The 57,145-nt window shown below is 44.9% G+C and carries 57 protein-coding genes and 2 pseudogenes (1 of these 59 only partly in view); 38 read left to right on the top strand and 21 right to left on the bottom strand.

Annotated elements, in window-relative coordinates:
* On the bottom strand, nt 1-173 hold the 5' portion of the coding sequence (locus Xbed_RS11795) for a SymE family type I addiction module toxin (RefSeq protein ID WP_086113119.1). The gene continues 148 nt to the left of window position 1, outside the view; 173 of the gene's 321 nt are visible here — the first part of the coding sequence; its start codon is at nt 171-173; its stop codon lies beyond the left edge, outside the window.
* A gap of 54 nt (nt 174-227) precedes the next feature.
* On the opposite strand from Xbed_RS11795, the pseudogene Xbed_RS11790 reads away from it, so the two are divergent.
* From Xbed_RS11790 to Xbed_RS11765, 6 genes and pseudogenes are all read left to right on the top strand, one after another.
* Nucleotides 228-2,027 (top strand): annotated as a pseudogene (locus Xbed_RS11790) (DNA primase); the annotation flags it as partial.
* A gap of 218 nt (nt 2,028-2,245) precedes the next feature.
* Nucleotides 2,246-3,319 carry a site-specific tyrosine recombinase XerC gene (gene xerC / locus Xbed_RS11785; RefSeq protein WP_086113118.1) on the top strand — a complete coding sequence of 358 codons (1,074 nt, stop codon included), beginning with the start codon at nt 2,246-2,248 and terminating at the stop codon, nt 3,317-3,319.
* A 30-nt stretch (nt 3,320-3,349) separates the two neighbouring features.
* Complete coding sequence (locus tag Xbed_RS11780; RefSeq protein WP_244182480.1) at nt 3,350-3,541, top strand: hypothetical protein; 192 nt, start codon at nt 3,350-3,352, stop codon at nt 3,539-3,541.
* 411 nt (nt 3,542-3,952) lie between these two features.
* Nucleotides 3,953-4,216 (top strand): hypothetical protein, encoded by a 264-nt coding sequence (locus Xbed_RS19735; protein ID WP_167371899.1) that lies wholly within the window; start codon nt 3,953-3,955, stop codon nt 4,214-4,216.
* 139 nt (nt 4,217-4,355) lie between these two features.
* Nucleotides 4,356-4,883 carry an EndoU domain-containing protein gene (locus Xbed_RS11770; protein ID WP_244182479.1) on the top strand — a complete coding sequence of 176 codons (528 nt, stop codon included), beginning with the start codon at nt 4,356-4,358 and terminating at the stop codon, nt 4,881-4,883.
* 15 nt (nt 4,884-4,898) lie between these two features.
* Entirely contained in the window at nt 4,899-5,516 is a 618-nt protein-coding gene (locus Xbed_RS11765; RefSeq protein WP_086113115.1) for a hypothetical protein, read from the top strand.
* A 176-nt stretch (nt 5,517-5,692) separates the two neighbouring features.
* Here the strand turns inward: Xbed_RS11765 and Xbed_RS19425 are convergent.
* Nucleotides 5,693-5,775, bottom strand: a pseudogene (locus Xbed_RS19425) (transposase domain-containing protein); the annotation flags it as partial.
* A gap of 892 nt (nt 5,776-6,667) precedes the next feature.
* Here Xbed_RS19425 and Xbed_RS11760 point away from each other — a divergent pair.
* Complete coding sequence (locus Xbed_RS11760; protein WP_086113114.1) at nt 6,668-7,033, top strand: hypothetical protein; 366 nt, start codon at nt 6,668-6,670, stop codon at nt 7,031-7,033.
* A gap of 77 nt (nt 7,034-7,110) precedes the next feature.
* Here the strand turns inward: Xbed_RS11760 and Xbed_RS11755 are convergent, their stop codons facing one another.
* Complete coding sequence (locus Xbed_RS11755; RefSeq protein WP_086113113.1) at nt 7,111-7,461, bottom strand: SymE family type I addiction module toxin; 351 nt, start codon at nt 7,459-7,461, stop codon at nt 7,111-7,113.
* A gap of 144 nt (nt 7,462-7,605) precedes the next feature.
* Entirely contained in the window at nt 7,606-7,944 is a 339-nt protein-coding gene (locus Xbed_RS11750; protein ID WP_086113112.1) for a SymE family type I addiction module toxin, read from the bottom strand.
* Between the two features lie 434 nt (nt 7,945-8,378).
* Here Xbed_RS11750 and Xbed_RS11745 point away from each other — a divergent pair, with 434 nt between their 5' ends.
* Together Xbed_RS11745 and Xbed_RS11735 are read left to right on the top strand one after the other, a co-directional pair.
* Nucleotides 8,379-8,744: a hypothetical protein gene (locus tag Xbed_RS11745; RefSeq protein WP_086113111.1), complete on the top strand. Its 366-nt coding sequence runs from the start codon at nt 8,379-8,381 to the stop codon at nt 8,742-8,744.
* A 586-nt stretch (nt 8,745-9,330) separates the two neighbouring features.
* Entirely contained in the window at nt 9,331-9,867 is a 537-nt protein-coding gene (locus Xbed_RS11735) for a hypothetical protein (protein WP_244182478.1), read from the top strand.
* A gap of 57 nt (nt 9,868-9,924) precedes the next feature.
* On the opposite strand, the gene Xbed_RS11730 is transcribed toward Xbed_RS11735, so the two are convergent.
* Nucleotides 9,925-10,290: a DUF1090 family protein gene (locus Xbed_RS11730; RefSeq protein ID WP_086113108.1), complete on the bottom strand. Its 366-nt coding sequence runs from the start codon at nt 10,288-10,290 to the stop codon at nt 9,925-9,927.
* A 209-nt stretch (nt 10,291-10,499) separates the two neighbouring features.
* Between Xbed_RS11730 and Xbed_RS11725 the strand changes: the two genes are divergently transcribed.
* Nucleotides 10,500-11,342, top strand: coding sequence for a 23S rRNA (adenine(2030)-N(6))-methyltransferase RlmJ (locus tag Xbed_RS11725; RefSeq protein WP_086113107.1), 843 nt, complete (start codon nt 10,500-10,502; stop codon nt 11,340-11,342).
* Nucleotides 11,343-11,485: 143 nt separating this feature from the next.
* Nucleotides 11,486-12,838: a glutathione-disulfide reductase gene (gorA, locus tag Xbed_RS11720; RefSeq protein WP_086113106.1), complete on the top strand. Its 1,353-nt coding sequence runs from the start codon at nt 11,486-11,488 to the stop codon at nt 12,836-12,838.
* Nucleotides 12,839-13,114: 276 nt separating this feature from the next.
* Here gorA and Xbed_RS11715 read toward each other — a convergent pair whose 3' ends face one another.
* The 4 genes from Xbed_RS11715 to lsrR form a co-directional block, all read right to left on the bottom strand.
* Nucleotides 13,115-13,675 (bottom strand): hypothetical protein, encoded by a 561-nt coding sequence (locus Xbed_RS11715; RefSeq protein WP_086113105.1) that lies wholly within the window; start codon nt 13,673-13,675, stop codon nt 13,115-13,117.
* Nucleotides 13,672-14,688 carry an AAA family ATPase gene (locus Xbed_RS11710; RefSeq protein WP_086113104.1) on the bottom strand — a complete coding sequence of 339 codons (1,017 nt, stop codon included), beginning with the start codon at nt 14,686-14,688 and terminating at the stop codon, nt 13,672-13,674. Before Xbed_RS11710 ends, Xbed_RS11715 begins: the two co-directional genes overlap by 4 nt.
* Before the next feature lie 96 nt (nt 14,689-14,784).
* On the bottom strand, nt 14,785-16,377 hold the full coding sequence (lsrK, locus tag Xbed_RS11705; protein WP_167371903.1) for an autoinducer-2 kinase: 1,593 nt from the start codon (nt 16,375-16,377) through the stop codon (nt 14,785-14,787).
* 71 nt (nt 16,378-16,448) lie between these two features.
* The gene (lsrR, locus tag Xbed_RS11700; RefSeq protein ID WP_086113102.1) at nt 16,449-17,459 is read right to left on the bottom strand and encodes a transcriptional regulator LsrR; all 1,011 of its coding nucleotides are present in this window, start codon (nt 17,457-17,459) and stop codon (nt 16,449-16,451) included.
* 409 nt (nt 17,460-17,868) lie between these two features.
* Between lsrR and lsrB the strand changes: the two genes are divergently transcribed.
* The 3 genes from lsrB to lsrG all read left to right on the top strand — a co-directional run bounded on the left by lsrB (nt 17,869) and on the right by lsrG (nt 20,140).
* The gene (gene lsrB, locus Xbed_RS11695; RefSeq protein WP_086113101.1) at nt 17,869-18,888 is read left to right on the top strand and encodes an autoinducer 2 ABC transporter substrate-binding protein LsrB; all 1,020 of its coding nucleotides are present in this window, start codon (nt 17,869-17,871) and stop codon (nt 18,886-18,888) included.
* 66 nt (nt 18,889-18,954) lie between these two features.
* Nucleotides 18,955-19,839 (top strand): 3-hydroxy-5-phosphonooxypentane-2,4-dione thiolase, encoded by an 885-nt coding sequence (gene lsrF / locus Xbed_RS11690; RefSeq protein ID WP_086113100.1) that lies wholly within the window; start codon nt 18,955-18,957, stop codon nt 19,837-19,839.
* 1 nt (nt 19,840) lies between these two features.
* On the top strand, nt 19,841-20,140 hold the full coding sequence (gene lsrG / locus Xbed_RS11685; protein ID WP_086113099.1) for a (4S)-4-hydroxy-5-phosphonooxypentane-2,3-dione isomerase: 300 nt from the start codon (nt 19,841-19,843) through the stop codon (nt 20,138-20,140).
* A 94-nt stretch (nt 20,141-20,234) separates the two neighbouring features.
* On the opposite strand, the gene Xbed_RS11680 is transcribed toward lsrG, so the two are convergent.
* The 3 genes from Xbed_RS11680 to mobA are packed head-to-tail and all read right to left on the bottom strand — an operon-like array spanning nt 20,235 to nt 22,791.
* Nucleotides 20,235-21,620, bottom strand: coding sequence for a pyridoxal phosphate-dependent decarboxylase family protein (locus Xbed_RS11680; RefSeq protein ID WP_086113098.1), 1,386 nt, complete (start codon nt 21,618-21,620; stop codon nt 20,235-20,237).
* Nucleotides 21,617-22,192 carry a molybdopterin-guanine dinucleotide biosynthesis protein MobB gene (gene mobB, locus Xbed_RS11675; protein ID WP_086113097.1) on the bottom strand — a complete coding sequence of 192 codons (576 nt, stop codon included), beginning with the start codon at nt 22,190-22,192 and terminating at the stop codon, nt 21,617-21,619. Before mobB ends, Xbed_RS11680 begins: the two co-directional genes overlap by 4 nt.
* Nucleotides 22,189-22,791, bottom strand: coding sequence for a molybdenum cofactor guanylyltransferase MobA (gene mobA / locus Xbed_RS11670; protein ID WP_086113096.1), 603 nt, complete (start codon nt 22,789-22,791; stop codon nt 22,189-22,191). The genes mobB and mobA overlap by 4 nt, the downstream gene beginning before the upstream one ends.
* 183 nt (nt 22,792-22,974) lie before the next feature.
* Between mobA and Xbed_RS11665 the strand changes: the two genes are divergently transcribed.
* The 5 genes from Xbed_RS11665 (at nt 22,975) to spfP (ending at nt 28,442) form a co-directional block, all read left to right on the top strand.
* On the top strand, nt 22,975-23,244 hold the full coding sequence (locus Xbed_RS11665; RefSeq protein WP_086113095.1) for a YihD family protein: 270 nt from the start codon (nt 22,975-22,977) through the stop codon (nt 23,242-23,244).
* Nucleotides 23,245-23,262: 18 nt separating this feature from the next.
* Complete coding sequence (locus tag Xbed_RS11660; protein WP_086113094.1) at nt 23,263-24,252, top strand: serine/threonine protein kinase; 990 nt, start codon at nt 23,263-23,265, stop codon at nt 24,250-24,252.
* 17 nt (nt 24,253-24,269) lie between these two features.
* Nucleotides 24,270-24,893, top strand: coding sequence for a thiol:disulfide interchange protein DsbA (gene dsbA / locus Xbed_RS11655; protein ID WP_086113093.1), 624 nt, complete (start codon nt 24,270-24,272; stop codon nt 24,891-24,893).
* Between the two features lie 409 nt (nt 24,894-25,302).
* Nucleotides 25,303-28,113, top strand: coding sequence for a DNA polymerase I (gene polA / locus Xbed_RS11650; protein WP_086113092.1), 2,811 nt, complete (start codon nt 25,303-25,305; stop codon nt 28,111-28,113).
* 281 nt (nt 28,114-28,394) lie between these two features.
* Complete coding sequence (gene spfP, locus Xbed_RS20815; RefSeq protein ID WP_438361642.1) at nt 28,395-28,442, top strand: small protein SpfP; 48 nt, start codon at nt 28,395-28,397, stop codon at nt 28,440-28,442.
* 103 nt (nt 28,443-28,545) lie between these two features.
* On the opposite strand, the gene yihA is transcribed toward spfP, so the two are convergent.
* The 3 genes from yihA to darT all read right to left on the bottom strand — a co-directional run bounded on the left by yihA (nt 28,546) and on the right by darT (nt 31,105).
* On the bottom strand, nt 28,546-29,169 hold the full coding sequence (gene yihA, locus Xbed_RS11645; protein ID WP_086113091.1) for a ribosome biogenesis GTP-binding protein YihA/YsxC: 624 nt from the start codon (nt 29,167-29,169) through the stop codon (nt 28,546-28,548).
* Between the two features lie 230 nt (nt 29,170-29,399).
* A complete protein-coding gene (darG, locus tag Xbed_RS11640) occupies nt 29,400-30,458 on the bottom strand; it encodes a type II toxin-antitoxin system antitoxin DNA ADP-ribosyl glycohydrolase DarG (protein WP_086113090.1) in 1,059 nt (352 codons plus the stop codon).
* The gene (gene darT, locus Xbed_RS11635) at nt 30,455-31,105 is read right to left on the bottom strand and encodes a type II toxin-antitoxin system toxin DNA ADP-ribosyl transferase DarT (protein WP_086113089.1); all 651 of its coding nucleotides are present in this window, start codon (nt 31,103-31,105) and stop codon (nt 30,455-30,457) included. Before darT ends, darG begins: the two co-directional genes overlap by 4 nt.
* 347 nt (nt 31,106-31,452) lie before the next feature.
* On the opposite strand from darT, the gene ppiA reads away from it, so the two are divergent.
* From ppiA to Xbed_RS11620, 3 genes are all read left to right on the top strand, one after another.
* Nucleotides 31,453-32,019 carry a peptidylprolyl isomerase A gene (ppiA, locus tag Xbed_RS11630; protein WP_086113088.1) on the top strand — a complete coding sequence of 189 codons (567 nt, stop codon included), beginning with the start codon at nt 31,453-31,455 and terminating at the stop codon, nt 32,017-32,019.
* 298 nt (nt 32,020-32,317) lie between these two features.
* Entirely contained in the window at nt 32,318-32,893 is a 576-nt protein-coding gene (locus Xbed_RS11625) for an aminodeoxychorismate synthase component II (RefSeq protein WP_086113087.1), read from the top strand.
* A 120-nt stretch (nt 32,894-33,013) separates the two neighbouring features.
* Nucleotides 33,014-34,231, top strand: a complete 1,218-nt coding sequence (locus Xbed_RS11620; protein WP_086113086.1) for an aspartate aminotransferase family protein — start codon at nt 33,014-33,016, stop codon at nt 34,229-34,231.
* Nucleotides 34,232-34,296: 65 nt separating this feature from the next.
* Here the strand turns inward: Xbed_RS11620 and crp are convergent, their stop codons facing one another.
* The 3 genes from crp to Xbed_RS11605 all read right to left on the bottom strand — a co-directional run bounded on the left by crp (nt 34,297) and on the right by Xbed_RS11605 (nt 36,501).
* Nucleotides 34,297-34,929: a cAMP-activated global transcriptional regulator CRP gene (gene crp, locus Xbed_RS11615; protein ID WP_004240730.1), complete on the bottom strand. Its 633-nt coding sequence runs from the start codon at nt 34,927-34,929 to the stop codon at nt 34,297-34,299.
* A 404-nt stretch (nt 34,930-35,333) separates the two neighbouring features.
* Entirely contained in the window at nt 35,334-36,203 is an 870-nt protein-coding gene (locus Xbed_RS11610; protein ID WP_086113085.1) for a phosphoribulokinase, read from the bottom strand.
* Between the two features lie 79 nt (nt 36,204-36,282).
* Nucleotides 36,283-36,501, bottom strand: a complete 219-nt coding sequence (locus Xbed_RS11605; protein ID WP_086113084.1) for a YheU family protein — start codon at nt 36,499-36,501, stop codon at nt 36,283-36,285.
* Nucleotides 36,502-36,701: 200 nt separating this feature from the next.
* On the opposite strand from Xbed_RS11605, the gene Xbed_RS11600 reads away from it, so the two are divergent.
* A complete protein-coding gene (locus tag Xbed_RS11600) occupies nt 36,702-37,307 on the top strand; it encodes a LysE family translocator (RefSeq protein WP_086113083.1) in 606 nt (201 codons plus the stop codon).
* Between the two features lie 56 nt (nt 37,308-37,363).
* On the opposite strand, the gene murQ is transcribed toward Xbed_RS11600, so the two are convergent.
* The gene (gene murQ / locus Xbed_RS11595) at nt 37,364-38,269 is read right to left on the bottom strand and encodes an N-acetylmuramic acid 6-phosphate etherase (RefSeq protein ID WP_208612235.1); all 906 of its coding nucleotides are present in this window, start codon (nt 38,267-38,269) and stop codon (nt 37,364-37,366) included.
* Nucleotides 38,270-38,500: 231 nt separating this feature from the next.
* On the opposite strand from murQ, the gene Xbed_RS11590 reads away from it, so the two are divergent.
* Nucleotides 38,501-42,073 (top strand): inverse autotransporter beta domain-containing protein, encoded by a 3,573-nt coding sequence (locus Xbed_RS11590; protein WP_167371902.1) that lies wholly within the window; start codon nt 38,501-38,503, stop codon nt 42,071-42,073.
* Between the two features lie 1,247 nt (nt 42,074-43,320).
* Nucleotides 43,321-44,211, top strand: coding sequence for a LysR family transcriptional regulator (locus Xbed_RS19985; protein ID WP_208612234.1), 891 nt, complete (start codon nt 43,321-43,323; stop codon nt 44,209-44,211).
* Nucleotides 44,212-44,354: 143 nt separating this feature from the next.
* On the opposite strand, the gene Xbed_RS11575 is transcribed toward Xbed_RS19985, so the two are convergent.
* Nucleotides 44,355-46,310 carry an ABC transporter ATP-binding protein gene (locus Xbed_RS11575; protein ID WP_086113079.1) on the bottom strand — a complete coding sequence of 652 codons (1,956 nt, stop codon included), beginning with the start codon at nt 46,308-46,310 and terminating at the stop codon, nt 44,355-44,357.
* Nucleotides 46,311-46,485: 175 nt separating this feature from the next.
* On the opposite strand from Xbed_RS11575, the gene kefG reads away from it, so the two are divergent.
* The 4 genes from kefG to slyD all read left to right on the top strand — a co-directional run bounded on the left by kefG (nt 46,486) and on the right by slyD (nt 49,777).
* Nucleotides 46,486-47,046 carry a glutathione-regulated potassium-efflux system ancillary protein KefG gene (gene kefG / locus Xbed_RS11570; RefSeq protein WP_167371900.1) on the top strand — a complete coding sequence of 187 codons (561 nt, stop codon included), beginning with the start codon at nt 46,486-46,488 and terminating at the stop codon, nt 47,044-47,046.
* Nucleotides 47,047-47,048: 2 nt separating this feature from the next.
* The gene (gene kefB / locus Xbed_RS11565) at nt 47,049-48,854 is read left to right on the top strand and encodes a glutathione-regulated potassium-efflux system protein KefB (protein WP_086113077.1); all 1,806 of its coding nucleotides are present in this window, start codon (nt 47,049-47,051) and stop codon (nt 48,852-48,854) included.
* 40 nt (nt 48,855-48,894) lie between these two features.
* A complete protein-coding gene (locus tag Xbed_RS11560; RefSeq protein ID WP_086113122.1) occupies nt 48,895-49,098 on the top strand; it encodes a YheV family putative zinc ribbon protein in 204 nt (67 codons plus the stop codon).
* Between the two features lie 142 nt (nt 49,099-49,240).
* Nucleotides 49,241-49,777: a peptidylprolyl isomerase gene (slyD, locus tag Xbed_RS11555; RefSeq protein WP_086113076.1), complete on the top strand. Its 537-nt coding sequence runs from the start codon at nt 49,241-49,243 to the stop codon at nt 49,775-49,777.
* Nucleotides 49,778-49,894: 117 nt separating this feature from the next.
* Here the strand turns inward: slyD and Xbed_RS11550 are convergent, their stop codons facing one another.
* Entirely contained in the window at nt 49,895-50,113 is a 219-nt protein-coding gene (locus Xbed_RS11550; protein ID WP_086113075.1) for a SlyX family protein, read from the bottom strand.
* Between the two features lie 264 nt (nt 50,114-50,377).
* On the opposite strand from Xbed_RS11550, the gene fkpA reads away from it, so the two are divergent.
* The 9 genes from fkpA to Xbed_RS11505 form a co-directional block, all read left to right on the top strand.
* The gene (gene fkpA, locus Xbed_RS11545; RefSeq protein WP_086113074.1) at nt 50,378-51,142 is read left to right on the top strand and encodes an FKBP-type peptidyl-prolyl cis-trans isomerase; all 765 of its coding nucleotides are present in this window, start codon (nt 50,378-50,380) and stop codon (nt 51,140-51,142) included.
* A 675-nt stretch (nt 51,143-51,817) separates the two neighbouring features.
* Entirely contained in the window at nt 51,818-52,555 is a 738-nt protein-coding gene (locus Xbed_RS11540; RefSeq protein ID WP_086113073.1) for a helix-turn-helix transcriptional regulator, read from the top strand.
* The gene (gene tusD / locus Xbed_RS11535; protein ID WP_086113072.1) at nt 52,555-52,950 is read left to right on the top strand and encodes a sulfurtransferase complex subunit TusD; all 396 of its coding nucleotides are present in this window, start codon (nt 52,555-52,557) and stop codon (nt 52,948-52,950) included. Before Xbed_RS11540 ends, tusD begins: the two co-directional genes overlap by 1 nt.
* Before the next feature lie 35 nt (nt 52,951-52,985).
* The gene (gene tusC, locus Xbed_RS11530) at nt 52,986-53,345 is read left to right on the top strand and encodes a sulfurtransferase complex subunit TusC (protein WP_086113071.1); all 360 of its coding nucleotides are present in this window, start codon (nt 52,986-52,988) and stop codon (nt 53,343-53,345) included.
* A gap of 19 nt (nt 53,346-53,364) precedes the next feature.
* On the top strand, nt 53,365-53,652 hold the full coding sequence (gene tusB, locus Xbed_RS11525) for a sulfurtransferase complex subunit TusB (RefSeq protein ID WP_086113070.1): 288 nt from the start codon (nt 53,365-53,367) through the stop codon (nt 53,650-53,652).
* 177 nt (nt 53,653-53,829) lie between these two features.
* Nucleotides 53,830-54,204, top strand: coding sequence for a 30S ribosomal protein S12 (gene rpsL / locus Xbed_RS11520; protein ID WP_010848548.1), 375 nt, complete (start codon nt 53,830-53,832; stop codon nt 54,202-54,204).
* A 98-nt stretch (nt 54,205-54,302) separates the two neighbouring features.
* Nucleotides 54,303-54,773 carry a 30S ribosomal protein S7 gene (rpsG, locus tag Xbed_RS11515; RefSeq protein ID WP_086113069.1) on the top strand — a complete coding sequence of 157 codons (471 nt, stop codon included), beginning with the start codon at nt 54,303-54,305 and terminating at the stop codon, nt 54,771-54,773.
* A 93-nt stretch (nt 54,774-54,866) separates the two neighbouring features.
* On the top strand, nt 54,867-56,975 hold the full coding sequence (gene fusA, locus Xbed_RS11510) for an elongation factor G (protein ID WP_086113068.1): 2,109 nt from the start codon (nt 54,867-54,869) through the stop codon (nt 56,973-56,975).
* A 70-nt stretch (nt 56,976-57,045) separates the two neighbouring features.
* Nucleotides 57,046-57,145 (top strand): GTP-binding protein (locus tag Xbed_RS11505; RefSeq protein WP_234369306.1); only part of this gene is annotated, 100 nt, incomplete at its 3' end.

The raw sequence follows: 57,145 nt of genomic DNA, 5'->3' as shown, positions 1-57,145 counted from the left end.
GTGAGCGTGCCGCCAATCTCAAACCCCGCCGCCTTAAGCCACTGGCCTTTCAGGTGGATCGCGGGCGGGGCTTTCGCTTTGTCATTTTGCGGCACGTATCCCACGGTGTAATAACGTTCTGTTTTCGCGGCTTTATTTTGTACCGCGTTTTGCTTAGAATGCGCCTTAGCCATATTCAACTCCTAGATAGTTGTTTGTGGTGAGCGGCGTTGGTGTGTTGCTGCACATCAGGCAATGACGCGGCGGTGAAACTGGCCTCAGAACTGGTTGCCAAAGGGATCACCCCCCTGCGCGTGGTGTTCCCGCCGGGCGTGGATGCGAACGGCTATCTGTGCAAGGTTGGCGAGCCGGAAACCGCCTTTGCCCTGCTGCTTGAGGGTGCCATACCGATGCAGGCGGCGGCGGACATGGTCACACTTGAGCGCCAGACACCTGAGCCGGACACCGTGCCAGCACCCGCTTCCCCTTTAGCCGCTGAACCCGCGCCCGGTGTGACGCCGAATGTGGTCTGTGAGTCGGGTGAGCATGGCGAGCTGCTGATCTCCGTCGGGACACTGCAATGGTGTCTGCGCGGCATGGGGACGGTGAAAGCCGGTGCGGCTGCGATGAAACTGAATGCGCAGGTTGTTGATAGCCAAAGCGGCGTGCTGTTCGCTGACGGGATTGACCTGATGAGCGGACGCTCACGCACCAGTTACGCCCGCATGGCCGCCGCTGAGCTGGGCTTGACCGAAGGGGATCTCCGGCGGGCGCTGGGTCAGGTGTTACTGGCGATCGAACAGTGGCAGCAGCAAGGCGGCGCGGCCTCCGCCGCCAAAGCACCGAAAATGAGCGACACCGAACAGGCAGCCGCACTGGCCTTGCTGCAAGAGCCGTACCTGACCGCCCGTATTACCGCTGACTTAGCCGCCTGTGGGGTTGTCGGCGAATCCACTAACTTACTGGCAGGCTTCTTGGCGGCGGTGAGTCGCAAACTGCCCAAACCCTTAGCTGTTTTGATCCAAAGCAGCAGCGCCGCCGGAAAATCCTCGCTGATGGACGCGGTGCTGAACCTGATACCGGAAGAAGAGCGCATCCAGTACAGCGCCATGACCGGCCAGAGCCTGTTTTATCTGGGGGAAACCAATCTCCAGCATAAAATCCTCGCCATTGCCGAAGAAGAAGGGGTGCGGCAGGCCGCCTATGCGCTCAAGCTGTTGCAAAGTGATGGCGAGCTGACCATGGCGAGCACGGGCAAGGATGAAGCCACGGGCAATCTGGTCACCAAAAGCTACACGGTGAAAGGCCCGGTGATGCTGATGCTGACCACGACCGCCATCGATGTCGATGAAGAGCTGCTCAATCGCTGTCTGGTACTGACGGTGAATGAATCCCGCGAACAAACCGAAGCCATCCATGCGGTGCAGCGCCACAAACAAACGCTCGAAGGCTTGCTGGCCGAGAACGAGCGCGACTATCTGACACAGCTTCACCAGAACGCGCAGCGGCTGCTGAAACCGCTGAATGTGGTGAATCCGTATGCGCACCAACTGACCTTTATGTCAGACAAAACCCGTACCCGCCGTGACCATATGAAATATCTGACGCTGATCCAGAGTATCGCCCTGTTACACCAGTATCAGCGGGAAATCAAAACGGCGGCGCATCGCGGCAAGACACTGGAATATATCGAAGTGACGAAAGACGATATCCGGCTGGCCAATCAGTTGGCACATGAAATCTTAGGCCGGACGCTGGACGAGATGCCGCCGCAGACGCGCAAGCTGTTGCTGCTGATCCGGCAGATGGTGCACGAGATGGCAGCAGAACAGCAATGCACCCTGAACGCCGTTCGCTTTACCCGGCGGGATATCCGCGCTGATACGAACTGGAGTGACAGCCAGCTTAAGCTGCATTGCCAGCGCTTAAGTGACATGGAGTACCTGCTGATCCACGGCGGCAGCCGCGGGCACTTGTTGCAGTACGAACTGCTGTGGGACGGTGACGGCGAAAGCAGCCACTTAAACGGTCTGATTGTGCCTGTATGATCTCCGCAAGTCTGGGTAGAACAGAGGCAAGTCGATGCTAAGTCTGCCCCAGGTCTGGGCTAAGTCTGGGTAAGCAAAATAGCCATAAAGCCACAGCCAGAGAGGGTTAGGCGCTCGCAAGTCTGACAAAACGAAAAATCACTGTTTCGGAAACACATTAAAATCGCCCCGTCATACCGTACCGCCGGATAACATCCACGACAAAAAGGAAAATCCGCATGACAACTTCACACGACAGCACGCTGATGACACTGCGCCAGCAACTGGAAGCCTGGCTGGATGTCCGGGCATTGCAGGGAAGCAGCCCCAAAACACTGGAAACCTATCGTGCCCAACTGCGCCCCTTCATCGAATGGTGCGAACAGCGGGCAGTTCACTACGCACCGCAAGTCTCGTTACCCCTGCTGGAGAGCTGGCAGCGTTACCTGCGCAGTTACCGTAAACCGGATGGGCAACTTTACAGCAATAACAGCCAGCGCGAACGGCTGGGCACACTGCGGCTGTGGTTCCGCCACTTATTACAGCGACACCACATTCTCTACAATCCGGCGGAACACCTGGTGTTACCCAAGGAAGAGAAACGCCTGCCCGCACAGGTGCTAAGTGAAAGTGAAACGGCGCAGGTGCTGGACAGTCTGGACACGCAGACGCCGATGGGCTTGCGCAACCGGGCAATACTGGAAATCCTCTGGAGCAGTGGCATCCGGCGCATGGAGCTGCGCCAGCTCCGGCGGGGAGATATCGACTTCGAACGTGGTGCGGTCGTGGTGAATCAGGGCAAAGGCAATAAAGACCGGGTGGTGCCTGTCGGTGAGCGGGCGCTGGGCTGGCTGAAACGCTATCTGGTGCATGTCCGGCCCCAGTTGGCGGCACACTATGACAGCGGTTACCTGTTTATCTCGCAAAAGGGCAGGCCGCTCAGTCTGGGGCACCTGACGCAAATCGCGGGCAAGGCCATCCGTGAACAAGCGAAACTGAACAAGCCGGGCGCCTGCCACCTGTTTCGACACTCAATGGCGACGCAGATGCTGGACAACGGCGCGGATATCCGCCATATCCAGGCGATGCTGGGGCATGAAAAGCTCAACACGACACAGGTCTATACGCGGGTCGCCATCAAACAGCTCAAGCGGGTGCACAGCCAGACCCATCCGGCAGAGCGTGACACTCAGACACAGTCAGAGTCGGACAGCCATGCCAGCACACCAGAGAGCCGCTCAGACCGTGCCCGCGGAGAGCCGGATACCGAACCCAGCCCCCGCCGCACCGGACAGCCCGATAACCCCCGTTGAGTTCGCTGACGTTCGGTGCGGGGGCAGACCGTGGCCGGACTGCCCGTCGGCTTCGGTGTTGGCGGGGGTACGTGGGCAATGGCCGGCCTGCGCAGTCGTGTCCCCGTTGAGCCAGTGCAGGCCGCCCAAAGCCCACTCAACATAATGCGGGGGAATTATACGCCACTCACCGGGCGGCGGCGCGACCCGAATCCACACCGAGCAGCGGTTCGCAGCGTATAATACACATTATGTCTTCGCCCCCGCTGTTCGGCATCGCGGGGTGTGGCGCACAAGGCTGCGCCTTCTGCTCTTATCACCTGAGCCAGTCCCTGGCAAAAAACCGCGTCGAATCTGAACATGATGCCAACGTAAGGTTCTACTACGTTAAATAGATATTTAACGTAGTAAGAAAAAATCAGGTCTTATCTGCATTCAAACTGGTTTCTTCTTTAGCGGCCTTGCTCTCATCCGGCCAACTACGCTGTAGGCAGGTCGGCCTGCGGCCTCCGTTAATTTACCTCCCCCGCCCCACCCCTGCTGCACTGGCTGCGCGCGGCTCGCACTGCGCTGCGCTCCGTTGCTCGTTGCCGTGCTCGCCATCTCCGCCCCGTGCAGCTCCCTGAGGGGGCTTCCCTTGAACAAGGCGGGGTCATGCAAGGCCGTGCCCGATCTGAAACGGGGGTGATCCAGAGCGTCGCAGGGGCGCCGCTTGCAGGCTCTATGCCGCCCGCACCCGCAGAACGGCCGCCTGCCGTCCGGCGAGCCGGACGACGTTCGCCCGTTGCCGAAAGTGAAAAGCATCACAAAAACAGACTGTTCAGTGAATCACGGCAGAGAATGGCCGCTATACTGCCTCATGGGTTACGACAGTCGCGTAGCAAAAGTTCATCAGGGCAGTTCAGCAAAACCGCCTGAAAGCGCACATCGGCGTTTTAGGTTCGAGGTCGTTAATGGAATGGGTAAAAGTGGCTCTTTAATAATCTGATAATCAAGGGAAAAATCCCTTAAAAAAGTATGACCGCACCCAAACCCACCCTAAGACCCGATAGGGCTGATGGGCGGGGTGAATCCTTATTCTTACGTTCATAACCCCACCGGATGGGTAGATCCGTTCGGATTAACAACAACATCATTTATAAATGATGATGTTGTTAATCATTCTAGTAAAGGAGATTGGAAAGAAGCTAGTTCTATGCCTCCGAGGGATAGAAAAACATTTCCAAACGGAAGATTAAGCGGTGGAGGACACGGGCAGTCAGCTATTAGGGAATTGGAAGCTAGAGGAATCCCTTACAATATAGAGCATACTTATCCTAATGGGGTACGGGTAGGAAATATACCTAACCATGCATCTAAAGCAAAACGTAAAGGAACAGGCCAATCATGGTTCCCAGAAAACTGGACTGATGCAGATATCAAACATGCCGGGAAAATAGTTTGGAACTCTCCAAATAGCTCGACAGTAACTATGCTTTCAGGCGGAACTATGGTTTCAGGAACACATAATGGAGTCTTTATCCGGGTTGTCCGTGACCCTAAAGGGGGCGGTTCTATTTTCCCAGATAATTCAATTCAACCTTAATGCATGATGGATTATATGAATATAGAACATAACATTCGTGAGATTAAAAGAAAGTGTGATGAAATACTCTCTTTTGATATGTGGTTTAATTTTCATGAGAGTTTTTTTTGGCCAATCATTGAACTAATTGATGTTGATAATAATTTTATTATAAATATCTATAGTTCTATTGAAGATAAATATCTTGAAATCTTGTGTTACGAACCAGTAATTATTTCTGTGATCGAGTCTACCCAGAGCAGAGAACTAATTGATTTAATGAAAAATATGAGAGATAAAAAACCTGATTTAATTGATGATGTTCTTATTCATGATATCGAGTCAGCCTTGTTTGTTAATTATGATGAGTCGGAAAATCATTTAAGTGCTCAAGAGTTTAAAGATACTTACATGACTATTAAAAGACTAATTAAAGAGGATTTAAATAAACATCAAAATAATGATGAAATAAAAAAAACCTTAGACTCAATCATTGCTTTTTCAGAAAAAAATAGGCATGATTATTTCTTTTATGTCCATGTTTATTGGTTAAGTCTTTATTTTTATAAATCAAGTTGTAAACTTAAAAACCAAGATGAAATAGAATTTTATAAGAGTAATTTATCTAAGCTATTTCCATGTGGTAGTTTTTAAATTAATAATGACTGAAATATGGTTCATGTTATAAATTCGGAAGATCCTCGTGATCTTCCGGCTTTGTTTTTTTAAGAGCGACCCACTCCCTGCCTTTAGTTGGTAAGGCTCCTGTGATCTCACCTTGCGTTGGCAGACAACACCAAAATGGGATTTTAACTGGAGGAATTATCAGGCTAGGGGAGCAACTCATTCAACCTATTTTCGGCCGGACAGGCAATCGACGGAGAACATCACGTAACCAGACCCACGGCTCATGCAGGGCGCGAGCACACTATTTTAGCCACCTTTTAAAGGTTATTATTTTTCAAGATTACAGTTTTTTAGTGTTTTAGTCGAGTAAAATGCAACCAGATAAACAATTCTTTAAACTTTTATAGGAGGATATAGAGTTAAAGACTAAAATTTACATTTTAAGGGTAAATATTAATCAAAGTATGCTCGCGCCCTGACGGCTCATGGCCGTTAAGTTTGGTGGTTACCAGTAAACTATCTTATCGCTGCATGATAAAGAGTTTTATTGTTTATTTAATTCTCTGTATTTTTATGAATTCCATATAAAAATAGATTAAAATGTTTATTTTAAATTTTAAGAATGCATGATTTAATTGAGATTGTTTATTTTTAGATTTATAAACTTAGTCTTTAAAATCGGTTATGTTATGAGAGTGAGGAAGAGAAATTATTAGTGTATATCAATTATCATATAAATTATAAAAGAGAGAATAATATTAATAATTTTTTCCTTGCTTGAATCCTCATTGGATGATCTATTTTCAAAAGTATATATTACCTTGCTTGAGTTATATCATGCAGAATAAGGAAAAATCATCTCAAAGAAAGAATTATAAAAAATGCGGATGATGTCTTGTTATCTAAATTTGAACAGATTGATAAAGCGCGATTTTACGTCAATGGCAAAGATATGTGCTCGCTATTTTTGACGTCTAAGAAACATACGAGTCTGTTTTTATTCCTGAAAATTTTAGCTTGTGTGATGCCATGAGGGAATGACTCCAGACAGAAAAATAGGTTAGTGAAAATAGAATTCGTGATAATGAACTAATTTTATAAATAATTATTTCTTACTCAATTGAACACGGTTTTACCTGTTCAGTTCAACATAAAAAACAGTAAAAGGAAAAAATAATATGGTATTGTCACAAAGACGTTTGCCTGAAGTAAGATGCCAATCGGATTGGTTTATTGTGTTTGGTAATTGTCCTTATTATTCTGATGAAACTCCTGTCACCATTGAATTAGAACAAGCCTTTGATCGTATTATTGGCTATTACAAGAAGACGGGGTCTTATTTTGAAGTGCGTTATGAAGGCAATGAGTATAGTCCTAAGAAAAGGGTTGAGGGTGTTTTTACTTTAACATTTAAACAATTCAATTTTGATAAAAATACATCGGGTTATGGTGATTGCCTATTTACAGAAAAACACACAACAGATTGTCTGAATGAATTTATTCACTTGTTAAATGATTTTATTAAAAAGTCAGAGTGTCAATAACCATTTAGGAATACCGCCAGAAAATAAAAAAACCGGATTGCTGAATTCAGCATCCGGATTATTTATTCTTGTTGTTATCAAGCCAATAATATTGGCAGTTCAGCCCGAAGCACAATCGTGCCATAGGCGGTTTCAACAGTAATTGGGTGATCGAGCAATCCACTCTCTGCCAGCCAGTCGCCTGCCAGATAAAGCTCACCATTTTCACGCACCCAATCGACCCCCTGATGGGGATCAAGTTCTGTTTCCTGAATCAGCGTGGCGATATCCGGTTCGGCTTCTGGCTTAATCAGGGACAGGATTAGCCCATTGGCGAATTGCTCAATATGAAACAACGCATCGGCCGTAAAACCAATCTGATTCAGCGTGTTACCACTGATAATACATTCCGGCAGTTCATCAGGATGAGAGGAAAGATGTAGGTTCATAGATACGTTCCTTGTGTCGTTTGAGGCTGTTTTTACTGGCATAAATGCGAACCGCTTCCCAAAACGAAAATATTGCCATCAATCGTTGGAAAACTGTTCGCTTTTTTTGTTCTTGTTGTTTTATTTTAACTATAAAACAATGAGTTAACGATTTTTCTTCAAGCTGATTTTATTGAGCTGGCCGGGAAATTGCTGTAGCCAGTGTGCCACCTCGATATCGTCCCATTCACCGTCACTCAGGCTTTTCAGGCAGTGCCACAGTTCATGAAAATTCAGGGCGGTGATGATCAAACAGCCCGGCATCACTCTGATTTTTAACGGATCATTGATAGAAAATCCGGCTTCACTGAGCCAATTTCCGCTCAAATTAATGGCAGGCGTATTGCGGTTAAGTCCTTTGGGGCGGTAAACGACTTTCTGATACCGTTCCGGTTGAGAAATTTTGTAAATGCGGGTGTCTGCATTAGAATGCGTGTTAGCCATAATAACTATTCCTCGTAGTTGTTGCGGTTAGCGGCTTTATCGTGCTACCAACACGGTAAAGCCGCGTTCATTTCATCGCCTACTCTATCGCTCGCCTGAACAACATTCCATCATCAATTACTGCCTTTGCGAAGCCGCTCGCAAAATAAATACTGGATGTACATCCAATTAAATTTGTTGCAAAAAAGCGTGTTACGTTACTCAATAAATCCGCTTTTTTCGCCGAAAATGCTAGTAATTTATCAATAATGAATGCATATTTGGCCTCTCTATCATGTCACTCTGGTCATGAGCAAAATTGAGCGGTTGCACGGCTTTGAGGTGTTGTTGCTGAAGAAAGAGGACTACATTTTGCTGAACACCATCAGCCACCAAGTCCTAATAAACAGACGGTCAGTTGAGCTAAAAATCTATAATGAAGGAGCTTATGGAAGATGGTAAAAAAGTTATTTTTATCCTTTTTAGCTGTCATGCTGATGACATTTTCATCTTTATCTCTTGCTGTTTATACGACTGTATTCGAGACCAAGACATATTACATTACAATTAATGTGCTTTGCCCTGAGGGAAATGTTAGTTGTGCTAATGTGAGTTACACCGGGGTAAGGAAGAAAGATAACGCTTCTATTACATTAAAAGGAGCCACCCTGAATAGAAATTTTAAAACCGGAGATTGCAGCTTCTATGGTTATGAGTTTAAGAATAAAGATGTAACATACACGATCTACCAACACGGTAGATTGGAAATTTCAAGAAAAGGGAAACGGCTTTTTTCAGAAGACGGTGTTTTTAAATATTAATAAATATATCCGCCAATGAATTTTTATCTAACTGAAACAAAAAGTTATTGATCAATCGTTTGTGTTATCTGTATGTATTGCCAGTATTTTTTAAATCCCGCGTACTTAATTCTGCTAAAACTATCACAAAATCACGTTAGCAACTATTTATCTGATTTATTATTTGATAACCATATTTTTCTATTTGAAATCAAAACAAACGCTAGTACAATTACTATACTTTTTCGCTGTCCAGAGTTCTTTGCATAGCACTCTTAGGGTCGAGAAATAGAAATAAGTGTCAATTTTCTATCTTGTAAGAACCGCACTTAAGATACCAAATAGCAATTGTAAAACAGTCGCTTATAAGTGATGTGGTGTTGTTTCCACAATTCAAGATATACCTTCATGACATATTGTAAACTCAGGAAAATATCAGGCTGCTGTTGAGAGGCAGAGGGTCGTTTTTTCTGGTTGTATTGACTAATGTCATGACATAAAAGAACAGTAGTAAAGCTGATGTTGCGAATTTAACATTAATGAGTTGATTTTCAAGGTTAAAATTCCAAAACCGTTTTCTCATATCAAATTTGATTATGAAGGGGGAATGATGTTTTTCCATGTTGTCAACAAAAATTATATTATCGTATTTGCTTTAATATTGGGAGTGGTCATTGCATTTTTATCTCTTAATAACAGTCGATTGGGGATTATTGGTTATGCTGATAAACATTGTCAGAAGAACACCGCCTGTTTGATTGATATAAATAAAATCACGCCTTTTGACTGGGACAAAATGTATATTATCGATAAGGGAATGAAACCGAAGGATATTGAGGGCATTATCGGGGCTGCATTCAAGGAAAAAGCCAGTCTTTTTTATAAGGTTATCTTTGTCAGAAATAAAAAAGTGGTTTATTCAGATGAGTATCATCCTTCAGATGATTCTTATAAGAAAAAGTTTATCCAACCTAATTTTCACTATCCTCATGAAAGAACTGGGAATTATTTTAGCCATTATGCTATCTCGAAAAATAACTCCATTCTTTCAGTAGAAATTGAGCATAAGCCATTTATGGGCGATAAAGTTTACTACAAGATTTCCCCTTCTAATGTGCAGCAAGTTAGGGGCAAAAATTTTTAAATTTCTCCGGCCTTTTCAGGAAAATGAGTCAAGTTGATACAGAATGGGGTGCAGGCGTTATTTCTGCTTCGCCTGCACTTTTTTGCCTGTTTTTGTTGTGCTGTTTTGAGTGGGTTTGTGAGACGGCTTTTTGCTGTTTTTCCGCTTTGATGGTGGAGCCTTGTCAGTTAAGTGACCTTTTACCGCTTCTGGTCTATTTTTTTGTGCTTTTAAACGCTTTTCCAAATCACATGTGGTTTTTATGTTTTCTAAGGTTCGAGTTAATCCGGCTATCAAGCGCTCATCTTTATCTGCCCGGGCATATTGGAGCTGTTTCTCCAGTGTTTGCCTTTTTATCTTACATCCTGATTTATTTTGGCTTGCGTAGGCCACGTTCATACTGAAAACGATCAACACTGATAAGATCAAAGTTTTCGACATCATGAATCATTCCTAAGGTTATTGAGAGCACTTATCCAAAATTTTATACTTTGATCCCGATTTGATCCTGAAAATTCACCCGGGTTTACACTGTAAAAGTGACGGGAGGAGGCTTTTATCTTTTTTGTTGAGAATAAGGCTATAATGCCCTTTTAGTTGTCTGGTAGGGCATCAGGCAAGTTATCAATATTCTGCTCCCGGGGTTAAATTGAATGTTAAGTTATCGTCACAGCTTCCATGCCGGCAACCATGCCGATGTGCTCAAGCACACGGTGCAAAGCCTGATCATTGAGTCACTGAAAACAAAAGAAAAACCTTTCCTGTATCTTGATACTCACTCAGGTGCTGGTCGTTATCAATTGAGTGGGGAACATGCCGAGCGTACAGGAGAGTACCTGGACGGTATTGCCCGTGTTTGGCAGCGTGATGATATTCCTGAGGAGTTGTCGGCGTATATCAATGTCGTGAAAACACTGAATTCACATGGTTCTCTACGCTATTATCCCGGCTCTCCGCTGATTGCCCGTCATTTATTGCGGGAATATGATGAGCTTAACCTGAGTGAATTGCATTCCAGTGATTTTCCTTTGTTACGCACCGAATTTTCTCGTGACAATCGTACCCGTGTCCTGCGGGAAAATGGCTTTCAGCAGTTGAAATCAAAACTCCCACCAAGAAGCCGTCGTGGTTTTGTGCTGATCGACCCGTCTTATGAATTGAAGTCAGATTATGAGAATGTCGTTCATGGCATTCAGGAAGGGTATAAGCGCTTTGCTACCGGCACTTATGCATTGTGGTATCCCGTTGTTCTGCGCCAGCAGATTAAGCGCTTGGTGAAGAACCTAAAATCGACAGGTATCCGCAATATTTTACAAATTGAACTGGGTGTGCGTCCTGACAGTGATCAACGTGGTATGACGGCATCGGGCATGATTGTCATTAATCCACCGTGGAAATTGGAACAGCAGATGAAGGCAGTATTGCCGTGGCTGCATCAGGTGCTGGTGCCTGAAGGTACAGGACATACTTTAGTGGAGTGGATCGTACCTGAATAAGGTGAGGGATGTTATTTCCCAATAGCTGTGGCCTATGGCAATGAGAGTTAGAATCATCCACAGTCAGTGATAACTTTTTGTAATAATAGGCGTCAGGTTGAACTTTAGCAGTAACTTAATTGATTAGACGGAAGTGACCTAAGATGAGTAAACATTACGATTATATTGCAATTGGGGGTGGCAGTGGCGGCATTGCTTCCATTAACCGTGCAGCCATGTATGGGCAGAAATGTGCCCTGATTGAAGCAAAAGCATTAGGTGGAACATGTGTCAATGTGGGCTGTGTACCGAAAAAAGTGATGTGGCATGCTGCTCAAGTTGCGGAATCTATTCATCAATATGGTCCCGATTATGGTTTTGATACCACCGTCAATCGTTTTGACTGGAAAAAACTGATTGCCAACCGCACGGCCTATATTGATCGCATCCATCAGTCATATGAGCGTGTGTTGGGTAACAATAAGGTGGATGTGATTCAGGGTTTCGCCCGTTTTGTTGATGCGCACACGGTTGAAGTGAATGGTGAACACATTACGGCTGACCATATTCTGATTGCGACGGGCGGCCGTCCGATAAGCCCGGCTATTCCCGGTGCGGAATACGGCATTGATTCAGATGGTTTCTTTGAACTGGATGAGATGCCGAAACGTGTTGCCGTGGTGGGAGCCGGTTATATCGCGGTTGAAATCGCGGGTGTCTTGAATGCGCTGGGCAGTGAAACCCATTTGTTTGTTCGTCAACATGCTCCGCTGCGTTCTTTCGATCCTATGATTGTGGAGACATTGTTGGATGTCATCAAAAGTGAAGGGCCGACACTACATACGGAAGCAATAGTAAAGTCCGTGATTAAAAATAGTGATGGCAGCCTGACTGTTCAATTGCAGGATGGCAGGGAGCAGACAGTAGATACGTTGATCTGGGCGATTGGGCGTGAACCGATGACGGATAAGTTGAATCTGGCGGCAGCCGGTGTTGCGTTGAGTGAGAAAGGATATCTTCAGGTTGATAAATATCAGAACACCAATGTTCGGGGTATTTATGCCGTTGGTGATAACACGGGGGCAGTGGAATTGACGCCAGTCGCGGTTGCGGCAGGGCGCCGTTTATCCGAACGTTTGTTTAATAATAAACCGGAAGAGCATCTGGATTACACCAACGTACCAACGGTGGTATTCAGCCATCCGCCAATCGGTGTTGTCGGTTTGACGGAGCCGCAGGCAAAGGCGCAGTATGGTGACGATCAGGTTAAAGTTTATACCTCATCATTTACCGCGATGTACACTGCAGTAACGCAACATCGTCAGCCATGCCGCATGAAGCTGGTCTGTGTGGGTGCCGATGAAAAGATTGTGGGTATCCACGGTATTGGTTTTGGTATGGATGAGATGCTGCAAGGTTTTGCGGTTGCGCTGAAAATGGGAGCAACCAAAAAGGATTTTGATAATACGGTTGCGATCCATCCGACTGCGGCGGAAGAGTTTGTTACTATGAGATAGTGGGGTGATGCAGGAAGAATATCCACTTATTTCTGAAGAAAAGGTCAGGTTATTCTGGCCTTTTTCGCGTATTTATAGTGGCTGTTTTTTGTGTTTATATGTGAATGAAAGGTCTATTAATAAAAATTATTCTTAAACTTAAAAAATAAAATTAGGAAGGTAAGAACGGTCGTATGGAATTACGGATTAAGTTAAGTCGTGAGATAGTCAAATGAGTGTCTGCCAGCTCAAATCTCGGCTAATACAAATAATTCCTTACTTTCAGTAGTTATTTTTCTATTTATTATTAGATATGGATTTTTCACTATTTCTTATTATTGGGCATTGAGTTAATGTCCGATTCCATTGTTGTACAGTCATACAGTGTACTTCAAAAGATTTTTTCCATCCTCGTTTTGGGCCTTTAATCCATTCAGTATTCCAAAGCTTGTTTTGTAAACCAGCAAGCTCAGCAGGCTGCAATGATGACAAACCGATAAGCACGATATATCGCATAGGCTTATCTGCTACACCTTGCTCCAGACTGAGATATATCAAGCTATCACGTAGCTTGGGAAATAATTCGTTATTTACAAGTTTGTCACTTTGCAGTTTAAGGCGAAATTCCTCTTGTTCTTTTACCTTAAGATGTCTAGGAATCATTCCATTTTCAGGATCTTTTATTTCTATCAGCCAAAGTTGGTTTGACCATTCGACTACAAAATCGACGGATTTCAGTAAATGGCTTAGACCATGACCTTCTGGGCCTTTTGCATCCAATTTTCTTACTGATTGAGCTTTAGAAAAATCAAAATAGAGGTCACCTTCAATCCATTCAGGATGCGTATGTATTATCATTTTGCGCCTCCTAATGAATGTTGAATTTCAAGGTCATACAGACGTAAGTATTCATCGGCAATCTTATTGGGTGTCACATCCTTATAATGTTTAAACATATGGCCTACGACGCCATCATGTTTGGTTTTTTCCAGTGCAAAATAGCGTATAGATTCATTTTGCTGCTTAGCAAACTCCAGTTCTTTCAAAAAAGCATAGTTATGTGTCGCAATAAATATTTGTACGCCACGCTCGGCAAGCATCACGAGTATTTTGGCAACATTCTGCATTAGCGAAGGGTTCAGGTTAGCTTCTGGTTCATCCCAAAATAGGGTGTTGTTACTGAATAGGGAGCCATTGTGAATGAGCTGCCAAATTAAAGCTAATTTGCGATGACCTTCGGCAACAAGAGAAATTTCTAATTTAGAGTTACCTGAAGTGAGTTGGAATTCCTCTCCATTGAGGCTGACACGGCCTCCCACTGTTTTACGAATTAATTCTAACAAGGGTTGCTCATCTTTAAGTGGCATTCCCTTACGGGCAGGTAAGTAAGCCTGTTTGACGATGTCGTAATAGATTTCTTCGAACGCTAGCTCATATTTGTCGTATAACGAAATAAATCCAGGTGCAAATGAAAGTACTTCTTTTACGGGAATGAAAACAGGCGCATTAGACAAATCTAACTCGCCTTTTATTATTTCGAAGAGATTGTGGCGAGTATTATCAAACTTAAAGTTCAGAGTCTTAATTGACATGCCATCATATGAACTATCAATAGTGACAGATGCGCTGGTTGAACCTTTTTTACGTGTCACTAATCTGGAAACGTTACCACCACTTGGGCGAAAGACATTGGCTAGTTTCTTTTTTAAAGCATCAGAGCTGTGCCCCTGTTGTTGCACACAGTATAGGAGTTTCATCAAGTGTGTTTTACCGGTGCCGTTTTCACCAATAAAGACATTGATTCCAGAAGTAAATTTAAATTCGGCTTGTTTGAAAGCACCGAAGTTTTCTAAGTATAAGGCGGTAAACATAGCGCATTCCTATCCAATTGTTTTTGTAAGAGTAATGCCTTTATCATAGCTGAGCAAGCCGCCACACTTGCTCTGTTTTATTTTGTAAATGGGGGATCACAACCCCGGTGCTTTCCACAATGACGTCGTCAGACCATCATCCACCAGATGCAACTGATCAGCATAGACTGTCTGCCAATCTTTTTTCGCTTTTTGGTAAATCTCACGGAGGCTTAAGTCTGGCTGATGTTCTCGCTCCCAGCGCACCAGTTTTTCCCCTGTTGCAGGGAGGGAATCATATAACCCAACGCCGACACCTGCTGCAATTGCACAACCCAGCGCCGTCGCTTCTTTGACGACGGGAACTCTTACCGGTAGTCCGGTGACGTCAGACAGAATCTGGCTCCAGAGTTTGCCTTTTGAACCGCCACCCGCGAAGACCAGTGAATCCGGTTGGACACCCGAGAAGGCCGAAACCATGTCGAGGTTACACGCCGAGACGATGGCTGCGTTTTCTTCCAGTGCACGAAATAGGGTTGCCTTGTTGCATTTTTCCGGATCAATCGAGAGGTTGAGGAAGGAGGGGGCGGCGTGATACCACGATTTAAAACGCATGACATCAGAGAAAATCGGCATGATGCCATGCGCACCAGCGGGAACCCTGGCCGCCATATCTTCCAGCAGACTATAAGTATCAACGCCCAGACGTTCTGCCAGCAGCTTTTCTTCTGCGCAAAAAGCATCGCGGAACCAGCGCATGGTGAGTCCGGTGAAGAAGCTGATGGATTCCGCTTGTGCCATGCCGGGGATAACATGGGGGTTGATGCGGATGTTCATGTTGGGATCGGTAATCGGGGCTGGCAGGTTGACGACTTGTTGCCAGAATGTCCCGCCGAGTACTGCGGTTTGAGCCGGTTTGACGACGCCAATGCCGAGGCAGCCAAGCTGGACATCGCCGCCGCCCATAATCACGGGTGTACCACTGCTCAGGCCGCATTCAGCCGCCGCTTTCTCTGTGATATAACCGAGCAGGGTGCCCGTTTCTTTGACGGGGGAAAGGATATCGGAGCGCAGCCCGGCCATTCCCAGCAGGCTTGGACGCCAATCGCGGCTGACTAAATCCAGCATACCGGTTGTGCCTGCGTTGGAAGGATCAACCGCCAATTCACCACTCAACATATACGCCAGCCAATCGCTGATCATCGTCAGGGTGCTGGCTTGCCGATAGATATCAGCACGGTGGTGTGCCAGCCAAAGCAAACGCGGCATGGCACCCAATGCCAAGGTTTGGCCGGAGTAGCGGTAGACGTCATACTCAAAGGTATTGTTGTAAAGCTCTTTCAGCTCGTTGACTTCATGGCTGGAGCGGGCATCCACGTTGGCACATGCCCAAATAGGGTCGCCCTCGCGATTATAAAGGACGATACCTTCCCGCATTGAACAGGCAGCAACACCCTGAATGGCATTGGCGGGCAGTTCCGCCTTTTGCAGTGCCTGCCGGATACATTGGCAGGCCAGTTGCCAGTTGGTTTTCAGGTCAAACTCCATAGAACCCGCAACATTCGGTACGGGCTGGTGTATCCACTCAGCCTGTCCGACGGCGATCTGATTTCCTTCGAGATCAAATATAACTGCACGGATACTGCCAGTCCCTGCATCAAGCGCCATCAGATATTTCCTTGATGGGTGGGCATGAGCGCGTTGATTCATGATGCTATCCTCGTCTGTTGTTATCTTCTTATTCGATATGGCACAGGGGATGGATAGATATTATTAGTCGATCAAGTCAGCATAGCTCTCGCGGTCTGTTCTTCTGTCACCAGTGAACTGATATAGCCCCCTTTCAGAGCGGCAACAATGGCATCGGCTTTTTCGATTCCACCTGCCACACCCATCACGTTCGGGATGGTTTTCATTTCTGGTAGGGAGATACCTATCAACTCTTGATGGATATCAATATCGCTGACGAGTTCTCCGTCCGCATTGAAGAAGTAACCGAGAATATCCCCGACTGCCCCTTTGCGGCCAAACATCAGTTGTTCACCATCACTGACATAACCGGAACGCATAATGGTTGCATTCTGTTTCTGGTTGATGGCACCAATCCCGACAACCGCGATATCGGCCGCACAGGCGGCCAGAATCACATCCCGCACACTGCGTTCTTCGCGGAATGTTGCCGCGACTTGATGGGTGGAAGCCCGCAATGGTGCCGGAATAATGCTGACAGGACAGTCTGCATCAAGTTGGCCAATGCCCGTCATATAAGGGCCAACACCACCGGACAGCGTCACCAGCCGAGTTTGTTGGGATGCGATAAAACCGCTCAGGTGCTGCAACGTACACATGGGGGTTTCACCAAACCCAATCGCCAACAGTTGATGAGGTTCAATCAGCGCCATCAACAGGTGAGCTGCTCCGATACCCAGACGGGCATTCACGTTTATGCCGTCAAGGGTGGGTAACACGCGAACCTGTTTGAGATGAAAACGTTTTTGCAAAGCATCTTCTAATTCAAGGCACCCTTCATAGCGTGAATTGATCTGAACGCGGATCACGCCAGACTGACGCCCTTTCTCCAGCAAGCGGGAAACTTTAAGACGGCTTAAGCCAAGCAATTCACCGATGTCCCCTTGAGTCAGACCATCGTGATAGTAAAACCAGGCAATACGGGCCATTAGTTCTTCTTCACTCATGCAATTTCCTGGATAGTTGTGACCTGAATAGTCAATTTCCTCGGATAAGACGCTTTTCTCTGATACTGATTGTTTCTTGCTTGATTTGATCGACATAACAACTTATTGATCCACAGGGAAAGGATAATCATTAAAGCCCCTAATGTGCTAGAGGCTTATCGCAACATTTTGAACATATTTTAATGTAGATCTAACTTTTTCACAAAATGTGATCTAATCATTGAAAAAATCTTAAGTTTTGAATTAGAGTATTGAACAAATGTATTTTTAATAAATAAAAGTTCATATTTGGCATCGGTGTCAGAAACGCAAGCCTAAAATGCTATATGAGGTATGTGATGTCACAGAGCAATACCGCCACTAATACCGCTCCGCTTTTTTGAATTCCGTTGATAAATAGTCGTTTTTAGCTGTCTGTGGGAAACGTCAATGGGCTTCTGTTTCACAACAACAAATTTCTGAAACGTAAAAAACGATACTGAAATAAAAATAGACGGAGATAGGAATGAAAGCACCCATAATAAAAACACTGGCTTTATCTGTTGCAGTCAGTCTGATGTGCCTCTCTTGGGCTCAGGCGGCAGAAAGGATAGCGTTTATTCCTAAATTAGTCGGTGTAGAATTCTTTACCAGTGGCGGTCAAGGTGCGATGCAAGCCGGCAAGACTCTGGGCGTTGAAGTTACTTACAATGGCCCGACAGAGTCAAGCATGGTAGAACAGGTTCAGCTTATCAATAAATTCGTTAATCAAGGCTATGATGCGATTGTAGTGTCGGCCGTGTCTACGCATGGTTTGTGCCCGGCCTTGAAACGTGCCATGAAACGGGGTGTCAAGGTATTGACGTGGGATTCCGATACTTCGCCTGAATGCCGCTCTATCTATATTGATCAGGGAACGCCAAAACAGTTGGGCGGGATTCTGGTGGATATGGCCGCCAATCAGGTAAAAAAAGAAAAGGCGAAGGTGGCCTTTTTCTATTCCAGCCCGACGGTGACGGATCAGAACCAATGGGTGAAAGAAGCTAAGTCCAAGATTGCCAAGGAGCATCCGAACTGGGAAATTGTCACTACACAGTTTGGCTATAATGATGCCACAAAATCCTTGCAGACTGCGGAAGGCATTTTGAAAGCGTGGGAGGATTTGGATGCAATTATTGCTCCAGATGCCAACGCCCTGCCAGCGGCGGCACAAGCGGCGGAGAATCTGAAACGTCAGGATGTGGCGATTGTTGGATTCAGTACGCCGAATGTGATGCGCCCTTATGTTGAAAACGGTACCGTCAAACAGTTCGCCCTGTGGGATGTGGTCAAACAGGGCAAGATAGCCATTCATGTTGCCAATGAAATATTGAAAAAAGGTGATCTGAATGTGGGAGATAAATTGAATATTCCTGATATTGGCAATATTGAGATTTCACCCAACAGCGTGCAGGGATATCGTTATGAAGCAAAAGGCAATGGCATTGTTGTCATGCCGGAACGGGTGATTTTTACCAAAGACAATATCAATCAATATGATTTCTAACCAAAACGATTTCTGATTCATGAGGCTGATATCCAGCCTGATTCTGATACTTTTCTGGAGGGAGAAATGGCAGATTTAGATGATATCAAAGATGGTAAAGATTTTGGCATTGATAAGCCACAAAAGAATACCCTGTTTGAATTGAAAGGTTGTGGTGCGCTGGATTGGGGCATGCAGTCCCGTTTGTCACGAATTTTTAATCCCACGACCAATAAAACGGTCATGCTGGCGTTTGATCACGGTTATTTCCAAGGGCCAACGACGGGTTTGGAGCGTATTGATATTAATATTGCCCCACTGTTTGAACATACTGACGTGCTGATGTGTACCCGTGGCATCCTGCGTAGTCAGGTTCCTCCTGCAACGAATAAACCCGTGGTGCTGCGTGCATCTGGTGCTAACTCGATTCTGACTGAGCTATCCAACGAAGCTGTCTCCGTGGCGATGGAAGATGCACTGCGGCTCAATGTCTGCGCGGTGGCGGCTCAGGTTTATATTGGTTCAGAACACGAACACCAATCGATTAAGAATATTATCAAGCTGGTGGATCAGGGAACCCGTTATGGTATGCCAACGATGGCGGTGACGGGCGTCGGTAAAGATATGGCGCGTGACCAACGTTACTTCTCGTTGGCAACCCGCATTGCCGCCGAAATAGGGGCGAACATCATCAAAACCTATTATGTTGATAGCGGTTTTGAGCGAATTGCGGCGGGTTGTCCGGTGCCGATTGTAATCGCCGGCGGTAAGAAATTGCCGGAGCTGGATGCGTTGAATATGTGCTATCAGGCGATTGATCAGGGAGCATCGGGGGTGGATATGGGACGTAATATTTTCCAGTCAGAGGCGCCGGTTGCAATGCTGAAAGCGGTGCAGGCCGTGGTGCATCACAATGAGAAACCCGCTCAGGCTTATGAGATTTTCCTGAGTGAAAAAGCCAAGGGAGAATAATATGCACGTCACATTGGTTGAGATTAATGTCAAGGCTGACAAGGTTGACGAATTTATTGAGGTTTTTCGGGATAATCACCTCGGTTCTGTTAAAGAGCCGGGCAATTTGCGGTTTGATGTACTGCGTGATGAGGATATCCCGACTCGCTTTTATATCTATGAAGCCTATGTCGATGAAGCGGCCGTTGCAGCACATAAGACAACGCCTCATTATCTGCGTTGTGTTGAAAAACTGGCGGCATTGATGACTGAACCCCGCAAGAAAACCACTTTTGTGGGCTTGATGCCGGAAGGGAAATAAAGACAGAAGCCGTTGTCTGACCGCAGGAATAACGCCCTTGACATGAATGTCGGGGGCGTTGTGCATTTAGGCGGCAAGGTTGAAATATCAAGTTTTAATTAACTGGTTGTTTAACTTCATCCATGGCGGCAGATATTGCTGTCAGGCTACGCTGAATATCGTCTTCCGTCGTTGCCCAAGAGCTGACACTGAGTCGGATGGCTTCTCGCCCTTGCCATGTTGTGTGCCCAAACCAGCATTCGCCGGATTGCTGAACTTTTTGCAACATTGCGCGCTGTAGGTTGATATCAGGCAGACAAGCGACCACCTGATTAAGTACAACGTCATTGAGAACATCAAAACCGAGTGACTTCAATCCCTTTTCCAGCATTTTTGTATATAAGCAGCAGCGATCAACCAGCTCCTCAATGCCTTGTGAGCCAAGCTCTGCGATTGCCGCCCACACTTCGACGGCTCTGGCTCTGCGGGAGAATTCTGGCAGCATATCCTTTGCCTGCCACATATCTTGTGTTTCCACATAGGCTGCCGAAGTTGTCATGACTTCTCTTGATGCCTGTTTATGGCGCACGATACACATACCACAATCGTAGGGAGTATTGAGCCATTTATGTGCGTCAACGGCCCAGGAATCGGCAATTTCAACACCTTCAACTAAGGCGGATTTCTCTCTTGATGCCCGTGCCCAAAGACCAAAAGCCCCATCCACATGCACCCAACTGCCCGCTTTTTTGGCTTGGGGGATTAAAGCGTTAAAATTATCTGAACTGCCAGAATTCACATTACCGGCTTGTAACACCAGAATCATATTGTCTGAAAACGCGGGAACGGCGCTCTCTATGATTCGACCTTGGTGATCGCAGGGTACAAAAATAAACTGTGAACGACCAAAGCCAAGTAATCTCAGCGCTTTCAAAACGGAGATATGGGCTGCTTCAGAGAGCACAACTTTTAATTCAGGGGCGTTGTGTAGCCCCTGTTCTGCAAGGTCATGGCCTTGTTTCTGATACAGGTAATGTCGCGCTGCGGCCAAGGCACTGACATGCGCCATTGTTGTGCCAGTCACAAAACCGACGAATGCTTCTGATGGCAAATTCAAGAGTTCCAGTACCCAACGCCCGGCGATTTTTTCTAGTTGGTTGGCGACCGGTGAAGATGATTCCATCAATGCGATTTGATCCCACGCACTGGTTATGATGTTTGCGCCCATAGCGGCAGGTGTTGAACCCCCGACAACTAAGCCGAAATATCGGCCTCCTGTTGTCGCGACTGTTGCGGGTGAGCCGTATGCGTGGAGCTGCTCAAGCACCTGTTGGCAATGGCTTCCCTTTTGGGGTAATGGCTTATCAAAATTTTTCAGACCTGATAACGCGTCGCCATCGGGAAATACGCGTTGATTTCTGACTTCACTGACGTAGTTGTACGCGATTTCACTTGCGGTTTTAACCGCAGACAGTGAGGCATCACGGATTGGATCTTTCATGGTATTGTTCCCGTTATCGTTTTTATGCCATCCGTAGATGATGATTTCTGCTTCTTTAACCATTCAGCAATAAATGTTGCGACTTGTTCCGGCCGATTGATATTGAGCTGTGGAAGAGAGGTTGCCAGCGTGATATCGCTGGCAATTGCGATCACATAGGGATCGAGGATCTCATCGACGGTATGGTTCAGGCCGTCCCGATAAAGTGCAATTTTGGGGATCGGTTCTTGTTTGAAGCCTTCAATCAGAATTAAATCCAGCGAGTTTGCATCGAATCGGCTGGCGAGGTCGTGCAGATCCAACGCCGGCAAATCGGGTGTTTCTGTCATCAACGCCCAGCGTTGCTGGCTGGCGACCAACGTTTGGGTTGCTCCTGCCTTGCGTAGTTCATAGCTGTCTTTGCCCGGTTTATCGACATCCATATTGTGATGAGTATGTTTGATTAGCCCAACGCGGATAAGTTGCTGGCGCAGCAATGGAATAACCTGTTTTAACAATGTCGTTTTTCCGGTTCCACTGTAAGCCGTGATACCCAGCATGGGCAGTCTTGTGTCGTTGGTGCGGTGATTCATGCAGTCTCCTGAAGAAATTCCCCATGTTGGTACTCCCAGTGATGACATTCTTCTGGTGTATTTAAATTGGTGAAAGCCCGGGAGTCGGGGAAATAGACGGCTTGCGCCTTAATCATCTGCATAAAGAACATGAGTTTTCTATCTCCCAGAGCAAGATAGCTTTCCAACCGGGGGATCAGGCTGCGGTGCATTAAGGCTACGGTGGGGTGGGCGCGTTTACAATCATGTGCATAAGCGGCCCAGGCGTGTTGTTTATAGTGCCAAAGTTTTTCAACGAGGTCGGCGGGAAAATCCGGCACGTCGCAGGGAACAAATACCACCCACTCATTGATGGCTTTCTTCAAAACAGCCAGCATACCGGCCAGTGGCCCGGAAAAATCGGTAATGATATCCGGTATGATGGGGTAGCCACTTTGCTGATAAATGCCTGGATTGCGATTGGCATTTATCAACAGCTCATGAACCTGCGGCTGCAATCTTGTGGCGATGTGTTGGTATAATGGTGCGCCGTGGAATTGCAGTAACCCTTTGTCATTTCCCCCCATACGGGTGGATAGCCCCCCAGCCAGAATTGCGCCACTGATTTTTTGATGCGTCATGTTAAATCACCTGAATATTGGGCAATGAAATATTGAGTATTTGAGTATATATAACCATTGTGAATCAATATTTAACGATGCTGCTTTGGTGTGGGAGTATAACTTTACGCTGATTGACAGACCAATTCTTTCTCAGAGCGATTAATCCTGTTAATTTGTATCGTTATTTATAAGGAACTAACAATGAAGTATCACCGCCTCAATGAAGTTATCGAACTTTTACATTCGGTATGGAAGAATGAGCCGGATTTAAGTTTGATGCAACTTTTGCAAAAGCTGGCTGATGAAGCGGGTTTCACAGGGCCGTTATCTGAGTTAAGTGATGACGTTCTGATTTATCACCTGAAAATGCGCGGTACGGAGAGTCAGGCTGAAATTCCCGGTTTGAAAAAGGATTATGAAGACGATTTCAAGACCGCTTTATTGCGCGCCCGTGGCATTATTAAAGATTGATAAAGAGAGAATTGTGTTGTGACGGAACCAAAGGCTTTTAATTTTCAGAATATCACCCCGGATCTAATCATGGATGCGCTGGTGCAATCGGGTTTGTACATTGATTCCGGTTTAACTGAGCTGAATAGTTACGAAAATCGTGTTTATCAGTTCATGGATGAAAATCGCAAGCGCTATGTCGTGAAATTTTATCGTCCTTTGCGCTGGAGCCAGGCACAGATCCAAGAGGAACATGATCTTGCCCGTGAATTGCAGCAGGCCGCTTTGCCTGTTGCGGCGCCACTGATGTTTGATGGGCAGACGGTATTGAATTATGGTGGATTCTTTTTTGCTATTTTCCCCAGCGTAGGGGGACGTCAGTACGAATTAGACAATTTTGACCAGCTAGAAGATGTTGGGCGGTTATTGGGAAGGATGCACCAAATTGGTGGTCAAAAAACATTTTCTGTTCGCCCCACGCTTAATCTGGATGAATATTTATATCAACCCTATCAATATTTGGCTGAATGTAAATTGCTCCCTGCCGGACATAAGAAAGGCTTTTTGGCCGCACTGGATGAATTGAACAGTGCAGTAGCCAGTCAATGGCATGATCACTGGCAAGTTTTACGTCTGCATGGTGATTGCCATGCGGGTAATATCTTGTGGCGTGATGAGGCATGGTTTGTGGATCTGGATGATGCCCGCAATGGCCCTGCGGTTCAGGATTTGTGGATGTTGCTCAATGGCTCAAGGTCAGAGCGGTTGATTCAGTTGGATATCCTGCTTGAATCATATACCCAGTTTACGGATTTTGACCCCAAAACGTTGGCCTTGATAGAACCTCTGCGTGCAATGCGAATGGTCTATTATTTAGCTTGGGTTGCCCGCCGCTGGCAAGATCCCGCTTTCCCTAAAGCATTTCCATGGATGGCTGACAGTGATTTTTGGTGTAAGCAAATAAATCTTTTTTCTGAACAAACCCGGCTGTTACAGGAACCCCCTTTACAGCTTAATCCGATGTATTAATTTTTTTGGAGACCATTATGAAAAAATTTTGGCTAGCACTGGTGGGAGCGTTGATGGCATTTAATGCATTCGCTTCCGGTTTTTCTGAAGGCAAGCAGTTTACGGAACTAAAAAAACCGGTAGCGGAGCAGCCGCAGGTTTTAGAGTTTTTCTCTTTTTATTGTCCTCACTGTTATCAGTTTGAAAATGTGTATCATGTTCCTTCGACTGTCGAGAAAAACCTGCCGGCAGGTGTGACTCATGATCGTTATCATGTCGATTTTATCGGGCCTTTGGGAAAAGATCTGACGGATGCTTGGGCCGTTGCTATCGTCATGAAACTTGAAGATAAAGTCACGCCGATTTTGTTTGAAGGTATTCAGAAAACACAAACCATCAGGAGCAAAGAGGATATCCGCAATGCCTTTATCAAGGCCGGTATATCGGGTGAGGAATATGACGCTGCATTGAACAGCTTTATCGTACAATCTGTGGCAGCGAAAGAGCGTCAGGCAGCCAAAGATTTTGAACTGCGCGGCGTTCCGGCTATTTTTGTCAATGGCAAGTACTTGATTAATAATGGTGGCATTGACGCCAAGTCAGAGCTGGATTATGGCAAAAAATTCTCTGAGGTCGTGAATTATCTGGTGACAAAAAAATAAGTCACCATCGTACAGCCAAACGTAACCAAAACGTTAGGATGAATATAAAATAACATGGGTATTGTGCCAATTATGATAAGACTGGCACAATACTTGCTGAAAACGCCCTTTCATAACATAAACTCCGGTAATATCCACAAGTCAGTGATTTTTAAGTGGTTGTCATATTTTCTTAATATTCAGCGTAATTCATTGATTTTTACCTTCTGTTATTCATTCTTTACAGCGATAAACATAAATCTGCTTTATATGCCATTTTTTTGTGCACAAAGTTATCCACAGAGCACCCATCAGGATATTTGTCAGAAAATGCAGGCCGGCACGAGAAAATTCTCGCAAAATTCGTCTATATCGGCACAGTGTGGCATTCTATTCTTTATTCATCCCACAGAACGACGAAGAAAATTTTATGGCACAGATAGCAGACAATCCCCTGATTTTGGTTGATGGTTCTTCATACCTTTATCGTGCATACCATGCGTTTCCTCCACTGACAAACAGTGCGGGAGAACCTACGGGCGCCATGTATGGCGTGCTGAACATGCTGCGTAGTTTGATCATGCAGTATAAACCCAGTCATGTGGCGGTCGTGTTTGATGCCAAGGGCAAAACGTTCCGTGATGAGTTATTCGCTGAATATAAATCTCATCGCCCCCCCATGCCGGAGGATTTGCGTGCTCAGATTGAGCCGTTGCACACTATGGTTAAGGCAATGGGGTTACCGATTCTGGTTGTTCCGGGCGTTGAGGCCGATGATGTTATCGGGACATTGGCGTTGCAGGCTGAAAAAGAGGGCCGATCCGTCCTGATCAGTACCGGTGATAAAGATATGGCCCAGTTGGTGACACCGAATATCACGCTGATTAATACCATGACTAACACCATTTTGGGGCCGGAAGGGGTGAGAGAGAAATATGGCATTCCCCCTGAATTGATCATTGATTTTCTCGCCCTGATGGGAGACTCCTCCGATAATATTCCTGGTGTGCCGGGTGTGGGTGAGAAAACGGCACTGGGACTGTTGCAGGGCATTGGTGGATTGAAGGATATTTACGCCAGGCTTGCCGAAATTGCCACACTCAGCTTCCGTGGTGCCAAAACCCTGAGCGGGAAAATGGAGCAGCATAAAGAGGTGGCCTATCTTTCCTACCAGTTGGCGACCATTAAAACGGATGTGGAATTAGATAAGACCTGTTTGGATCTTTCTGTTGTGCCGCCGGATGCGGATGAACTGTTGGCACTGTTCAGCCATTACGAATTCAAACGCTGGATCAATGACGTACAGAATGGTTGCTGGCTGGAAGGCAATGGACAGAAAGCGGCCAACGCGGGTTCCAAGGCAGAATCTGCGGTGGCCGCCTCCAGTGCTGTCAATATGTCACCCAAAAGCCCTATTTCGCCAGAAAGCTATCAAACCATTCTTGAACGCCAATCCCTTGATGAATGGATTGAGAAACTGAAACAGGCTCCAGCATTCTCCTTTGATACTGAAACTGATGGTCTTGATACTCTGACCGCCAATCTGGTCGGGATGTCTTTTGCTATTGCTGCAGAGGAATCAGTGGTTGAAGCCGCCTATCTGCCGTTGGGACATGATTATTTGGATGCGCCACAGCAGCTCGATCTGCATGACGTTCTCGCAGCGTTAAAACCGCTGCTGGAAGATGCAGACCGGCCTAAAATTGGTCAGAACCTGAAATTTGATCGGGGCGTTCTGGCGCGTTATGACATCGCTCTGAACGGGATTGTATTTGATACCATGCTGGAATCGTATGTGCTGAACAGCGTGGTAGGACGACACGATATGGATAGCCTTGCGGATCGTCATTTGGACTATAAAACCACCACATTTGAAGAAATCGCGGGCAAAGGCAAAAAGCAGTTAACCTTCAATCAAATTCCACTGGAAGAAGCGTCAAAATACGCGGCAGAAGATGCGGACGTGACTTTACGATTGCATCAGGCCATGTATCCACAGCTAGAAAGTGTCGAAGCGCTGAAAAAAGTTTTCCAGAAAATTGAAATGCCGTTGGTGCCGGTGCTTTCCCGCATGGAGCGGACGGGAGTCTTGATTGATGCCAAAACGTTGGCGGAACACTCACGGGAAATCACTGCGCGTTTAGGTGAGCTGGAAAAATCGGCTTATGCATTGGCAGGTGAAGAATTCAACTTGGCTTCACCAAAGCAGCTACAAGTCATTTTGTTTGAAAAAATGAACTTGCCTGTGCTGAAAAAAACCCCGAATGGTGCCCCCTCGACGAACGAAGAAGTATTGGAAGAGCTGGCGGAAAACCACGAATTGGCTCGGGTGATTCTGGAGCATCGTGGTCTGGCGAAACTGAAATCCACTTACACGGATAAACTGCCCCAGATGGTTAACCCATCGACAAACCGTGTTCATACTTCATACCATCAGGCGGTGACTGCGACCGGGCGTCTCTCTTCCCGTGATCCCAATCTGCAAAACATTCCGGTCCGCAATGAGGAAGGGCGACGCATCCGTCAGGCATTTATCGCGCCGGAAGGTTACCGCATTATGGCGGCAGACTATTCGCAGATTGAACTGCGCATTATGGCGCATCTGTCACAAGACAAGGGATTGCTGGAAGCATTTGCACAAGGCAAAGATATCCATCGTGCAACCGCTGCGGAAGTTTTCGGTGTGCCATTGGAGCAAGTGAGCAGCGAGCAGCGCCGCAGTGCGAAGGCGATTAACTTTGGTCTGATCTATGGCATGAGTGCGTTCGGCTTATCCCGTCAGTTAAGTATTCCACGCGGCGAAGCACAACGTTATATGGACCTCTATTTTGAACGTTATCCGGGCGTGCTGTCTTATATGGAGCGCACGCGCCAGCAAGCCGCTGATCATGGGTTTGTTGAAACATTGGAAGGGCGTCGGCTGTACCTGCCGGAGATCAAATCACGTAATGCCATGCGCCGTAAGGCTTCAGAACGTGAAGCCATCAATGCACCGATGCAGGGTACGGCAGCGGATATCATCAAATTGGCGATGATTGCGGTGGATGATTGGATAGTCAATGAGCAGCCAAATGTACGCATGATCATGCAGGTTCACGATGAACTGGTGTTTGAGGTGCACGAATCGGAGCTGGAGACCGCAGAGGAAAAAATCAGGGAATTGATGGAACAAAGTATGCAGCTTGATGTGCCATTGAAAGTGGATGTGGGAGTGGGTGATAACTGGGATCAGGCACATTGATCTTTTATTGAATGATATTTATGAAAACATTGTTGGTTTAATAAACTAAAACTCTCCGGATCACGCGGTGAAGAGGCGGGTGACAGTAATTTGGGTTAGGTTCAGGATTAGATCTAGATCTCATAAATATGTAATTAAACTACATTAATGACGGCGTTATAACCTGAATTAGTCAAACAATAGCGGCTGAATCGCGGTAATTTGTGAAAATTAATTACAAAAAAGTCTTTTTTTGCTTCAGGGAATAGGGTAAAGTTGTCGGCGTAGGGTACAGAGGTAAGATGTTCTATCTTTCAGACCTTTTACTTCACGTAATCGGATTTAGCTGAATATTAGCTGCCCCAGTCATCTTTTTTGACTGGGGCGTTTTTTTATGTCCGATTGATGCAGGCGGGAACGCGGTGAACGCTGACGGATGTTATTCCGCTGCTGTTATTCCATCTCAATGGCGGGTTGATTGAACCAGAGGTCGAGTTTCTGTTCGAGTTTATCGATCCCGATTTTTTTCGGGGCAGAGAAGTATTCGATCTGGACATCGCCATCCAGAGAAGCCAATTCCTCACGGACTTTCGCCAGTTGGCTTTTACGGGCGCCGGATGCCAGTTTATCGGCTTTAGTCAGCAATACCATGACAGGTACGTGCATCACGACAGCCCATTCGATCATCTGCTTATCCAGATCTTTCAGCGGATGGCGGATATCCATCAAAACCACCAGCCCCAACAGGCATTCACGTTTCTGGAGATATTCCCCCAAGGCTTTCTGCCACTTGCGCTTCATCTCTTCCGGTACTTCAGCGTAACCATAGCCCGGCAAGTCCACCAGACGTACACCTTCTTCCACTTCAAATAGGTTAATCAACTGAGTACGGCCAGGGGTTTTACTTGTGCGCGCAAGGCTTTTCTGGCGGGTCAGTGCATTCAGGGCACTGGATTTACCCGCATTTGACCTACCGGCAAACGCGACCTCAATGCCCACATCTTGAGGCAGGTGGCGAATGTCAGGTGCACTCGTGATAAAGTGAGTCATATGATAGTTGTAGTTTTTGATGGTCAAAATGGTTATCTCCCAGAGGAATACGCAAAAATAGCGTGGTGATTATACCGAGAGCAACGGCTTGTGGACAGGCGTAACTTTATTTCGGTATTTATTCTGATGATGAACGGTGTAGGTAGTCAGAGAAACGCGCATATAATTCACCCTGAGACGCGATTGTCAAAACAAGCTGAATGGCCGGAACGCTGGGGACGCCGTGTTCGGGGAAATAATACGTACTGGTTCATTGGTTATGAGGCCAGCTTATTTATAGCAATACTGACATGGCGATCTTTAAACAATGATAGCTTCCGTGCAGCCCATTTAGCACCACCTTTCCAATGGCTCAAGCCTTTCTTAATAGATTCGATATTGTTGTCGCATTTCTCTTTATACAAGAGCCAATCGACCGTAGCTAACAGCTCCATGCCATAGGGAGATTCAAATCCTTCAATTAATTCTGAGGTTTTTTCTAGTACGGATAAGTAATCTTTCGCTTCGGTTTTCAAGTAAGTTTGTAGCTTTTCTTTTTTGGCATCATTAAATCGAATCACATCTAACGGATCACTATCAGGAATACGTTTATCAGAGCAAAGGTAGCTACCATCTAACGCATTGAGTAAATGGGTTAAATTATGTGCATAGGGTCCATAGTTGTTTGCTTCAAACGTGAGTTTGAGAATGTCTTGAAAACCTTGCTTTTCAAGTTCCCTGGAAAGCAACCAAGCCAGTTTCTGAATCTCAAGTAAGCTGCATTCCATACCTAAAATCCAGTAACGGCGAATAAGTTCCGCGATCATGGCACGAGCTGGAGTTAATGTATCAACACCTTTCTTTTTACTCACATTTTGATACTTGGCGATAGGTTCATAAATGTAAATGTTGATACCAGTCAGAGGTGATAATGCAGCTTCGATCTCTGGTTTCACATCCTTCCAGCTAAGGCCACCGTTGCCAGCCCCCAAGGGGGGAATAGCAATAGATTTGACGTTATTTTCGATAAGCCATTTTTTAAGATCCTGTAATCCATCAACAATCCATTCCATCTGAGAAGGGGCACGCCAATGCTGTTTGGTTGGGAAGTTAACAATCCACCGAGGATTAACTAATTCTCCCGTTTCAGTAACAAACATTTTTCCAGTATTAACGTCACCGGATTTACACGCTCTTGCATACAAAGTCATATTTAAAGGGAAACGTTCTTTGAACATTAAAGCAATTCCCTTTCCCATAACTCCTACCGTATTGACTGTGTTGACCAATACCTCTACATCAGAGTCGAGTAGGTTGCCTGTTGTATAATGAATCATGAAAAATACCACCCTGGTCTCGTGATCACTTTAACGTCATGACCAGATTGTTTAATTAACTTTTCTAAGTATTGCTTATCTTTTTCCGCATAACATACGATACCAACGAACGCCTCTACTGGGCAATGGTTGTGTATGAGAGCTTCAGCCTGATAACGTTCAAATTTGGCAGGATCATCAGGATCTCTTTTAAAATCTTTTGATTGAATAAGAACCCAATCAATTTTGTCCAGATCTGCTACATCAGAGTAGAAATTCGACCACACGTAGTAAGCATGGCTATCAGTAAAAATAAAGGGAACTTCCATTTCATTTAGTTTATGCAAACTAGAGACAAGGATAATTATTTCACTGTTATCTCTTCGTTTTATTCCTCCCCACCCACTATGTATGTTTTTTAGCATAGGAGAAAAAGGTGTGAAGTAAAATGGGATGTAATCGTTCAGTGTTCCTCCCGGGGGAATCGGAACGGGATGGTTAGCTCTTTTCGATATTAGCTCTGGATTACCAATATCTACCCAGCTCTCTGATTTTGTATCACTATTCCCAGCGAAAAACCCATTTTGGAGAACCCAAGGCAGGTTATCTCTGTGAATAATTCGCCAAATCAATGCCTTTTGGGGGTTTAAGCTCTCTTTATAGCTCATGTTAGCGACCGTTACGTTGAATATTGGTATGCGGAAATACAGTATCAGGAATCAAGCAATTCACCCTATATGCAGATTTTGAATTAAGCATCATACTGTCGAGCATCTATGAGTTCCTGAATTATGCCCTTTGGCACAGAAAGCACCTCAATATAGGGGCTATTCTGAAAATAATTCTCGCTAAAATATGCGAACATAAAAACCGTATAGCTGGATTTTCTCTTTATTCACCTAAAATACTCGTAAATGTAAGTAAATCTTTGGAACTTAGTTCCATTGAGAATTACACTTAATGAGTTTTGTTGTTATGAATTTTATTGTTGACCTCAAAAATAAAGGAACCATCAATGTTTAAACGTATTTTTGTGTCGCTTATGACTGCATGTGCTATCAGTGCAGTGGCTGTTCCCGCATTGGCTGCCGAAACTCACGTGAAGCTGATGACATCAGCCGGAGAAATCGAACTGGAGTTGGATAGCGGTAAAGCACCTATTTCCACCAAAAATTTCGTTAAGTATGTCAATGACGGATTTTATAACAACACCATTTTTCATCGTGTGATTCCCGGTTTCATGATTCAGGGTGGCGGCTTTACAAAAGATATGAAGCAAAAAACCACCAGAGACCCGATCAAAAATGAAGCAGATAATGGCCTGCGTAATCTGCGTGGTACGATCGCCATGGCACGTACCGCAGATAAAGACAGTGCGACCAGCCAGTTTTTCATTAATGTGACTGATAATGCTTTCCTTGACCACGGCCAGCGTGATTTTGGTTATGCCGTCTTTGGTAAGGTGGTAAAAGGGATGGATGTGGTTGATAAAATTTCTCAGGTCAAAACAGAAAATGTGGGGCCTTACCAAAATGTCCCTGCGAAACCTATAGTGATCTTGTCAGCCAAAGTTGAACCTTAATCGTCTGTTCGGGTATTTAATTAGTTATTTAGATAGTTGTACGGTATTCAGGTGATCATGATGGGTTATTTGAGTACCGTCTGTAGTTCCCCATCCCATTTCTCCGCTTTCAATCGGCCTTATGCCATGATGTCTACGTCGGTGTCAGTGCCCCTATTTTAAAAATCCGTCTGTGGTATGATGACTCCCCCGTTGCCGTTGATACTGCTTTACCTGATTTTACCGTAATACAGAATGCATAATACCCCAATGGGGTAGGGCAACTTATAAAACTATAAAATCAGTAGGATATACTCCTATGTTATTAATAATAGATAACTACGATTCTTTTACATTCAATTTATATCAATATTTTAGTGAGTTAGGGACAGAAGTTTTAGTTAAGCGTAATGATGAGTTACAGCTTGAAGATATTGAAAGATTATCACCGACACATTTGGTGATTTCTCCTGGGCCTTGTACACCCAATGAAGCCGGGATCTCTTTGGAAGTGATTTCGCACTTTGCCGGGAAACTGCCTATTTTGGGGGTGTGTTTGGGGCATCAGGCGATAGGTCAGGCTTTTGGTGCCAGCGTTGTCAAAGCCCGTGAAGTGATGCATGGAAAAACCTGCCTGCTTCATCATAGTCAACAAGGCGTGTTTAAAGGGTTGGATCATCCACTCACTGTCACCCGCTATCATTCTCTGGTTATTGCCGCCGAAACGCTTCCTGCGTCATTTGAAGTGACGGCATGGAGCCAGCGTAATGGGGACGTGGATGAAATCATGGGAATTCGTCATCGTACTTTGCCACTGGAAGGGGTGCAGTTTCACCCAGAAAGTATTCTCAGTGAGCAGGGGCATGAGTTGTTGAATAATTTTCTTAAATATTAATCAGGTAGCATCGGTCATCCCCTCACGTGTTTTTTTATTGGCTCGAATTTGATTTTTTATTCATATTTTGTGACTATTATTTCACTTCTGTAGAGTCAATATAAAAATAAGGTGAGGGGAATGGTAGAAAACACAGCAATTAGCCGGAATACCTATGATCAGGTGATGTTGCCGATTTATGCGCCCGCGAATTGTATTCCTGTCAGAGGGAAGGGTAGCCGGGTATGGGATCAGCGGGGCAAAGAATATATCGATTTTGCCGGTGGTATCGCTGTCTTGGCACTAGGGCACTGCCATCCCGCCTTGGTGGAGGTTCTGAAACAGCAAGGTGAAAAATTGTGGCATGTCAGCAATATTTTCACCAATGAACCCACCTTAACGTTAGCGCAAAAATTGATTGATGCGACTTTTGCACAGCGAGTCTTTTTCGCTAACTCAGGAGCGGAAGCCAATGAAGCTGCATTTAAGTTGGCACGTCGTTATGCCATTACCCATCATCATCCCCACAAAACCAAAATTCTTGCTTTTCATCATGCGTTTCACGGACGCACATTTTTCACCGTTTCGGTTGGCGGGCAGCCGCAATATGCCGAAGGATTCGGGCCAAAACCCGCCGATATTGTTCATGTGCCTTTTAATGATCTGGATGCGGTCAGGGCGGCAATAGATGATGACACGTGCGCTGTAGTTTTGGAGCCGATTCAAGGAGAAGGCGGTGTTACGCCGGCAACGGTAGCGTTTCTTCATGGCGTGCGTGAATTATGCAATCAACATCAGGCGTTGTTAGTGCTTGATGAAGTTCAGAGCGGGATGGGGCGGACAGGCAAATTATATGCCTACCAGCATTATGGGGTGCAGCCGGATATTCTGACGACGGCAAAAGCATTGGGAGGCGGCTTCCCGATTAGCGCGATGTTAACGACAGATTCCATTGCGATGGCGATGGAAACAGGTGCACATGGGACAACTTATGGTGGCAATCCGCTGGCTTGTGCTATCGGTTGTGCTGCCCTGGATATCATCAACACGCCGGAAGTCTTGGAGGGGGTGGAGAAACGCCACGATATGATCCTGCATGCACTGGAAAAGATGAATCAAAAATATGGCATCTTCTGTGAATTTCGTGGAAAAGGGTTGCTTATTGGGGCTGAATTGAAAGTGGAATATCACGGTAAGGTCAGGGAAATATTGCAGCAAGTGGTGGATCAGGGGTTGATGCTATTGAGTGCAGGAGACAGTATCTTACGTTTTACGCCATCATTGATTATCCCTGAAGATGAAATAGCAGAAGGGATGGCGCGGTTGGATAGGGCGATCTCACGATGGTTGAATAAATAAAATAACAAAAAAGCCAGTGCGAATATAAATACATTGCACTGGCTGAATTTCAGGTTTGTCAGGAACTAGCGTGTTCCATAAACGACAATGGTTTTACCATGCGCAGAGATCAGGTTTTGATCTTCCAGCATTTTAAGAATGCGGCCAACTGTTTCACGGGAGCAACCCACAATTTGCCCGATTTCCTGACGGGTAATTTTGATTTGCATACCATCAGGGTGAGTCATTGCATCGGGCTGTTTAGCCAGATTAAGCAGCGTTTGGGCGATACGGCCTGTAACGTCCAAAAAGGCCAGGTTACCTACTTTTTCGGAAGTTGTTTGTAGGCGACTTGCCATCTGAGCAGATAAACGCATCAGAATGTCAGGATTAACCTGAATTAACTGGCGAAATTTCTTATAGGAAATTTCTGCCACTTCACAGGCGCTTTTAGCTCGCACCCATGCAGTACGCTCTTGCCCCTCTTCAAATAATCCAAGTTCACCAATGAAATCTCCCTGATTTAAATAAGAGAGGATCATTTCTTTACCTTCTTCATCTTTTATTAGAACAGCAACCGAACCTTTAACAATGTAGTAAAGCGTTTCTGCTTTCTCACCTTGATGAATAAGCGTGCTCTTGGATGGATATTTGTGAATATGGCAGTGTGACAAAAACCATTCAAGAGTAGGGTCTGTTTGTGGCTTGCCGAGAACCATTCGCTTTATCCTCTGTTGTTATTTCTGCCTTTGTGATGTGAGAAACAGAGAGTTTCTCTTCAGGCTGGCATTATAAAGTCAATAGCTTAACATATTAATCTGTTGAAAAACTGACAAGCGGGAATTTTGTATGGATTATAAGGATGCCAAAGTGATGGCGTATTAACCCATATACCTTGCCAGTCTCGCTTGTAACCGTGTTTGTAACACAGGAAAACGTTTCTGTCTTCTCCTGTATCGCTTCAGCTTGTTAAACGGGTTGCCAGATTATCAAAAGTCTGCTTAAAAGAGCGATTTTATTGACGTTGTATTTATAAAAAAGAAAAAACGACCTAATTTATTTCAATAAAACAGACAACATTATTTTTTGTTGCCTGCTTATTAAAAATAAAATGTGGCCTAAGTTATGCGATTTTCTGGCCTTCCAGCAATTGCTTAACGAGTGGTGCCATAATTAATTCCATCGCTAATCCCATTTTTCCGCCCGGAACGACGATGGTATTTATGCTGGAAATAAATGATCCCTGAAGCATTGCCAGTAAATAAGGAAAATCAATTTGAGTTAGGCCACGGAAGCGAATCACGATAAAACTCTCATCCAACGAGGGAATCGCTTTGGCAGAGAAAGGGTTAGAGGTATCAACAGTGGGAACGCGCTGGAAATTAATGTGGGTACGAGAAAACTGAGGTGTGATATAGCGGATATAATCATCCATTGAACGGACAACGGAATCCATGACGGCTTCTCTGGAATGCCCGCGTTCGCTGGTATCCCGAATGAGTTTTTGTATCCATTCCAGGTTCACGATCGGCACGACACCAATCAGCAGGTCAACATGGCTGGCGACATTGTGTTGTGGAGTGACAACCCCGCCATGCAGCCCTTCATAAAACAAAATGTCTGTATCTGATGGCAGTGATTCCCACGGCGTGAAAGTGCCGGGCAATTGGTTATAGGGCACAGCTTCATCGTAGGTGTGGAGGTATTTTCGGCAGCGCCCGCTGCCTGTCTCTCCATAATCAAAGAATGTCTTTTCCAGCATACTGAAATCATTGGCTTCCGGTCCAAAATAGCTGATATGCCTGCCCTGTTCTCTCGCTTTGCGGATCTCGGCATCCATTTCAGGACGCGTATAACGATGGAAACTATCCCCTTCCAGGGCGGCGGCGGTTGCTCCAAGTTGCTGGAAAATCTTGCGAAAAGCCACACTGGTGGTGGTTGTTCCTGCGCCACTGGAACCAGTAATTGCAATGACAGGGTGTTTGGCAGACATGAACAGACTCCTTATCAAGAAAAATTGGGGTTATCTTTATTTTAATTGATTGATTAGAGTGAACAAAATAGGCCCGTCTTTATGGACGGAACATCTCTTTAGGCATGATATTGACGGTTTCGTGTAACTCAGACCATACCAGCAGAACATCACCCCGTTCAAGCTGACGTTTGATATCTTGCACTTTTTGTTCGAGGGTTTTTTCTTGTTCACCGTAATCGGTGCCTTCCCGCAAGACAAAACTTTCTATCAGGTTGAGTAGTGTCTCGGTTTCCAGTTGTTGCCAGGGGATCATCATTGTGGTTGTTCCTGATAATGCGCTCATGGTTGTGAGGATGCTATTTTTGCAGAAGATGAGTATAAATAAGGTGTTTTAAAGGACAAAATTTCTTACTCATAATGAATTGATTTCATGGTTAGCCGGCTTGTGTGTGGAATAACATACTGCTATTTTCCTCGAAAGGAAATGTTGACCATTTGGGTGAGGAGAATCGACCCATGACCGTAAGCCTGATATTTTCGCTCAGTACATTTATGTTTATTTCCGCTGTTACGCCAGGCCCGAACAATATGTTGTTAACATCATCGGGTGCCAATTTTGGTATTCGTCGCTCCATTCCACTTTGTCTGGGTATTGTTTTGGGGATGCAGACAATTTTGCTGCTGTCTGCTTTTGGTATTGCTGCGCTACTGCTGATTTATCCCGCCATGCATATCGGTTTGAAAGTGCTCGGTAGCCTGTATTTACTCTGGTTGGCCTGGAAAACGGCGACTTCGCATTATAAGCGATTGGATATCACTACATCCTCAGTGCCACCCATCAAAATTCACCAAGGGTGGCTGTTGCAGTTCCTGAACCCCAAAACATGGCTAATGGGATTGGGGGCGGTGGGTAGCTACAGTCTGGCAGGAGAGCAATATAACCACTCCATTTTAACCATTGGCGTAGTCATGCTGGTTTCCAGTATTATTGCCGGTGCAATCTGGCTTATTCTCGGTTCATTGATTGGCCGCCTACTAAGAAGCCGGCATTCATGGTTTATATTCAATATTGGCATGGGCGTTCTGACTGCGGCTTGCGTGCCTCTCATCTGGATGGATTGATGAGTCCGGCTCAGGTCAATATTTTCGCCATATATAACCCTTAAGAGCGGTAATGATTATCGCTCTTTCGAAATGGCTAGCCGGATAAATCCTTGGTGCTCTGCCAACAATGCCTTGGCCTCTTTAGCATTGACACCCGATAAAATCATCACAATGGCGGTCTTGCAGTGACCATTACAGGCATTCAAGGCTTGTTCTGCCGTCTCCCTGTTGCACTCAGTGGCTGCCATGACAATATTTTTCTGACGTTCAACCAATTTGGCATTGGTGGCTTCCACATCTACCATCAGGTTGCTGTATACCTTGCCAATGCGGATCATGGCACCGGTTGTGATCATATTCAGTACGAGTTTTTGTGCCGTTCCTGCTTTCATCCGGGAAGAACCGGTCACAATTTCCGCTCCCACGACTGGCGTGATAGCGATATTGGCCAATTGCACCATGGGGCTGTCTGGATTACAACTGATGCAGGCGACGGTAGCACCGACCGATTTTGCATACTCCATTGCGCCTAATACATAAGGTGTCCGGCCACTGGCCGCGATCCCCACCAGCACATCGCTTTGATTAAAGTCTAACCCTTTAAGATCATCCCTGCCCAGTTCCCGGTTATCTTCCGCATTTTCGACCGCTTTTAGTATGGCCTGATGCCCCCCGGCAATTAAACCGATCACTTGTTCTGGTTTTGTGCCATAAGTCGGCGGGCATTCACTGGCATCCAAAATCCCTAAGCGCCCGGATGTTCCCGCCCCGCTATAAATTAAGCGCCCACCCTGACGAAATGCCTCGGCGACTTTATCAACCACACGGGCAATTTGAGGCAGCGTGTTTTCAACTGCAATAGCGACTTTTTTATCTTCATTGTTGATAACGTGCAGTATATCGAGTGTCGATAGTTGATCGATATGGGTACTGGCGGGGTTGCGGCTTTCTGTCACCATTTTGTTCAGGTCAATTTTCATCATTTCAATAATTATTTTTTAATCTTCATCGATGGATAATTATCACAAAAAAGCACAGAAAATAACAAGATTACTTTTTGTTATCAGGCGATAACAATTTTTCATTACGCACGACGATAGAATTTTTCCTAATGTATGTTAAGTCGTTAGAAATATTATTTTTTTTAAGTTTATCTGACGTCTAATACTTAAATGTTGGTCAGTGGCTCATATTCTATGGGGTATTTATATATGGACTCGTACATTGGTAATAAGTTCATTCGTTCTTTGTTTTTTACTTATTCTTTATCTTTACTCTTTACGCCCACGGGTGTTTGGGCAGAGAGTGAAAATAGAATAGAACATAAGGATATCGGTAGTAGTAAAGAAATAAGTAGTAGTAAAGAAATAAGTAGCAGTAAAGAAAGAGTTGGCAGTAAGGGTGATGATAAAATAGGGATGATCACCCAAAATATCCAGAGGGTTGGCGGCTTACTGTCATCCTCGCCATCGCAACTTACCGAACAGGCCAAATCTTATGCTTTGGGTAAATTAAATGGCACAGTTTCCAGCGAGGCACAAAAATGGTTGTCTCAGTTTGGTACAGCAAAAATTAATTTTTCCCTTGATAAAAAAGGCAAACTGGATAACAGCTCATTAGATTTTTTGCTTCCTCTCTATGATAACAAAGAAGACTGGTTGTTTTTCTCCCAAGTTGGTTATCGCAATAAAGACAGCAGAAATACCGTAAACTTCGGTGTGGGGGGGCGTTATTTCACACCCAGTTGGATGTATGGTCTAAATACTTTTTACGATTATGACACATCAGGTAAAAATAAACGCTTCGGTATAGGGGGAGAGGCTTGGACAGATTATGTCAAACTCTCCGCCAATACTTATTTTCGTATAAGTGATTGGCATCAGTCTATCGAAGATAAAGGCTATGAAGAGCGTCCTGCCAATGGTTTTGATCTCAATGGTGAGTTTTTCCTGCCAATGTATCCGAATCTTGGTGGCAAATTGGGTTACGAGCAATACATTGGTGATAACGTTTCCCTGTTCAGTCGCGATGTCAGGCAGGAAAACCCCAAACTTGCCCGATTTGGGTTGACTTACACACCTATCCCGTTGGTGACAATGGGAGTGGATTACAAGTATGGCAGTGGCGGCCAAAGCGAAACCTTGTTCCAGGCTAACCTGAACTATAGATTTGGTGTGCCATTAGGGGTTCAACTTTCGACCGATAGCGTTGCTAATATGCGTACATTGGCAGGAAGTCGTTACGATTTGGTCGAAAGGAATAACAATATTGTGCTGGATTATAGGGAAAAAGCAATATTGAGAGTGATTTTGCCTGAAACCATCATCGGCTATGGTACTGAGAAAAAAACGGTAACAGCAGAAATTACATCGGATAAGCCTATCAAACGGATAATATGGTTCGCCGATGGTGCATTCATCCAGAATGGAGGCATTATTCCTGAAAATGGTAAAACAATTACAATGACCTTGCCAAAATATGTCCCCGGCCAGGCAAACAACTACGTGATTTCTGCGGTTGCGGAGGACGAAACAGGCAAGCAATCCGGAAAAGAGGATATACACGTCACGGTTGAAAATATATCGCTCCAGACAAGCGTGACGCCTAACCACTCTGTACCTGCTGATAGTCAGACCCCCGTCATATTGACCGCCACTTTCTCCGGAAAAGATAACCTTCCACTCGATGAAAAATTTTTTGATGGTTTTAAGTGGAGCTATGAATTACCTGAAAATGTCATAACGGGGACTGACGGGGCATACTATGTTATGGATTCTACATATAGCCAGTCCGATATTGAGTGGGATCAACCTGTGATAACCAATAATAATGAGGTGAAATTCACTGCGAGGCTAAGGTCAGCATTTGTAATGCAAGATCCCAAGGTGTATTTAGAAATTCCGGGAAACCCTACGGGAGAAACCAAGGTATTGGTAAATAAACCAGGGGAAATCACTTTTGGTCAGGCAGAATACCATATTAAGCAACATGAAGTTTCACCAAAAGGTCCCATTGCTATTATGAACCCAAACAATCCAAACAATGCTTATACTTTTAAGGTGTTGATATTGGATCAGTATGGTGCTCCTGTCCAACCTACCGACTTGGATAATAATGTCATGAGTATTCAGTGGGTTACGGAACCGAGTACTCATGTGGTACTCAATGGCCAAAATAAACCGGACAAACAAGGGCAGTTCTTTGCCACCGTACACAGTACTCACGCACAAACTGTTAAGGTAGGGATTAGGATCGTGAATGGTGTTGATGGGTATAATGTAGCTACGTATGATCCACCTATCTATTTTGAGTCTGTTGTTTTTACCGACGAGAAGCAAACATTGCACGTTAGTCAATTTGACTTTGATTCGTCAACCACCGCATTAGAGGCGGATGGTAGAACATATACCGTTACTGCGACAGTTGTCGATAGTGATGGTAAGCCCTATGTAAATCAAGCCGTAAAACCTGTATGGAATATAGTGGCAGTTCCTGCTGCTCCGGGTGCGGTAATAGCTCCTGTGAGTACGATGACGGATCAGACTGGGCAATTACAGGCAACGTTTAGGAGTACTGAAAAGATTGATAATGCCAGAATAGCACTCACCCTTAATGATGAGGCAGAAATTATATCTCAGCCTTTTAACTTTATTACAGTGAGTCCTGCTGATGCAGAATTTAAAGGTAAGATGGAAATACTACCTGAAGAACTATTACCAGCGGATGGCGTGAGTGAATATACCTATAAAGTATTAATAGTGGATGCCAAAACTGGTAATCCAATTATAAATCAATCACTTGAAGATGTTAGCTGGACAGTGTCTACGGGTAGCGTTCTGCCGTACGAATTAGTCTTTACCAATAAGCAGAACCGCACTGACGATAAAGGTTATTTAACGGCATCTTTGGTGAGTGAAGCGTCTATTCCTAATATAGCTGTGGTGCAGGTAGACTTTAAGGTTAATGGCAAACAACTTACTGCGAAAGCGGACAGAGCGGTGGGTTTTTCTCTGCCAAAAGAACCAAAGCCTACATCTATACGGAATATAGCTATTATTAATCAAAACTCAACTCCTCATCTATATGGAAGGCCGTATACTATAAGTAATAATGTTAGATTTGTGTTTAATAGTCCGGATCAATTAAAATATTTTTCATCTTTTGATAACTTAAAAGTTAAAAAATATAATATTCCTACAGGCTCTTCTATTGAGGAAGTCACTGAAGGAGGATATAAATTTTTAAGATTTCCTCCGCACAAATTCAAACCTGAACCAGTGACCGTCACCGCTGAAGTTTATGATCAGGGAACACAAGCAACGTATTTTTATACCTATACATTCAACCCCAAGAGATATGTTTTTGTACCAATAGACGCAGGAAAGGAGGGGTATTTTAATGGGCTTGATCCATATGGGAACGGTATAGATGAAGATCATCGTATGAGCTGTGAGAAACTTGATCCAAAATATTCTTGGAATATTGGAAATCTCAAAACGGTAACTAACGAGATACTGGGTGTGTATAATACGAGGCCAGAAGCAGGTACCACTATTCTGGATGATTACTTGACATTGGTTGCTGAACTGTTTCCGCTAGCACCAACTCATCCAATAGATTTTGGTGATGGGACTGTGGTAACGGTACAGAATGTTTTAAGAATACGGGCAGTGGCGATGGCGGATCCCAAAACCTTTTACTACTATAATTCTGATACTGGCGATTTAAACCAGTATCAAGACATATATAGGTTGTTCTGTGTACATCCAAAATCCATAATGTAAATCAGTGGATTATGCTTTGAGACAGGCCCATTAACTGGGCCTGTTTTTTTGATCTTAATAACATCGCTGATCATAAAATAAATTTTTTTTCTGAATAGATTGAATAATATGCTCAAGAAAAAATTAAGATGATAATGTTTTGAGTGAATTGTTGAAAATAACATAAGGGTGTTTATTTCCAGAATGGCGATATTGCTTATTATGTTAAGCCGAATTTCTGATTGTATAATCTGGCATTTTAAAAATCATGTACTTAATGAATAACTATCTTGCGCCTAATGCGTTTTAGTGGCCTTTCTTGATTTTTTATGTAAATAATTATAAAAATCATGTAGTTATGCTGATTAACAAAAATAGACAGACTTCTTCTGCAAACAATTATATCAATACAGAATATTCTGATATAAAAAAGATCAAAGATTTGAAATAAGAGTAGATATATTTTATCAGTAACAACATACGATAAAACTGCTAACCCCATAAAAATTTATTGATATCACATGGGTGAGATATTTTTACTCGTTTTATGATGGTTGGTATCATTATTGTTGTATTTAATATAATACTTTAAGTTAAAGGTGGTTATTATAAACACGTAATGAGAGTAAATATCAAAACGACCATAAAAGTGAAGCGACAGGCAGCAATTTATAATATAATGGAAATAAATTATCTGCTGTTTGTTTCATTATACGAGTAAGCCAGATATATATTCTTTTCTTTACATTTGGTAATTAAATTATTCGCACAATAGTTTCGTAGTATGATATTTTAACTTTAATGGTTTTTGGTATTTAATTAAGTGGGTTGCCAATAAATAAAAGTTATCAGCCGATAACTTAAAGTTCATTATTTGGTTTCTGATGGTAACCCTAATTGTATGACATATAAAATAGTCATAAATTGATTCATTTGTATGATGTATGCCCAATCCAGTTCAAATTACAGCAATGCTATGATTTGAATAATAAAAGGGTATGTTGGTCAGTATGGATAACGAGAGATTATCTTGTTCTGCATTACCAAGATGTGTACTTATAATTAGTTACTATGGAAATGGTTAATTGATGTAACTAAAGCGTAATAATAAATCTTTTGCGAATTGCACCCTTATTAACTAACATTTCATTAGTTAACATTTTGACCGGTTGACCTGATAAAACCTTTGGCAAAACACGAAGTTAAAATTCTATCACCATGAATCTGTAATGTTTTGTAGTTATTTAACAATCATTGGGCGAAAGAACATGGATATACGCAATCTTGAAGCTTTTATCGTTTTGGCTGAGACTCTTAATTATCATAAGGCTTCAGAGAGGCTTTATCTTTCTCAGCCTGCCTTGACGAAGAAAATACACGGGTTGGAAGATATTCTTGGTGCTTCACTATTTACAAGGGGGCCAAATGGAACAAGATTGACTGATTTTGGCCAGAAGACACTGGAAAATGCTAGAAAATTTTTAACTCACTATGAACACTTCAAAAGCCAGGTTCATTTTGATTCAAAAGAAGATATGGTCAGGCACTTATATATCGGTTCCTGCTTTCCTATCCATAATTATTCTCAGATAGAAAAGCAGATTACGGAAAAAAAGGGAAATGTCATACTGGCTTTCGTCACTGGGCTGTCAGTTGAGCAGCAGGTCAGTTTATTGAATGCGGGGATGTTACATGTTGCAGTGATGCCTCTGGCATCTATTGCGCCGTTAGAACCGAAAAAAGTGTTTACGGAAAGGTTGGTTTATATCTTTAAAAAAAGGAGTAATCTGATATACAAGTTTAAAACAGCGTTAAGTAAGTTCGGCAGTGGGGTTTTTTCGATAAGCTCGTCAGGAAAAAAAGAGGCGATTGAATTAACGGATTGCCTTAGTGTTTTCCCTATTTTTACGGGTGAAAATATGCATTTGTTATTAAAGACAAATGATATTATGTTGATTATTGAAATGATTACAAAAAATAGTGCCTATACCTGTGTGCCTAAGCGGATGATTAGTGCCATTCCTGAGTATTATCTGAATTTGTTGGAGATTGTTGAAACAGACCAAAAAATTGATTTGGGCGTGGTATGGGCAAAATCAATAGGTACTCATCTCATGGATGATGCCGAGAGTTTTTCCACATTGGTTGCTGATGTATAAGCCAGTGAGTAAGGGGTGTTTTTGTAGGATATCCATTTAACCTCCTTAGGGAACGATATTTTCAGGGCCTGAACAAGTCAATAGGTTAAGAGAACAGGAAATAATCGGGCATTGGATGGCAATGCCCGATTATACCTTAGAAATTAGTTATCTCCTTGACTTGCATTAAATACGGCTGTCATTTGCTCAAGCTGTTCCTGAATATCTAACCATTCCATCTCGATACCTTCCAATTTGGATTTTGTCTGTGTTTGCTGATGCAGACATTCGGTTAGCTCATTTTTGCGGTCATTTTCATAGAGGGTGTTATCGGATAGTTTTTCTTCCCAGAGTGACAATTCTGCCCCCAGTTTTTCCATCTGCTTTTCAAGGGACACAAGCTGCTTGCGCAATGGCTGCGTTTGGTTGCGGAATTCCGCTTCACGCCGTTTTTGATCTTTACGCTCTTGAGCACTGTAATTTGGCGTTCCACTCGCTGTCGTTTCGGTATCGGCCCTTTCTTTTTCCTGATCATCCCGCATTTGTTGGCGCTGCAATTCCGTCAGCCATTGCTGGTAATCTTCTAAATCACCTTTGAAAGACTCAACTTCGCCATCATGCACCAGATAAAGTTCGTCTGTTGTGGAGCGCAGTAAGTGCCTGTCATGCGATACAACGACCAGAGCACCTTCGAAATCGATAAGCGCTTCAGTCAATGCCTGTCTCATGTCGAGATCAAGGTGGTTGGTCGGTTCATCGAGCAGAAGGAGGTTGGGGCGCTGCCAGACAATGAGAGCCAATACCAAGCGGGCTTTTTCTCCACCGGAAAAACGTCCGCTGGGGTCAGTCACCTGATCACCTTTAAAGCCAAATCCACCAAGGTAATCGCGCAGTTGTTGTTCCAGTTCTTGTGGCGCTATTCGGGATAAATGCTGCAATGGGGATTCATCTGCCCGCAGATATTCTAACTGGTGCTGGGCGAAGTACCCCAGTTTGATGCCCTTTGATAAGGCAATTTCTCCTTGCTGTGGTGCAAGTTCTCCTGCCAGCAGTTTGATCAATGTGGATTTACCCGCCCCATTGCGACCCAATAGGCCGATACGTGAACCCGGTACAAGGTTTAATTTAATCGAATTCAGTATGTTTTTGTCGCCATATCCGGCACTGACTTTTTCCATGATCAAAAGCGGATTTGGCAGGCTGTCCGGTTGGCGGAAACTGAAATGGAAGGGATTATCGACATGAGCCGGGGCGATAAGCTCCATGCGTTCCAGCATCTTGATGCGGCTTTGTGCTTGCTTTGCTTTGGAGGCTTTGGCGCGAAAGCGGTCAATATAGCTCTTCAAATGTGCCACTTTTTCTTGCTGGCTTTGGTGCAGGGCCTGTTGCTGGGCAAGTTTGGCGACACGTTGTCGTTCGAAAGAGGTGTAGTTACCGGTATATTCGTATAAATCCTGCTGCTCAATGTGCAGAACCTTATCAATGATCGGATCGAGGAAATCCCGATCGTGGGAAATCAAGATCAAGGTTCCGGTGTAATTTTTCAGCCATTTCTCTAGCCAGATGACCGCATCCAAATCAAGGTGGTTGGTCGGTTCATCGAGCAGTAGCAAATCAGAACGACAAATCAGTGCCTGTGCCAGATTGAGGCGCATACGCCAGCCACCAGAAAATGAACGTACCGGCAGTTCCAACTGTGTCTGGGAGAATCCCAGGCCATGCAGCAGGCTGGAAGCCCTGGCCCGGATGGTCCATGCCTGAATCGTATCCAGTAAGCCATGAAGATGGGCGATGGCGTTGCCATCGTTCTGTTCGTTGGCGATGTTGAGCTTCTGCTCTAGCTGCCGGAACTCACGGTCACCATCGATCACATATTCCAGAGCCGACGTCTCTAATGCGGGGGTTTCCTGATTTACCCAAGCCAGCGCCCAGTTATTGGGTAAGGTGACAGAACCATTCTCTGCCTGAAGTTCATCTTTCAGTAGTGCGAGTAGGGTAGATTTACCACAGCCATTCTTGCCAACTAATCCTACTTTTTGGCCGGGATTGATGGTTGCATTAGCATTGTCCAGCAGGACACGAATGCCACGGCGGATTTGCAGTGAAGAGAAAACAATCATAGATGTTGTCTACATATAATGTGTTAAGTTAATAATTAGGTTATATATCCTTCATCTTTCAATTTGCTGTTGTATGAGCTGCAATTCGAAATCTATCGGGTATATGTATTCAGTTTGATAGCTTGGCGTGCATGGTAGCGGAAAATAGGTGCCCTGACACGTCTTAGGGGGATTGATGCTATCACCTAATGTATTGCCGCCGAAAGTGCTGCTGTTATATACCCATCCCGAACCGCTGAATTCCGTCGCCAATAAGGTGTTGCTGGGATCTGTGCACGAGTTGCAACATGTTACGATCCACGATCTCTATGGTTGTTATCCCGATTTTTTTATCGATGTGGCTCGGGAACAGCAATTGCTGCGTGAACACAAAGTGATTGTATTTCAACACCCCTTGTATACTTATAGTTGCCCTGCTTTATTAAAAGAATGGATGGATCGTGTATTGAGCCGCGATTTTGTCAGCGGGGAAGAATACGCGTTGAGCGGAAAATACTGGCGTTCTGTCATCACGACAGGCGAACCGGAAAGCGCTTATCAGAGAGGGGGATATAATCTTTATCCGTTGGAAGAAATTCTCCGACCTTTTGAATTGACAGCATCAATGTGCCATATGCATTGGTTAACACCCATGATTATTTATTGGGCCAGACGCTTGCGGCCCGAAGTGCTCATGGATCATGCAAGTGCTTATCGGGAGTGGCTGAAAGCGCCATTGTCTTTGGGAGGGCTGTGATTATGGAGACTTCAGCGCTGTTAAGCGCCGGAACCCTGTTTTTATTTGCGGTTGTTGTGGCTGTTCCCCTGGCCCAAAAATTCAAAATTGGGGCTGTATTAGGTTATCTCATTGCGGGGATCGTACTGGGTCCGTGGGGGCTGGGATTTATCAAGGACGTCGATGAGATCTTGCATTTCTCTGAACTCGGCATTGTTTTTCTGATGTTTATTATCGGCCTTGAATTGAATCCGGCAAAACTTTGGCAACTCAGGCGATCTATCTTTGGAGCGGGTACGGCACAGGTGACATTGACTGCGCTGTTGTTGACCTCCTTTCTTTGTCTGACGGATTTTTCATGGCAGGCTGCGGTGATGGGGGGCATCGGCCTTGCGATGTCATCCACGGCGATGGCACTGCAATTGATGCGGGAAAAGGGAATGACGAAGAATGAGGGTGGGCAGCTCGGTTTTTCCATCCTGCTGTTTCAGGATATGGCGGTGATACCCGCATTGGCAATGATCCCGTTACTGGCTGGAGGGTCTGGCTCCAATGACTGGTATCGCATTGGCCTGAAAATGGCTGCTTTTGCGGGTATGTTGTTGGGAGGACGATATTTGCTGCGCCCCTTGTTTCGACTGGTGGTGAAATCAGGTGTCAAGGAGGTATTTACAGCCGCTTCATTGCTGATTGTATTGGGGGCGGCGATTTTCATGGAGACATTGGGGTTTTCAATGGCGCTGGGGACTTTCATTGCCGGTGTTTTGTTGGCAGACAGTGAATATCGCCATGAACTGGAGATCTCCATTGAACCTTTCAAGGGATTGTTGCTAGGGTTATTTTTTATTTCTGTCGGTATGTCCCTGGATATGGGCATTTTACTGACCCATGTGTTTGATGTCTTGCTAAGTGTCATGGGATTGGTGCTGATAAAGGGTTTCACACTTTATGTTATCGGCAGAATATCCGGTTTAAGAAAATCATCGTGCGTACAGTTTTCTGGCGTATTAAGTCAGGGAGGCGAGTTTGCATTTGTCTTATTTTCTGCCGCGCTTGGGCAGGGCGTGCTGGATCAGAACCAGATGTCACTCCTGTTAGTTGTCGTGACATTGTCAATGATGACAACGCCTTTGTTGATGCAGTTGATTGAAAGCATGTTAGCGCGTCGATATAACGAACAGGATGAACCTAGTGAACAGTCATTTGTGGAAGATAATAATCCACAAGTGATTTTGGTCGGTTTTGGTCGCTTTGGCCAAGTAGTCGGGCGCTTGTTGATGGCGAATAAAATTCGCATAACGGTATTGGAACGCGATATGGGTGCGATCAGTACCATGCGCCGTTATGGTTATAAGGTGTATTATGGTGATGCGGGTGAATTGGAACTGTTGCGTTCAGCAGGTGCAGCTAAAGCCAAGGCGATTGTGATTACCAGTGATGAACCCGAAAATACGATGGCGATCGTCCGTCTGTGCCAGAAACATTTTCCTCACCTGAATATTCTTGCGCGTGCAAGGGGGCGTCTGGAAGCCCATGAATTATTGCAAAGTGGTGTGAAAGATTTTAATCGGGAAACGTTTTCCAGCGCATTGGAACTGGGACGAAAGGTTCTGATTAGACTAGGTATGCACCCACATCAAGCGCATCGCGCACAGCAGCATTTTCGGCGATTGGATATGCGTATGTTACGTGAGTTGATGCCTCACCTGCATGGGGATGTGGCGCAAATCTCCCGTATGAAAGAAGCTCGCAGGGAATTGGAAGAACTGTTTGAACGGGAAATGGTGAATGAACGTCGCCAGCCGGAAGGGTGGGATAAGTATGAATAATGTTGTTGGGAATCGTATTGGGAAGCGTGTCGGGGGAATTATGTCAGTCAGTCGTAAGCGTTTCATTGCGGGGGCGGTATGCCCAAAATGCCAGTCACAGGATACGTTGGCCATGTGGCAGGAGAATAAGGTTGATATCGTGGAATGTATCCATTGTGGTCATATGCAGAGGCAAACCGATGAGACTGTGACTTCCCATGTCAGGGAACAGGAACAGGTTATTGGCATTTTTACACCAGAATGAATAAATGCACGAGCAATAAAATCGTGGATAAATTTGCCGTCGCTAGGTACAGAGACGTAGAATTCCGCTACAATCGTCAGCATTTTTGAGCTGTAAGAACTTTCCCTCACGGGTTTTTCCCCTCGGGTATGTAGGAGTAGTCATGAAAGTAGCAAAAGACTTGGTGGTCAGCCTGGCTTATCAAGTAAGAACAGAAGATGGTGTTTTAGTTGATGAGTCCCCGGTGAGCGCACCGTTAGACTATCTGCATGGCCGTGGTGCGCTGATCAGCGGATTGGAGAAAGCACTGGAAGGTCGCGAAGCGGGTGAACGCTTTGATGTTAACGTAGAATCGGGTGATGCGTACGGTGAGTACGATGAAAATCTGGTTCAACGTGCACCAAAAGAGGTGTTTGTTGGTGTTGAGGATGTTCAGGTTGGCATGCGTTTTCTGGCGGATACGGATCAGGGACCTATCCCTGTTGAGATCACCGCAGTGGAAGGTGATGAAGTTGTCGTTGATGCTAACCACATGCTGGCGGGGCAAAACCTGAAGTTCAATGTTGAAATTGTAGCGATTCGTGAAGCGACCGAAGAAGAATTGTCTCACGGTCATGTGCATGGTCAGGGTGGCTGCGGTGAGCACGATCACCAGCATGATCACGGCGAGCACGAATGTTGTGGTGGTAGCTGCCACTAATGTTGGCTTGGTTATAAAGAAGCAGAAAAAAGGAAGCGCGTTTGAGGCTTCCTTTTTTTATGCTCCAGCCTTCCCTGGCAGGTACTGTCCCGAATAAAGGTAACCCGATGAATCGCGTCAGTAATGTGGGGGAGGGGTTTCTTCCGAAAGTGGCGCAATGATCGAGGTCTGATGGGTCTTCAGACGTTCGGTCATCAACCGGAGCTGTTCTTTCAACCGATCAGTTTCTATCTGTTGCTTTATGACCTCTTGATTCAACGCTTCAATGGTGGCTTCCTGATAGGCCAGTTTCGTTTCCAGTTGTTCAAATCTGTGTTCAATTTCGGATAATTCCATTATCTTTCCTCCTGTTTTTGAACAATTAATGACATGATGGGGCGATCATTGGGTTGAAGTTGACACTATAATACTCGAAGCGCCCAGTGAAATAGGATTTCACGAAATTTCTTTACCTTAAAATTTTTTCACTTCAATGTTGCCTTAATGGTTTTAGGTTCTAAGGCATAGCAAATATTGTCATTGGTTTCCGTGGGCAGTTATAGTAGGTGTGATATGTAATTGTACTGACGGTGAACCCACCCAAATTTATTGGAGAATAGGATGAAATCATTGTTTAAAACATCTTTGCTGGCAACGACTCTGGCGGTGGCATTTAGTGTACCTCAGGCTCTGGCGGCTAATACAGAAGCCAAAAGCGAAGTCAAACTGAATAGTACGTTTAAAACGGCAGAGCAGCAAAATTCTTATGCTCTAGGGGCTTCTCTGGGTAGCTATATGGCAAACTCATTGAAAGAGCAGAAAACGCTCGGCATCAATATAGAAAAAACACAGTTGTTGGCGGGTGTTGAAGATGCTTTAAATAATAAGAGCAAGCTGTCTGATGAAGAAATTCAGGAAACCCTAATTTCTTTTGAGTCGAAAGTGAAAGAAGCCGCACGCGCTAAGGCAGAAAAAGAGTCCGGTGAGAACGGTGAGAAAGGGGATAAGTACCGTAAAGAGTTCGCCAAGCAAGCTGGCGTAGTGCAAACCAAAACCGGGCTTCTTTACAAGATTGAAAAAGAAGGCGCAGGAAAGGCACCTAAAGAAAGCGATAAAGTGGTTGTCAACTACAAGGGTGCGTTGATTGATGGTCAGGTTTTTGATAGCTCATATGAGCGCAAAGAGCCTCTGACAATTAATCTGGATAGCGTCATTCCGGGTTGGAAAGAAGGCTTGCAGTATGTGAAGAAAGGCGGAAAAATCAAATTGGTTGTCCCACCTAATTTGGCTTATGGACAGGCAAGTTTACCTAAAATTCCAGCTAACTCTACTTTAGTCTTTGATGTCGAAGTATTGGATATTAAGCCTGCAGCCAAGGCAAAATAATTCCTATAATAATTAAGCGATAACACTGGCAGGAGCTTCATGGCTCCTGTTTTATCGCGTATATCTTCTGCCGTTCGATTTACGGCTGATATTTACCTCTATTTGATGAGTAATAAGCATAAATTAAGCCTGAATAAAGAAATATTAACTTGTCTGCTTATTATTTCCTGAGGATTTAAATAAAATAATTTTTTCATATTCAGGCAATTCAGGCATAAAGCTGTGATAAGTCTCTAAAGGATGTTCAGCAAGAGCTTGACGTCAATTCAATGTAGTTTTAACGTCATTATTCCGAATAGAATATTTTAAATGTTTTCTGCTTGGGGCCTGTTTCATTCGGCTATTTTATTCGCCATTTTGAATTTGGGCTGTGCTCGAAATTTTTACGTACTTCGTGTAGGCTTTGGTCTCTGTGTATACCCAAAATAATTCGAGTTGCATCGCGGCGGCAAGGGAGCGAATCCCCAGGAGCATAGATCACTATGTGACTGGGGTGAGTGAGCGTAGCCAACAAAGAGGCAACTTGAAGTATGACGGGTATAGTCCGTATTCAAACTGTCTGCAACATAGGTCACTACTGAGATACGCTTGAGTTGCAGTAATGTGATTTTATAATAAATCTCGCCTTGATATTTTCGGTGAGGCAAAGTCTGAGCTTGAAGGATGGTGTATTACATGTCTACCCCGCTATTAACTGGTGATAACATATCTAGTGATAACAGTGATATTGATTTACTGGAAAACCAACCGTTTAGTAAAACGGATTATGAAATTTTAAATTCTTACGAAGCTGCTGTTGATGGCCTGGCTATGTTGATTGGTGGGCATTGTGAAATAGTTCTTCATTCACTGGAAGATCTAAAATGTTCAGCGGTCAGAATAGCCAATGGGGAACATACCGGCCGCAAAATCGGCTCCCCGATTACAGATTTGGCGTTGCGGATGCTGCATGATATTACGGATGAAGACAGCAGTGTTTCCAGGGCGTATTTCACGCGGGCAAAAAGTGGTTCTTTGATGAAATCTATCACAATTGCCATTCGCAACCGGCAGCGTAGGGTTATTGGTCTTTTGTGCATCAATATGAACCTTGATGTACCTTTCTCCGAAATTATCCAAACTTTTATCCCAGAGAAAACCCATGAAGTGGCTTCAAACGTCAACTTTGCCTCTTCTGTGGATGACTTGGTTGCACAGACTCTGGAATTTACTATTGAAGAAGTGAATGCGGATCGCAATGTTTCCAATAATGCGAAAAACAGACAGGTAGTGCTGAATCTGTATGAGAAAGGTATTTTTGATATTAAAGATGCCATTAATCAAGTTGCTGACCGTTTGAATATCTCCAAGCATACGGTATACCTCTATATTCGCCAGTTTAAAAATGGTGAATGCGCGGGTTCGGAGAAGTAATGTCGTCACTGTCTTATTGCCTGCTGGTCACAGGGCCGGCTTACGGTACTCAGCAAGCCAGCAGTGCCTATCAATTTGCTCAGGCATTGATCGCTTCTGGGCATAAACTCCATAGCGTGTTTTTTTATCGCGAAGGTGTCCAAAATGGTAATCAATTGACAGCTCCCGCCAGCGATGAATTTGATTTGGTCAGGGCATGGCAGGCATTGGCAGTCCGGCATCAGTTCAACCTGTTTATTTGTGTTGCGGCGGCCTTACGGCGTGGTGTTGCAGACGAACAGCAAGCCAGTGAATTGAACCTTCCTGCTGCGAATCTGGCAGATGGGTTTGAACTGAGTGGCTTGGGTTCGCTGGCAGAAGCCATGATGTTGTGCGATCGTGTCATGCAATTTTAGCCAGGGGCGTAGGTATTGATGAAAAGTAGGTATTGATGAAAAAGATAGCCTTTGTTTTTACTGAAGCCCCTCATGGTTCGTCCGCTGGCAGAGAAGGGCTGGATGCGCTGCTTGCAACATCAGCATTAACTGAACAGATCGGCGTATTTTTTATTTCTGATGGCGTATTTCAGTTACTCGCCCATCAGCAACCCGATAAAATTCTGGCGCGTGACTATATTTCAACATTTAAGGTCTTACCCCTCTATGACATTGATAAATGTTATATCTGCCTTGATGATCTAATGATTCGGGGGGGCAGCCCAGCAAACAGCTTTGTGCTGGAGGCTGAATTTCTCTGTGCAGCAGCAATACGGGAAGTGCTGGCAGACTATGATGTTGTGTTGAAATTTTAATCTATTTTAGGCAGGTAACATGTTATATACTGTCAGTCGCTCACCTTACCATGATGATCTCAATGCAATGCTTGGCCTTGTATCTGATGCAGACGATGTTCTGTTAATGCAAAATGGGGTATTGCTGGGTATCAATGATAATCGTTATTTGGCTGAGTTACTCCGCAGCGGGGCTGGCATTTATGCCTTAAAGGAAGACCTGGGCGCCCGGGGGTTGCTTGAACAGATTTCAGACTGTGTCATGGTGATTGATTACAGCGGCTTTGTTAGCTTAACGGTAAAACATCAGCAAAATTTTGCATGGTAGAGACGAATTGCGCTTTTTAGCCATTTTTTACCTGATTTACCCGCATAGAAAAACTGTATATTTCTTGACACCTCGTCAAGTCAGCAATAAAATTCCGCGTCCTCTCGTTTTGTCATTATGACTGAGAGAGGATAAAATCCGTGTTTACGAAGCAAAAAACCAGGAGCTTTTTTAATAATGGCAACTATTAACCAGCTGGTTCGCAAATCTCGTAGCTCGAAGGTTGTGAAAAGCAACGTTCCTGCTCTGGAAGCTTGCCCGCAAAAACGTGGCGTATGTACTCGTGTATATACTACCACTCCTAAAAAACCAAACTCCGCACTGCGTAAAGTATGCCGTGTGCGTTTGACTAACGGTTACGAAGTTTCTTCCTACATCGGTGGTGAAGGCCACAACTTGCAGGAACACTCCGTTATTCTGATCCGTGGCGGTCGTGTTAAAGACTTGCCAGGTGTGCGTTACCACACTGTTCGCGGAGCACTGGACTGTGCCGGTGTTAAAGACCGTAAACAAGGCCGTTCTAAGTACGGTGTGAAGAAGCCAAAGGCTTAATGGTTCTCCGTTAAGTAAGGCCAAACATTTTTCACTTTAATGTCAAAATAAACTCGTAGAGTTTTGGACAACCCTGAAATTCGAAACGGAGTATTTCCATGCCACGTCGTCGTGTAATTGGTCAACGTAAAATTCTGCCAGATCCAAAGTTCGGATCTGAACTGCTGGCCAAATTCGTTAATATCCTGATGGTAGACGGTAAAAAGTCTGTCGCAGAAGCAATTGTATATGGTGCGCTTGAGACCCTGGCTCAGCGTTCTAGTAAAAATCATCTGGAAGCATTCGAGCTGGCACTGGATAACGTGCGCCCGACTGTGGAAGTTAAGTCCCGCCGTGTAGGTGGTTCTACTTATCAGGTTCCAGTTGAAGTTCGTCCGGTTCGTCGTAATGCTCTGGCAATGCGTTGGATCGTTGATGCTGCTCGTAAACGCGGTGATAAGTCGATGGCTCTGCGCCTGGCGAATGAATTATCTGATGCGGCTGAAAACAAAGGCGCTGCTGTGAAGAAACGTGAAGACGTTCACCGTATGGCAGAAGCTAACAAGGCGTTCGCACACTACCGTTGGTAATCCATTTTTTGGTAATCCATCGGCAGTGAATATGTTCTGGGTAGCTGCTTGGCTACCCGTTCTCTAAATTGAACGCCCACGAGAGAGGAAAAAATGGCTCGTAAAACCCCTATAACTCGTTACCGTAATATCGGTATCAGTGCGCACATTGACGCGGGTAAAACCACAACCACTGAACGTATTTTGTTCTACACTGGTGTAAGCCATAAGATCGGTGAAGTTCATGATGGCGCTGCCACTATGGACTGGATGGAGCAGGAGCAAGAACGTGGTATTACCATCACGTCTGCTGCGACGACTGCATTCTGGTCTGGTATGGCTAAACAGTATGAACCACACCGCGTCAACATCATCGACACTCCAGGCCACGTTGACTTCACTATCGAAGTAGAACGTTCCATGCGTGTTCTTGATGGTGCCGTAATGGTTTACTGTGCAGTTGGTGGTGTTCAGCCTCAGTCTGAGACTGTATGGCGTCAGGCTAACAAATACAACGTACCACGTATCGCGTTCGTTAACAAAATGGACCGTATGGGTGCTAACTTCCTGCGTGTGGTTGAGCAGATCAAAACTCGTCTGGCTGCTAACCCTGTTCCTTTGCAATTGGCAATCGGTGCAGAAGATACTTTCACCGGTGTTGTTGATTTGCTGAAAATGAAAGCAATCAACTGGAACGACGAAGATCAGGGTATTACCTTCGAATACGAAGATATCCCGGCTGACATGCTTGAGCAGGCTCAGGAATGGCATCAGAATCTGGTTGAATCCGCAGCAGAAGCATCAGAAGACCTGATGGACAAATATCTGGGCGGTGAAGAGCTGACTGAAGAAGAAATCAAGGCAGCTCTGCGTAAGCGTGTTCTGGCTGGCGAAATTATTCTGGTTACCTGTGGTTCTGCGTTTAAGAACAAAGGTGTTCAGGCAATGCTGGATGCAGTTATCGAATATCTGCCAGCACCAACTGATGTTGAATCCATCAAAGGTATGCTGCCAGACGGTAAAGACACCCCGGCAGAACGTCATTCCAGCGACGACGAGCCATTCTCTGCACTGGCGTTCAAAATCGCGACTGACCCATTCGTGGGTAACCTGACGTTCTTCCGTGTTTACTCCGGTATTGTTAACTCCGGTGATACCGTACTGAACCCAGTAAAAGACAAAAAAGAACGTTTCGGCCGTATCGTACAGATGCACGCCAACAAACGTGAAGAAATTAAAGAAGTCCGCGCGGGCGATATCGCCGCTGCGATCGGCCTGAAAGATGTCACTACAGGTGACACTCTCTGTGACGTGGCGTCTCCAATCATTCTGGAGCGCATGGAATTCCCAGAGCCAGTTATCTCTGTTGCTATCGAACCAAAAACTAAAGCTGACCAAGAAAAAATGGGTATCGCTTTAGGCCGTCTGGCACAAGAAGACCCATCATTCCGTGTAAGCAGTGATGAAGAGACTGGTCAGACTATCATTGCAGGTATGGGTGAGCTGCACCTTGACGTGCTGGTTGACCGTATGCGTCGTGAATTCAATGTTGAAGCGAACGTAGGTAAACCTCAGGTTGCTTACCGTGAAACTATCCGTGCCTCTGTTGAGCAGGAAGGTAAACACGCTAAACAGTCCGGTGGTCGCGGTCAGTACGGTCACGTTTGGTTACGTATCGAGCCTATGGAAGCAGGTGGCGCAGGTTACGAATTCGCAAACGAAATCGTTGGTGGTGTTGTTCCTAAAGAATACATCCCAGGCGTTGACAAAGGCGTTAGGGAACAGCTGAAGAGCGGTGTTCTGGCTGGTTATCCAATCGTTGACGTTAAAGTTGCCCTGTTCGATGGTTCTTACCATGACGTTGACTCTTCAGAAATCGCCTTTAAAATTGCTGCATCCATGGCATTTAAAGAAGGCTTCATGAAAGCGAAACCAGTTCTGCTGGAACCTATCATGAAAGTTGAGGTGGAAACACCAGAAGACTACATGGGTGACGTCATCGGTGACTTGAACCGTCGCCGTGGTATGATCGATGGTATGGATGATATCGCTACGGGTAAAACTATTCGTGCTCAAGTACCATTATCTGAAATGTTTGGTTATGCTACTGACCTGCGTTCTCAGACCCAAGGTCGTGCTTCTTACTCCATGGAGTTCTTGAAGTACAACGAAGCGCCTAGCAACGTCGCTCAGGCTATTATTGAAGCTCGTAAAGCTAGATAAGTTTTCGAGTTTACTATCTTTTTAGCTCCCTCATCTCTGTGTCGGGGGAGCAGTATTAAGGAATAGAGTCGTGTCTAAAGAAAAGTTTGAACGTTCAAAACCGCACGTTAACGTTGGTACTATCGGCCACGTTGACCACGGTAAAACTACCCTGACTGCTGCAATCACCA

The sequence above is a fragment of the Xenorhabdus beddingii genome, from assembly GCF_002127545.1.
Taxonomy (GTDB): domain Bacteria; phylum Pseudomonadota; class Gammaproteobacteria; order Enterobacterales; family Enterobacteriaceae; genus Xenorhabdus; species Xenorhabdus beddingii.
Note: the sequence above shows the minus strand (reverse complement) of the source record. Positions and strands in the feature narration are given on the sequence as shown.

Bases quoted from the DNA above. Each gene is read 5' to 3' on its own strand.
- Xbed_RS11605 (WP_086113084.1), bottom strand. From the start codon at position 36,501: ATGATGATCCCCTGGCAACAACTGGAAACCGAGACACTACTCAACCTG.
- slyD (WP_086113076.1), top strand. From the start codon at position 49,241: ATGAAAGTAGCAAAAGACTTGGTGGTCAGCCTGGCTTATCAAGTAAGA.
- lsrR (WP_086113102.1), bottom strand. From the start codon at position 17,459: ATGTCGATCAAATCAAGCAAGAAACAATCAGTATCAGAGAAAAGCGTC.
- gorA (WP_086113106.1), top strand. From the start codon at position 11,486: ATGAGTAAACATTACGATTATATTGCAATTGGGGGTGGCAGTGGCGGC.
- Xbed_RS19735 (WP_167371899.1), top strand. From the start codon at position 3,953: ATGCAAGGCCGTGCCCGATCTGAAACGGGGGTGATCCAGAGCGTCGCA.
- Xbed_RS11730 (WP_086113108.1), bottom strand. From the start codon at position 10,290: ATGATGTCGAAAACTTTGATCTTATCAGTGTTGATCGTTTTCAGTATG.
- ppiA (WP_086113088.1), top strand. From the start codon at position 31,453: ATGTTTAAACGTATTTTTGTGTCGCTTATGACTGCATGTGCTATCAGT.
- Xbed_RS11755 (WP_086113113.1), bottom strand. From the start codon at position 7,461: ATGAACCTACATCTTTCCTCTCATCCTGATGAACTGCCGGAATGTATT.
- murQ (WP_208612235.1), bottom strand. From the start codon at position 38,269: ATGAAAATTGACCTGAACAAAATGGTGACAGAAAGCCGCAACCCCGCC.
- Xbed_RS11680 (WP_086113098.1), bottom strand. From the start codon at position 21,620: ATGAAAGATCCAATCCGTGATGCCTCACTGTCTGCGGTTAAAACCGCA.
- Xbed_RS11760 (WP_086113114.1), top strand. From the start codon at position 6,668: ATGGTATTGTCACAAAGACGTTTGCCTGAAGTAAGATGCCAATCGGAT.
- kefG (WP_167371900.1), top strand. From the start codon at position 46,486: ATGCTATCACCTAATGTATTGCCGCCGAAAGTGCTGCTGTTATATACC.
- dsbA (WP_086113093.1), top strand. From the start codon at position 24,270: ATGAAAAAATTTTGGCTAGCACTGGTGGGAGCGTTGATGGCATTTAAT.
- Xbed_RS11600 (WP_086113083.1), top strand. From the start codon at position 36,702: ATGACCGTAAGCCTGATATTTTCGCTCAGTACATTTATGTTTATTTCC.
- fkpA (WP_086113074.1), top strand. From the start codon at position 50,378: ATGAAATCATTGTTTAAAACATCTTTGCTGGCAACGACTCTGGCGGTG.
- Xbed_RS11540 (WP_086113073.1), top strand. From the start codon at position 51,818: ATGTCTACCCCGCTATTAACTGGTGATAACATATCTAGTGATAACAGT.
- rpsG (WP_086113069.1), top strand. From the start codon at position 54,303: ATGCCACGTCGTCGTGTAATTGGTCAACGTAAAATTCTGCCAGATCCA.
- Xbed_RS11625 (WP_086113087.1), top strand. From the start codon at position 32,318: ATGTTATTAATAATAGATAACTACGATTCTTTTACATTCAATTTATAT.
- mobB (WP_086113097.1), bottom strand. From the start codon at position 22,192: ATGAATCACCGCACCAACGACACAAGACTGCCCATGCTGGGTATCACG.
- polA (WP_086113092.1), top strand. From the start codon at position 25,303: ATGGCACAGATAGCAGACAATCCCCTGATTTTGGTTGATGGTTCTTCA.
- tusC (WP_086113071.1), top strand. From the start codon at position 52,986: ATGAAAAAGATAGCCTTTGTTTTTACTGAAGCCCCTCATGGTTCGTCC.
- Xbed_RS11550 (WP_086113075.1), bottom strand. From the start codon at position 50,113: ATGGAATTATCCGAAATTGAACACAGATTTGAACAACTGGAAACGAAA.
- kefB (WP_086113077.1), top strand. From the start codon at position 47,049: ATGGAGACTTCAGCGCTGTTAAGCGCCGGAACCCTGTTTTTATTTGCG.
- lsrF (WP_086113100.1), top strand. From the start codon at position 18,955: ATGGCAGATTTAGATGATATCAAAGATGGTAAAGATTTTGGCATTGAT.
- mobA (WP_086113096.1), bottom strand. From the start codon at position 22,791: ATGACGCATCAAAAAATCAGTGGCGCAATTCTGGCTGGGGGGCTATCC.
- Xbed_RS11610 (WP_086113085.1), bottom strand. From the start codon at position 36,203: ATGTCTGCCAAACACCCTGTCATTGCAATTACTGGTTCCAGTGGCGCA.
- Xbed_RS11735 (WP_244182478.1), top strand. From the start codon at position 9,331: ATGATGTTTTTCCATGTTGTCAACAAAAATTATATTATCGTATTTGCT.
- Xbed_RS11575 (WP_086113079.1), bottom strand. From the start codon at position 46,310: ATGATTGTTTTCTCTTCACTGCAAATCCGCCGTGGCATTCGTGTCCTG.
- lsrB (WP_086113101.1), top strand. From the start codon at position 17,869: ATGAAAGCACCCATAATAAAAACACTGGCTTTATCTGTTGCAGTCAGT.
- Xbed_RS11620 (WP_086113086.1), top strand. From the start codon at position 33,014: ATGGTAGAAAACACAGCAATTAGCCGGAATACCTATGATCAGGTGATG.
- Xbed_RS11715 (WP_086113105.1), bottom strand. From the start codon at position 13,675: ATGATAATACATACGCATCCTGAATGGATTGAAGGTGACCTCTATTTT.
- Xbed_RS11765 (WP_086113115.1), top strand. From the start codon at position 4,899: ATGAATATAGAACATAACATTCGTGAGATTAAAAGAAAGTGTGATGAA.
- Xbed_RS19985 (WP_208612234.1), top strand. From the start codon at position 43,321: ATGGATATACGCAATCTTGAAGCTTTTATCGTTTTGGCTGAGACTCTT.
- rpsL (WP_010848548.1), top strand. From the start codon at position 53,830: ATGGCAACTATTAACCAGCTGGTTCGCAAATCTCGTAGCTCGAAGGTT.
- Xbed_RS11745 (WP_086113111.1), top strand. From the start codon at position 8,379: ATGGTAAAAAAGTTATTTTTATCCTTTTTAGCTGTCATGCTGATGACA.
- Xbed_RS11750 (WP_086113112.1), bottom strand. From the start codon at position 7,944: ATGGCTAACACGCATTCTAATGCAGACACCCGCATTTACAAAATTTCT.
- Xbed_RS11665 (WP_086113095.1), top strand. From the start codon at position 22,975: ATGAAGTATCACCGCCTCAATGAAGTTATCGAACTTTTACATTCGGTA.
- darT (WP_086113089.1), bottom strand. From the start codon at position 31,105: ATGAGCTATAAAGAGAGCTTAAACCCCCAAAAGGCATTGATTTGGCGA.
- fusA (WP_086113068.1), top strand. From the start codon at position 54,867: ATGGCTCGTAAAACCCCTATAACTCGTTACCGTAATATCGGTATCAGT.
- Xbed_RS11710 (WP_086113104.1), bottom strand. From the start codon at position 14,688: ATGTTTACCGCCTTATACTTAGAAAACTTCGGTGCTTTCAAACAAGCC.
- Xbed_RS11560 (WP_086113122.1), top strand. From the start codon at position 48,895: ATGTCAGTCAGTCGTAAGCGTTTCATTGCGGGGGCGGTATGCCCAAAA.
- tusB (WP_086113070.1), top strand. From the start codon at position 53,365: ATGTTATATACTGTCAGTCGCTCACCTTACCATGATGATCTCAATGCA.
- xerC (WP_086113118.1), top strand. From the start codon at position 2,246: ATGACAACTTCACACGACAGCACGCTGATGACACTGCGCCAGCAACTG.
- Xbed_RS11725 (WP_086113107.1), top strand. From the start codon at position 10,500: ATGTTAAGTTATCGTCACAGCTTCCATGCCGGCAACCATGCCGATGTG.
- crp (WP_004240730.1), bottom strand. From the start codon at position 34,929: ATGGTTCTCGGCAAGCCACAAACAGACCCTACTCTTGAATGGTTTTTG.
- lsrG (WP_086113099.1), top strand. From the start codon at position 19,841: ATGCACGTCACATTGGTTGAGATTAATGTCAAGGCTGACAAGGTTGAC.
- darG (WP_086113090.1), bottom strand. From the start codon at position 30,458: ATGATTCATTATACAACAGGCAACCTACTCGACTCTGATGTAGAGGTA.
- Xbed_RS11590 (WP_167371902.1), top strand. From the start codon at position 38,501: ATGGACTCGTACATTGGTAATAAGTTCATTCGTTCTTTGTTTTTTACT.
- Xbed_RS11770 (WP_244182479.1), top strand. From the start codon at position 4,356: ATGGGCGGGGTGAATCCTTATTCTTACGTTCATAACCCCACCGGATGG.
- tusD (WP_086113072.1), top strand. From the start codon at position 52,555: ATGTCGTCACTGTCTTATTGCCTGCTGGTCACAGGGCCGGCTTACGGT.
- lsrK (WP_167371903.1), bottom strand. From the start codon at position 16,377: ATGAATCAACGCGCTCATGCCCACCCATCAAGGAAATATCTGATGGCG.